This is a genomic window from Kitasatospora sp. NPDC001540 (genome assembly GCF_042894345.1).
GTDB classification, from domain to species: Bacteria; Actinomycetota; Actinomycetes; order Streptomycetales; family Streptomycetaceae; genus Kitasatospora; species Kitasatospora phosalacinea_C.
Window position 1 is genome coordinate 1 of sequence record NZ_JBIAVO010000010.1, and the last position, 57,671, is coordinate 57,671.

Sequence of the window (57,671 nt, forward strand, 5' to 3'; positions counted from 1 at the left end):
CTCACCGTCACCGGCGCCCAGCCCGACTTCACCGTCAACGGCAACTCCAAGGTCCTGTGCGGCAACGTCCAGACCGCCAACGCCACCGTCTACATTGTCGACACCGTCCTGATGCCCACCTCCTGACCCGCCGCCGCACGACCGCAGGCCCCTCCCGGTGACTTCCGGGAGGGGCCGTCGCGCGCGGGTCCCGCTCAGGTCCGGACCAGGACGGGCGCGCCGGTCGCGGCCAGGACCTCCCCGGTGGTGACGCCCGGCGCGGTCTCGACCAGGGCCAGACCCTCGGGGGTGACGTCCAGCACGGCGAGGTCGGTGACGATCCGGTGGACGCAGGCCCGGCCGGTGAGCGGCAGGGTGCAGGTGTCGACGATCTTGGGGGTGCCGTCCTTGGCGGTGTGCTCGGTCAGGGCGATGACGCGGCGGGCGCCGTGGACGAGGTCCATCGCGCCGCCCATGCCCTTGACCACCGCGCCGGGGATCATCCAGTTGGCGAGGTCGCCGCGCGCGGAGACCTGCATCGCGCCGAGCACGGCGGTGTCAATGTGGCCGCCGCGGATCATGCCGAAGGAGAGCGCGGAGTCGAAGAACGACGCGCCCGCGAGGACGGTGACGGTCTCCTTCCCGGCGTTGATCAAGTCCGGGTCGACGTCCTGCTCGGCCGGGTAGGGCCCGGTGCCGAGGATGCCGTTCTCGGACTGCAGGACGACGTCGACGCCGGGCGGCAGGTGGTCGGGGATCAGGGTGGGCAGGCCGATGCCGAGGTTGACGTAGCTGCCGGGGGTGAGTTCGCGGGCGGCGCGGGCGGCCATCTGCGGGCGGGTCCAGGGCATCAGGGACGCACCGTCCTCTTCTCGATCGCCTTGTCGGCGGCCTGGGCGGGGGTGAGCGCGACGACGCGTCGGACGAACACGCCGGGCAGGTGGACCTGGTCCGGGTCAAGCTCACCCGGCTCGACGAGTTCCTCCACCTCGGCGACCGTGATCCGGCCCGCCATCGCGGCCAGCGGGTTGAAGTTGCGGGCGGCGCGGTGGAAGACCAGGTTGCCGTGCCGGTCGCCTCGGGCGGCCCGGACCAGGGCGTAGTCGGTGGTGATGCCGCGCTCGAGGACGAACTCCCTTCCGTCGAAGGCGCGTTGCTCCTTGGGCGGCGAGGCCAGCGCGACCGAGCCGTCCGCCGCGTAGCGCCAGGGCAGGCCGCCGTCGGCGACCTGGGTGCCGACCCCGGCCGGGGTGTAGAAGGCGGGGATGCCGCAGCCGCCCGCCCGCAGCCGCTCGGCGAGGGTGCCCTGCGGCACCAGCTCCACCTCCAGCTCCCCGCCGAGGTACTGCCGGGCGAACTCCTTGTTCTCGCCGACGTACGAGCCGGTGACGCGGGCGATGCGTCCGGCGGACAGCAGCAGGCCCAGGCCCGCGCCGTCGACGCCGCAGTTGTTGGAGACCACCCGCAGCCCGCTCGCGCCCTGCTCGTGCAGGGCGCGGATCAGGGTGGAGGGGATGCCGCTGAGTCCGAAGCCGCCGACGGCCACTGACGCCCCGTCGGGGAGGTCGGCGACCGCCGCGGCCGCGGTGGGAGTGACTTTGTCCATGCGCACCTTCCTTGATAGAAGCGTGAGTTCAGGCTCGGATCGCGTCGGAGACCGACTTGGCTCCGCCGTGCGCGGTGTAGCCGCCGTCGACGGGGATCTCGGCGCCGGTGATGAAGGAGGCCTCGTCGGAGAGCAGGAAGACCACCAGCCCGGTGACCTCCTCGACGGTGCCGGTGCGGCCCAGCGGGGTCTCGCGCAGGTTGGCCTCGCGGAACGCGGGCGGGGCGGTGGCGGTCATCTCGGTCTCGATGAAGCCGGGGTGGATCGTGTTGACCCGGATCCCGAGCGGCCCGAGTTCGAGGCAGGCGGCCTTGGCGAGGCCGCGCAGCGCCCACTTGCTGGCGGTGTAGGCGACCGGGTAGTGCGCGGTGAGGGCGGCCGCGGATCCGACGTTGACGATCGAGGCGCCGGGCGGCATCAGCGGGGCGAGGTGCTGCGTGCCCAGCAGCGGGCCGGTGGCGTTGACGGCGTGGACGCGGGCGAAGTCGGCGGCGGTGACCTCGCCGAGCCGGGCCCGCCAGGTGACGCCCGCGTTGTTGACCAGTCCGTGCACGGCGCCGTGTTCGGCGCGCAGGTCGGCGGCGAGTGCGGCCCAGGCGTCCGGGTCGGTGACGTCGAGGACCCGGCAGCCGGGGGCGGGCCGGGCGTCGGTGGCGACCACGACGGCGCCCTCCGCGGCCAGCGTCCGGGCCTCGGCCGCGCCCTGGCCCTGGGCGGCGCCGGTGATGACGACGACCTTCCCGGCCAGTCGTCCTTCCCCGGTCACGGGCGGGTCCGGGGGCGCGGGCGGGCGGCGGGGACCGGCCGCGGTGCGGCACCGGGGACGACCGTGTTGGCGGTCGATCCGATGCCTTCGACGGTGAGGGTGACGGTGTCGCCGGCCTTCAGCGGCGCGGGCTGCTGGGCGCCGTTGAGGCCCCAGAGTTCGGCGAGGCAGCCGCCGTTGCCCATGGTGCCGGAGCCGAGCACGTCGCCGGGGCGGACGACGGTGCCGCGGGAGGCGTAGGCGACCAGGTCCTCGAAGGTCCAGCCCATGTTGGAGAGCAGGTCGGTGCCCACCACCATGCCGTTGACGCTAGCGGTGAGCGCCAGGTGCAGGAAGCCGTCCTCGTCCCGGTGGGGTTCGAGTTCGTCGGCGGTGACCAGCCAGGGGCCGAGGGTGGTGGCGGTGTCCTTGCCCTTGCAGGGGCCCAGGCCGACCTGCATCTCGGCGGACTGCAGGTCGCGGGCCGACCAGTCGTTGAAGATCGTGTAGCCGATGATGTGGTCGCGGGCCTGCTTCGGCGTCAGGTCGCTGCCCTCGCGGCCGATGACGGCGGCGACCTCCAGTTCGAAGTCGAGGGCCTGCGAGCCGGGCGGCACGGGCACGTCGTCGTGGGCGCCGATCACCGCGTAGGGGTTGCCGAAGTAGAACGTCGGTGCGGCGTACCACTGTTCGGGGACGCCGGCGACGCCGTTGACGCTCTTGCGGACGCCTTCGACGTGCTCCTCGAAGGCGACGAAGTCGCGGACGGTGGGCGGCTGGAGGGGCGGTAGCAGCCGCACCTCGTCGAGGGCCGGGCCGGGCGGACCGGCCAGGGCGGTGCGGCCGGCGGCGTGCAGGGCCTCGGCGCCGGAACGGATCAGGTCGAGCAGCTCGGTGCCGTCCGGCAGCGGGTGCAGGCGGTCGTCGGCGAGCGCGCCGCAGTGGCGGCGGCCCCGGTGCTCGTAGGTGGCGAAGCGCATGGGGGGTACCTCCTCGGATCAGACCGGCGGGGCGACGAAGACGCCGCGGTCGACGTCGTTGAAGGACTCCCTGGCGACGATCTCGCTCATCGGGTTGGCGGTGCCCCACTGGTCGGTGACCTCGGGCTGCGAGAAGTCGTAGACGTGCGGGTGCCAGGTGTCCTCGTCCAGGGACTCCAGCTCGGTGGTGTACTCCACCGTGTTGCCGTGCGGGTCGAGGAAGTAGGAGAAGGTGTTGTTGCCCGCCAGGTGCCGGCCGGGGCCCCAGATCTTGCGGACGCCCGCCCGCAGCACCCGCCCGGTGCCGTACATGTACTCGTCCAGGCCGCGCAGTTCGAACGAGATGTGGTGCAGCGAGGTGTGCGGGCCCTTGGCGAGGGCCATCGAGTGGTGCTGGTTGCTGATCCGCATGAAGTGCATGACCTCGCCCATGTGCGGGGAGGACAGCGTGTCGGAGAGCCGGAAGCCGAGGTGCTGCTCGTACCAGGCACGGGTGCGGTCCAGGTCGGGCGAGTTGAGGACGACGTGGGAGAGCCGGACGGGGATCGACTCCTGGGCCTCGATCCGGCGGTGCTGCCGGGCGGCGACGTCGGCGGAGACCTCGATGGTGCGGCCGTCGCAGTCGAAGAAGCGGAAGCCGTAGCCGCCGCCGGGGGTGTCGACGGCGCCCGGCCTGGTGATCAGCTCCACTCCCCCGGCGAGGAGTTGTTCGGCGAGGGTGTCGACGTCGGCGGGGGTGGCGGCGCCGTAGGAGACCAGGTCGAGGCGCTTCTCCTCGGCTCGGCGCAGGCGCACCACGTACTGCTCGGGGGAGCCCTCGGCGGCCAGGAAGGAGATCCCGTTGTCGGAGGCGGTCTCGGTCAGGCCCCAGACGCCGGAGTAGAAGTCGAGCTGCTTCTCGAAGTCGGGCACGGCGAGGTCGACGTGCCGCAGGTGGGTGAGCAGGCGGTTCATGGGAGTTCTCCTCGGTCAAATGCCCAGTAGGGCAATGGCGTTGGCGCCGCGGACGGCGGCGTGGTCGGCGGGCGGCAGACCGGCCTCGGCGAGTGAGGCGAGCGGGTCCTCGGTGCCCATGTCGAACGGGAAGTCGGAGCCGAGCAGCACCCGGTCGGCGCCCGCCGCTCGGACCAACTCCCTTAGCACGTGAGGGTCGTGGACGAGGGAGTCGAAGTACAGCCGCCGCAGGTAGGAGCTGGGTTCGTGCGCGCAGCCGCGGGCGTCGGGGCGGGCGCGCCAGGCATGGTCGGAGCGGCCGATGTGGGTGGGCAGGTAGCCGCCGCCGTGCGCGGCGATCAGCTTCAGGCCGGGGTGGCGGTCGAGGACGCCGGAGAAGATCAGGTGGGAGAGGGCGACGGCGTTCTCGGTGGGCTGGCCGACGGTGTTGGACAGGTACCAGCGGTCGAGGCGCTCGTCGAGGGTGCATCCGAAGGGGTGCAGGAACAGCACCGCGCCGGTCTCGGCGGCCCGGGCCCAGAAGGCCTCCAGGGACGGGTCGGAGAGCTCCACCCCCGGTGCGTGGCTGGAGAGTTCGACGCCGAGCAGTCCGGCGGCGAGGGCGTGGTCGAGTGCTTCGACGGCCAGGTGCGGATGCTGGAGCGGGATCAGGCCCAGGCCGCGCAGCCGGTCGGGGGCCGCGGCGCAGTGCGCGGCGGTGGCGGTGTTCGCCGCCTCCCAGACCTTGCGCGCCGTCTGCTCGTCGGCCCAGTAGTGGTAGTGCGAGGGCGACGGGGAGACCAGCTGCACGTCGATCCCCTGGGCGTCCATGGCGGCGAGCCGGGCGGCCGGGTCGGTGAGCAGCGGAAGGCGGGCGGCGACCATCGGGCCGTTGACGGACAGCGCCTTGGGACCGTTGCGGCGGGCGTCCAGGGCCTTGGCGTGGGCGAGGCCGACCTGCCCGGCGACGAGGGCTTCGACCTCGGGCAGCAGCAGGTGGGCGTGGACGTCGACGGCGGGGCCGGTGGTCACGGAGTCTCCTTGAGGACGGCGGTGGTGCGGGCCATCAGGCCGGGCACGTCGGCGTCGCGGACGCCGTCCATCAACCACCGGCCCAGCTGGCAGGAGTTCTCCACCACCATCCGCACCCGCGGCAGCCGGCGGGCCTGGTAGTCGAGCAGCACCTGCTCGCTGAACTCCTGTTCCCCGGTGAGGAGTTCAGCCAGCACCAGGACGTCCTCCAGGGACATCGCGGCGCCCTGGGCCAGGGTCGGCGGGCAGGCGTGCGCGGCATCACCCACCAGCACCACCCGGTCCCGGTGCCACGGGCCCTCGACCAGGTGCCGGTCGAACCAGGTGTAGTTGACCTGCCCGGGGTCGGTGATCGAGGCGGCTATCTGCTCCCAGTGGCCGCCGTACCCGGCCGCCAGCCGCCGCATCTCCTCGGCGTAGGTGGCGGGGTCGATGGCGGCACGGTCCCGCTTCGGCTCGACCAGGTACGCGTAGACCGTGTCCGGCCCGGTCGGGCAGTACCCGGCGATGTACGCGGGCCCGCCGTAGGCCAGATCGGTGCGCTCCACCCCCGCCGGACGCGGAGCGGGAGCCCGCCAGATCGCCATGCCGGTCGGTTCGGGGCGCTCGGTGATCCCGATCATCGCGCGGGTCGCGGAGGAGATGCCGTCCGCACCGACCACCAGGTCGTAGCGGCCCGTCGTACCGTCGGAGAACTCGACGTCCACCCCGTCGTCGTCGCTTCGCAGCGCGGTGACGGTGGTGCCGAGGCGGACGTTCGCACCGGACGCCTTCACCGCGTCGATCAGGACGCGCTGCAACCACGGACGCTGCATGCCCACCGTCGCGGGCAGGTCCTCACCGCCGGTGCGCGCGTCGCGGGCGACGTGCAGCACGGTGCCGTCAGGGGCGGTGAGGCCGACCTCGTCGAACGCGAAGCCCGACTCCCGGACCCGCTCCCACACGCCGATCTCGCGCAGAGCGCGAAGTGCGTTGCCCTGCAAGGTGATTCCGGAACCGGAGACGTTCCAGTCGGGCTTGGCCTCGATCAGGTCGACGGCGATCTTGGCCCGGCGCAGCAGCACCGTCAGGCCGTTGCCCGCGGTACCACCGCCGATCACCAGAACGGATCGAACACTGGTGGATGTCATGGGGGTTGCTCCCTGGCGGGTGGGCCGCGCCTCGTCGCGCGGCGGACAGGAGGAGACAGGCGCGGGCCGAACGGGCCTCGCGCCGGGGCTACTTGACGGCGATCGGGTTGACCGGGGAGCCGACCGCGCCGGTGATCGGCAGCGGGGCGGCGGTCAGCCAGAACTCGTAGGTGCCGTCGGCGGCGCAGTGCGCGGCGAGGGCGTCCGGGTCCCACATCTCGCCGATCAGCAGGCCGATGTGGGGGATGGCGACCTGGTGCAGCGGCTGGAAGGCGTGGTCGAACTCGTTGGGGCGGACTTCGAAGCCCCAGGTGTCGGTGGCGATCGCGGCGATCTCGCTGCCGTGCAGCCATCCGGCGGTGGTGAAGGACAGGCCGGGGGCCGGTCCGCCCGCGTACTCGCCCCAGCCCTCGCGCCGCACCCGGCTGAGCTGCCCGGTGCGGACCACGACGATGTCGCCGCGGCCGACGGCCGAACTCGGGCCCTGGGCCTCGATGGTGGCGGCGAGGTGTTCCTCGGTGACCGCGAAGCCGTCGGGCAGTTCGCCGTCGGCGCCGATCGCCCGTCCGACGTCCAGCAGGACGCCGCGGCCGGCGATCTGGTGGGCCATGTGCTCGATGCCGGTGACGAGGTCGCCCTCGGAGGTGACGGTGGTGGCGGCGTCGCGGCCGTTCCACGCCTTGCCGTGGTCGAAGATGTGGCCGAGGCCGTCCCACTGGGTGGAGCACTGCAACGGCATCGCGATCACGTCGTCGGCGCCGCCGATGCCGTGCGGGAAGCCCTGCAGCCCGGCGGCGGCGTCGGTGCCGGTGTCGAGCATGGTGTGCACGGGGTTGGTGCGCCGCCGCCAGCCCTTCTGGGGGCCGTTCATGTCGAAGCGCTGGGCGAGCGAGAAGCTGACGCCCTGCCGGATCAGCCCGGCGGCCTGCCGCCGCTTGTCCCCGTCCAGGAAATTGAGCGTCCCGAGCCGGTCGTCGGCGCCCCAGCGGCCCCAGTTGGAGTACGCCTTCGCGGCGGCGGCTATCGCGCCCTCGGGGTCGGTGCGGTCCGGGGCGCTCACGCGGACTCCCGGACGCAGCGGGTGCGTTGGGCGCCGAGGCCGGTGATCGTGCCGTCCATGACGTCGCCGTCGGCGAGGAAGCGGCCCCAGTGCATGCCGTTCCCGGCGGGGCTGCCGGTGAGGACCAGGTCGCCGGGCAGCAGCCGGGTGGTCTGCGAGGCGTAGGAGACCATCCGCGCCACGTCGAAGAGCATGTCGGCGGTGGACTCGTCCTGCATGGTCTCGCCGTTCAGCTTCAGCGTGACCCGCAGGTCGGCGGGGTCCGCGACGAACCCGGCGGGCACCAGGTAGGGGCCGAGCGGGGTGAAGCCGGGGGCGTTCTTGCAGCGCAGCCAGTCGGTGCCGATCTCCGGCATGTCCCGGCGGAAGACCAGCTCGCGGGCGGTCAGGTCGTTGGCGATGGTGTACGCCGCGACGTGCCCGAGCGCCTGCTCGGGGGTGACCCGGTACGCGGGGGCGCCGATGACGGCGGCGAGCTCCAACTCCCAGTCCGGCTTGGTGCACCAGTGCGGGAGGACCACGTCGTCGTACGGGCCGGTGATCGAGGACGGCAGGCCGATGAACACGTACGGCTGGTCCTCGGCGGCCCGGCGGTCCATCATCGCGCCGATCTCGGCGCGGGCCTGCTCGACGGGGCGGGCGTCGTCGGCGGGGCGGTGCGCGATCGCCAGGTCGATCACGTGCTGCCGGTAGTTGGCGCCGGACTGCAGCAGTTGCCGGGGCTCGACCGGGGCGAGGGTGCGCAGTCCCTCGACGGGGCGCCAGGCGCCGTCCGTCCGGGCCGCCAGGTCGTGCAGGACGGGCAGCGCCTGCTCCCAGCGCTCCAGCAGGTCGCGGGTGGTGGCGGGGCTGCCGAGCGCGGGGCGGCCGCGGAGGTCCAGGACCCGGCCGTCGACCACCAGGCCGGGGAACGGCGCGCCGTCGCCGTCGGCGAAGGTGCCGAGGGCGAAGGGGCCGGAGGGTTGCGCGTGTGTTGCCACGAGGTTTCCTCTCGATGCGTTGCGACTAATGTGGCCCCGCTGCGGCAATCATGGAAATCGATTCTGTTGATACCGACCATCCACCGGACAGATATGCGGGTGCCCCGATGAACCTCGCGACCCTCGACCTCAACCTGGTCCCGGCGCTGCGCGCCCTGCTGGAGGAGCGCAACGTCACCCGGGCGGGGCAGCGGGTCGGGCTCAGCCAGCCCGCCATGAGCGCCGCCCTCGCCCGGCTGCGCAAGCACTTCGACGACGACCTGCTCTCCCGCGCGGGCAACAGCTACACCCTCACCCCGCTCGGCACCGCGCTGCTCGCCATGACCGGACCGGCCTGCGACCTGCTGGAGCGGGTCTTCACCTGCCAGGCCTCCTTCGACCCGGCCACCGCGGAGCGCGAGTTCACCCTGCTCTCCTCCGACTACGGCTCCGCCGTCTTCGGCGCCCCGCTCGCCCGGGCCGTGCACGCCGAGGCTCCCGGCGTCCGGCTGCGCTTCCGACAGGTCGGCCCGACCCTGGTCGACTCGATCGGCGACTTCCTCGGCACCGCCGACGGCCTGCTGCTGCCGCACGGCGTCATCAGCGGCTTCCCCTCCCTCGACCTGTACACCGACCGCTGGGTCTGCCTGCTCGCCGACGACCACCCGGAGGTCGGCGACGCCCTCACCCTGGCCGACCTGGCCCGCCTCCCCTGGGCCGTCTACCAGCGCACCCACGACGCCCCGGCGGCCCGCCAGCTCGCGCTGCTCGGCGTCGAACCGCGCGTCGAGGTCTCCGTGGAGACCTTCCAGCTGCTGCCCGCGATGGTCGCGGGCACCCGCCGGGTCGCCCTGATCCAGGAACGCCTCGCCGACCGGATCGGCCCGCACGGCGGCGTCCGCACGCTGCCCTGCCCCTTCGACCCCGTCCCGCTGGTGGAAGCCCTCTGGTGGCACCCCGTCCACACCCAGGACGCCGCCCACCAGTGGCTGCGCGAGACCGCGGCGCGCGTCGGCGCCGAACTGCCGGTGCCGACGCGGCGTCATCCGTCCGACGGATGACGGGTATCCGCACAATCGATCGGCCGGACCATTCCCCTGGACGCGACCGCCCCCTCAAGATGGCAGCCACCCCGGCCCGTCGACCCGACGCCCCGCGCCGGCACCCCCACCGCCGTCCCCGTCCCGGGCGGGCCGCCCCGCGCGCCCCCACCCCGGCCGACCGCGGCCCGCCTCCCCCTCGAACGGAGCCGTCATGCCCGCGTCCCCTCCCGCCGCCGCCCCTCCCCCGGACGCCCTTCCCGCCGACGCCCTTCCCGCCGACGCCCTTCCCGCCGACGCCCCGGCAGCGGCGCCGGTGCTCGCCCGCCCCCGGCTGACCGTCGTCCTGCTGATGGCGGGCAGCTGCCTGCCGATCCTCGGCGCCGTGCTGATCGCCCCCGTCCTGCCGAAGCTCCAGGAGCACTTCGCCGCCACCCCCGGGGCGAGCGCCCTCGCCCCGATGGCGCTGACCGTCCCCGCGCTCTCCCTGGCCCTGATCGCCCCGTTCGCGGGCGCGATCATCGACCGCCTCGGCCGCCACCGCCTGCTGGTGGCCGCCACCGTGCTGTACGCGCTCGTCGGCACCGCCCCGCTCTGGCTCGACTCGCTGCCCGCGATCATCGCCAGCCGGGCCCTGGTCGGCGTCGCCGAATCCGCGGTCATGACCTGCTGCACCACCCTGATCGGCGACTACTGGAGCGGTCGGCAGCGCGAGAAGTACCTCGCCCTGCAGGCCATGTGCTCCGCCCTCTCCGCCACCGCCTTCTTCGCCCTCGGCGGCGCCGCCGGCTCGGCGGGCTGGCGCGCCCCGTTCTGGGCCTACGCCGTCGGCCTGCTCCTCGCCCCGCTCCTGGCCGCCGTACTCCGGCCGACCCACCACCGCCACCGCGCCGCCGCCCCCACCGCGAGCCCCGGCGCCCCGCTGCTGCGCCGCCTGTCGGCGCCCTGCGCGCTGACCTTCTTCGGCGCGATCGTCTTCTACACCGTCCCCGTCGAGACCTCCTTCCTCCTGGACGACCTCGGCACCACCGCCCCCGCCACCATCGGCCTGTGCACCGCGGCCGCCAGCGCCGCCACCGTCCTCGGCGCGGCCGCCTTCACCCGCCTCACCGAGCGCGCCGAACGCCTGCTCCCGGCGACCCTCCTCCTCTGCGCCGCCGGGTTCGGCCTCGTCGCCCTCGCCGACAGCGTCCCCGTCCTGGTCGTCGGCGCCGTCGTCAACTGCCTCGGCACCGGCCTGCTCCTGCCCACCCTGATCACCCGCACCATGGCCCTGCTCACCCCCGCCGACCGCGGCCGCGGCACCGGCCTGTGGAACGCCGCCTTCTTCCTCGGCGAGTTCGTCTGCCCGCTCGTCCTGCTCGGCCTCGCCGGGGCGACCGACGGCCTGGCGAACGCCGTCGGCCTGCTCGGCGCGACCACCCTCGCCGTCGCCGCGGGCCTGGCCGTCACCCGCGCCCGCCGCGGACCCGCGGCCCCCCACCCGGCCCGGAACGCCCCGGCCTGACCCGCCCCGTGGCCGCCGGCGGCCGCCGACGGCCGCCCTCGGAACGCCGTTGGCGACCCTCGCGGGCGGCACCTTCGTCCCGGACCGACGGGCACCGCCGCAGCACGCTTCACCACCCCCGGGCGAGGGCGCGGCTTCACCCGTTCGCAGGACACCGCGGAGGCGTGGGATCGCCGACGGCCGGACAGAAGCGGTTCGTGAACGGAACGACAGGACGCACGCCGGTCACGGCCGACGGCCGACTGGGCCCGGCGACCGAGCACCCCGGCCTCAGCGACCCGCACTACCTGCGCCGCCGCCGGGCGGTCGCCGCCGCGGCCCGCGGCCACCGGGTGGGCGACCCCGCGCCGCCGGTCGACTACCTCGCGAGCGAGCAGCGCACCTGGCGCACCGTGCACCGCGCGCTGTGGGCGGCCCAGGGCGAGCACGCCTGCCGCGCGGTCCTGGCCGCCCGGGAGCACGCCCCGATCCCCGCCGACCGCATCCCGCAGCACGGCGAGGTCGGGGCGGCGCTGCGGGCGAGGACGGGCTTCGAGTTCACCCTCGCGGGGGGCGTGGTCGCCAACAAGCGCTTCCTCGGCTCGATGGCGGACGGCTACTTCCACGCCGTGCAGTTCGTCCGCCACCCCGCCGTGCCGCTCTACACCCCCGAGCCCGACGTCCTCCACGACGTCCTCGGCCACGGCATCCACCTCTCCCACCCGGCCTTCGCCGACCTCTACCGCCTGATCGGCAAGGCCGCCGCCCGCGTCGACGACCCGGACGTGCTGCAGATGATCAGCGACGTCTACTGGTACACCCTGGAGTACGGCGTCCTCGACGAGGGCGGCGTCCCCAAGGCCTACGGCGCCGCCCTGCTCTCCTCCTACGGCGAACTGCGCCACCTGCGGCGACCGCGCCTGCGCGTGCTGGACGTCCCCGCGATGCTCGCCACCCCCTACCGGATCGACGGCTACCAGCCCCTCCTGTTCACCGCCCGCTGCCTCCACGAGGTCGGCGACGTGCTGGCGGGCTTCCTGGACGACCTGGACGACGGCAGCGCCGCCCGCTTCGGCCGCGCCCCGGCCGCCTGAACGCCGGGCTCCGCAGGGTTCCGCGGAGCCCGGCAGCGCCGAGCACACCCTCGACGAGGTCCGCCACCGACTTCGTCGTCGACCCGCGCAACGCCCCGGCGCCGGCCCACAGCCGGCTCGCCGCACCGCACGCCGTCAAGAACACCGGCACCCTCCGCCCCCGGCCGAGCAGTGCCCCGCAGATCAGCCTCGCGGAGACCCATGACGTCGTGGTCCACCTCCAGCAGGTCGAGGCGGCCGCATGCTCAACCAGGCTGGGACGGACGGTCGGTGGGATCCCGGGGCGCGGCGTCGGCGGGGCGGAGCGCTCAGGGCCGGCGACCGGCGACCGCCTCCAGGAGGCGGGTCACCGCCGGGTCGGCGTCGGGCCGGCGGAGGGCCTGGACGGTGGTGTCCAGGAGCCCGGCGTCGCCGCGCAGCGCGAGGAGGCGGACACCGCCGGCGGAGAAGTGCCGGACGCCCTCGGGCAGCAGGCTCACGCACAGGCCGGCGGCGACGTAGCTGAACAGGCCGCTCAGCTCGTCGGCCAGGACCAGACCCCGGGGTGTGAAGCCCGCACGGTGGCAGGCGAGGTGCACCTGCTCGGCCAGGACCGGCAGAGCCGTCGGGTCGGGCATCGCGAAGTCCTCGTCGCGCAGCTGCCCGAGGTCGATCTCGTCGGCCGCGGCGAGGCGGTGGGTCTCGGGAACGGCCGCCCGGATGCGCTCGGTCGCCACCACCGTGCTGACGAGACCGGCGGGCAGCCGGGCCGGATCGCGCACGAAGGCCAGGTCGAGCGCCCCGGTGTGCACCAGGTCGGCGACGGCGGCCGCCGACCCGTGGTGCAACTCCACCCGGAGCCCCGGCAGCTCCTCGGCGACGGTGCGCAGCATCGCGGGCAGGTGGAGGTGGCTGAGCAGGCTGACGTAGCCGATCCGCAGGTCGCCCTCGCTCCCGCCCGCCACCCGGCGCACCCGGGCGACGGCAGCCGTCTGCAGGTCGAGCAGCCGCCGCGCGTCGGCGGCGAAGACCTCGCCGGCGGCGGTCGGCCTCGCGCCACCGGGGCCGCGGTCCAGCAGGCGCACGCCCAGCATCCGCTCCAGGCGCTGGATGGACTGGCTGAGCGGCGGCTGGCTCATCCCGAGCTGCTCGGCGGCCCGTCCGAAATGCCCTTCCCGGACCACGGCGAGAAACTGCTCCAGGAGGCGCCGCGAGAGGGCGATATCTTTGTCCATATCAACCATGCCTGGATCATATATTGGACAGACCTGGCCTCACGGGTGTGGACTGCTTCGTATACAGCTCGGGGACGGAAGCGGTTCCCGTCGGCGGCTCCCGTCAGTGGTGCCCGTCAGCGGTTCGGACCCGCGGGCTGTCCGGTTCTCCTGATTGCTCTGGGGTGATTTTCATGGCGGTCGTGACGATCGTCGGTGCCGGTGTCATCGGCATGTCGTGGGCGCGCCTGTTCGCCGGGGCCGACTGGGAGGTCCGGGTCAGCGACCCGCGCCCGGACCTCGCGGAGGTGGTGGCGCGCGAGCTGCCCGGCCTGGCGGTGACGGCGACCGGGGACCTGGCCGCGGCCGCGGACGGGGCGGACTTCGTGCAGGAGGCCGGGCCGGAGCGGATCGACGTCAAGAAGCAGGTGTTCGCCGCACTGGCCGCCCACACGCGCGAGGACGTGGTGCTGGCCTCGTCCTCCTCGTCCCTGCTGCCCTCGGTGATCGCGGAGGGCAACGCGGCGGCCGACCGGCTGGTGATCGGCCACCCGTTCAACCCGCCGGAGCTGATGCCGCTGGTCGAGGTGGTGCCCGGACCGCAGACCTCCGCCCGCGCCCTCGACCGGGCGATGGACGTGTACCGCGGGCTCGGCAAGCTCCCGATCCTGCTGAAGAAGGAGATCCCCGGCTTCGTCGGCAACCGCCTGCAGAAGGTCTTCAACGACCAGGCGACGTACCTGGTGCAGCAGGGCGTCATCGACGTGGCGGACCTCGACGACCTGGTCCGCGCCTCGCTCGGGCTGCGCTGGGCGACCGTCGGCCCGTTCCAGAGCGGTGTCCTGGGCGGCGGGCCGGCCGGCATGCGCCACCTGGTGGAACACGTCGGCTCGCAGCTGTCCTTCGAGATCGGCCGACCCGACCCGGAGCGGACCGGCGAGGTCCTGGACGCGGTCGAACAGGCCTACGGCACCGGCGAGCAGGCCTACCGGCGGCTGGTCGCCCTGCGCGACCGGCGCACCAGCGGCGCCCTGGCACCGCTGGACTGGACGGGAGGCCGGGCCGGGTCCGGACAGGGCGTCGGGTCCGGACGGACCGAGGGCCGGACGGCCGGGGCCGGACCGGTGGGCGCGGCGGCCGAGCCGCCGTCCCTGCTGGCGCTCCAGCCGTTCCCCGGGCGGGTGTTGAAGGTGAGCATCCCGGACGGCCGGGTGGAGACCCTGGTCGAGGACGCCGGCGCCGCGCCGGACGGCATCGTCGTGGACTCCGGCACCGTGTACTGGACCACCATGGGCGCCCCCGAGGTGGACCCCGGCACCCCGGGCGAGGGCGGCTACGACTTCTCCCGCCGCAACGGCGGCGTCCACGCCTGGAGCCCGGGGCAGGGCGTCCGGCGCGACGTCGTGGCGGACGGCGCGATGACGACCGGCAAGCAGCTGACCTCCGACGGCGCCGGCACGCTGTACTGGAGCGACCGGGAGGGCCACCGGGTCAGCCGGGTCCGCACGGACGGCAGCGGCCTCACCGACCTCGTGGTCACGCCCGCCTCCGAGGGAATCCCGGGCGAGTGCGTCGGCGTCGCCGTCGACCCGGTCGGCGGGTACCTGTACTGGACGCAGAAGGGCCCGGCCAAGGGCGGCCAGGGCCGCATCCTGCGGGCCGGCCTGGAGCTGCCCGACGGCCGGAGCGCCGAGCACCGCACCGACATCGAGGTCCTGTGGAGCGGCCTGCCCGAGCCCATCGACCTGCACGTGGACGGCGGTTGGCTGTACTGGACCGACCGCGGCGCCGCCCCGCACGGCAACACCCTCAACCGGGCGCCCGTGCCCGCACCCGGCGCCGCCGGAGGCACGCCCGAGATCCTGGCCGACGGCTTCGCCGAGGCGATCGGCCTGGCCGTCGACGGCGGGGCGGGCCTGGCCTACGTCGCCGACCTGGGCGGACACATCCGCGAGGTCCCGCTGCCGGACGGCCCGGCCGCCGACCGCGCACCGCGCGAGGTCGTCGCGCTGGGCGCGCCGCTCACCGGCCTGTGCCTGCTGCCGCGCGCCTGACCCGGGCCCGGCCGTCGAGCCCGGTCCAGGAGCCGGCCCGGCCGGGCTCGTCCAGCACGTTCCGCACGCACCGAGAACCAGTTGGCAACCGTACGAGCCACCACCCGCGCGTGGTGCTCCAGAGGAGATGAGCAGCAGATGGCTTTCACCCTTCCCACGGACGTGGAACAGCGGCCGGTCGCCGTCATCGGAGCCGGCACCCTGGGGCGGCGCATCGCGCTGATGTTCGCCACCCGCGGCGGCGAGGTCCGCATCCACGACAGGTCGCAGCCCGCGGGCGAGGCGGCGAAGGCGTACGTCGAGGAGCACCTCGCCGAGGTGGCCGGACGCGTCGAGGGCGGCACGCCGGGGCGGGTCGAGGTGACCGACGACCTCGCCGAGGCGCTGTCCGGGGCATGGCTGATCGTCGAGGCCGTCCCCGAGCGGCTCGAACTGAAGAAGAGCGTCTTCGCCGAGCTGGACGCCGCCGCCGAGTCCGACGCGATCCTCGCCAGCAACTCCTCGTCCTACCCGACCAGCCAGTTCATCGACCGGGTCGGCCACCCCGAGCGGGTGGTGAACATGCACTTCTACATGCCCCCCGTGCAGAACGCCGTCGACCTGATGTCGGACGGGCGGACCGACCCGGCGGTGCTCGCCTTCCTCAAGGAGGAGCTCCCCAAGTACGGCGTCTTCCCGTTCGAGGCGCACAAGGAGTCGACCGGCTTCATCTTCAACCGCATCTGGGCCGCCATCAAGCGCGAGTCCCTGGAGGTGGTCGCCGAGGGCGTCTCCACCCCGCAGGACGTCGACCGGATGTGGGAGATCAACATGGGCACCCCCGCCGGCCCGTTCCGGATGATGGACCGGGTCGGCCTGGACGTCGTCCTCGACATCGAGGAGCACTACGCCACCGAGCGCCCCGGTCTGCCCGAGGGCCCCCGGAAGCTGCTGAAGCAGTACGTCGAGGCCGGCCACCTCGGGGTCAAGACCGGGCGGGGCTTCTACGACGACTACAGCGACGGCAACGCCGAGGGCTGACGCGGAACGACAACTGGAACGCCCGCGGCCAGGTCGAGCAGGAGGTCGGCGGCCACCGAGGCGCCGTCCGTCCGGATCGTGCCCGCGACCGCTTCGGCCCGCTCCCGTACCTGCGGGCTCAGTGCGGTCTCCAGGGCCGCCGTCAGCGATTCGACCGTCGGCGCGGGGTCCGTGTGCGCCGTTCCGATGCCCAACTCGGCGATCCTGGAAGCCCAGTAGGGCTGGTCGGCGATCAGCGGCACGACCACTTGCGGGGCTCCGGCCCGGGTCGCCGTGGTGGTCGTGCCCGCGCCCCCGTGGTGGACGACGGCGGCCGCCCGGCGGAACAGGGACTGCTGGTTGACCTCGCCCACCACGAAGCAGTCGTCGCCGTCGTCCACCGCGTCCAGGCCGGCCCAGCCGCTGCCGATCACGATCCGCCGCCCGTGCGCGCGGCTCGCCCCGACGGCCGCCCGCGCGGCGTCCTTCGGCGCGTACGCCGCCATGCTCCCGAAGCCGACGTACACCGGCGGCTCGCCTGCGTCCAGGAACGCCTGCAGGCCCTCGGGCAGCGGCCGGGTGTCCGGCAGGATCCACGCGCCGGTCTGGAGCGGGTCGAGCTCGGTCATCCCGGCCGACGGGCACAGCACCGGGTCCGCAGCCAGCCACGGACGCTCGGTGAAGACGTGGTCGCGGACGTTGTCCACCGGCGGCAGCCCGATCGCCGCGCGCCCCCGGTTGACGGCCTCGCCGTACAACTCGTTCACGCGCTCGGCGTCCTGCTTCCACAGCACCTCGTAGTCGGTCTCGCCCTCCGGGGACGGCGTCCCCGGGCGGCGCCCCGGCCGGAAACGCCGCGAGGGAAGCCCGAAGACGTGGAAGCAGGCCAACACGTACGGGACACCCAGCTTCTCCGCGACGTCCCGCGCACCGGCCGGCATCAAACCCGTCGCCAGGATGGCGTCGCACCCCCGCGCCGCCACCGCGCCCAGCGTCTCGAAACGGGCCTCGACCAGCGCCGGAGCGAGCTTGAACGCGTCCTGCCCGGTGGGCGGCTTCGGATTGGCGACGATCGACTTCACCGTCGGACCGAGCGGAACCACCTGCGCACCGGCCCGCTCCAGCAGCGCCGTGAAGTCCTCGTCCGGCGGCGCGCACACCACCGCCTCCGCACCGCGGGCCCGCACCTCCGCCGCCAGGGCGGCCAGGGGCTCGATGTCCCCCCGAGATCCCCAAGACGTCAGTACCACGCGCATGTTCGGCTCCCATTTTCGCAGGTCAGGGGATTGAGGCGTCGATTCTGCACCCTCATGGGGGCCTTGCCGCAAGCCCCCGATGACGCTATATCTTGAAAATGGAGGGGAGTGGATTCGGGCTTCGAGCCTCCCGAATTTCTCCGAGGCGGTCGTTGGTGGGGTCCTCCCGGCAGCTACCGACCGGGCCGCCCCGGATGTGCACGACCGGCCGGAGACGGCGCGGTGGGGGTGCGGCCGGCGTGAGGGCGGACCGGCACCGAGGACATGGGCGCCGCCTGCCTCGTCCGGTGGCCATGACGTCCCGCTGCCTGTGCCGCGCGGCGACGGCGGTGGCGCCGTCCGGGTCCTGGAGCATCCGCAACAGCGTGCTGCCCGGCAACACCGCCGCCCGGCGGGGCGCCGACCCGGCCCGCCCCCGCCGGTACGGCGTCCCGTGAAAGGCATGATGGTGGAGCCCGCTGGGGGTGGCGGCGACGGAGTTCGTGGAACGAAGGGTGAGGACATGGCGGAGAGTCGGGTCGTCTACGGCTGCATGGGCCTGGGCGGTGGCTGGGACCGCGAGGCGTGGACCGCGGCCGACGTGGACCACGCCCGGCAGGCGGTCGAGGCGGCCCTGGAGGCGGGCATCACCGTCTTCGACCACGCGGACATCTACCGGCACGGCAAGGCCGAGGCCGTCTTCGGCGAGCTGCTCGCCCGGGACCCCGGGCTGCGCGGGCGGGTCACGCTGCAGACGAAGTGCGGCATCCGGCTGCCCGAGGACGGCCGGATCGGCTGGTACGACCTGCGCGGCAGCAGCATCGTGCAGCGGGTGGAGGAGAGCCTCACCCGGCTGCGCACCGACCACCTCGACACCCTGCTGCTGCACCGGCCGGACCCGCTCGCGGATCCGGAGGACGTGGCCGAGGCCCTCACCTCGCTGCACCGGCAGGGGCTGGTGCGGCAGTTCGGCGTCTCGAACATGAGCGCACCGCAGATCGCCCGGTTGCAGCGCCCGTTGGAACTGCCGCTGATGGCGAACCAGTTGGAGATGAGCCTGCACCGGCGGGACTGGCTGGAGTCCGAGGTGCTGGTCAACACCGTCGCGGGGGCCGAACTCGGTTTCCCCGTCGGCACGGTGGAGTACTGCACCGAGCGCGGCATCCAGTTGCAGGCCTGGGGGCCGCTGGCGAAGGGGCGCTTCACCGGCGACCCGCGGACGGAGGCCGACCGGGCCGCCGCCGCCCTGGTCGCGGAGCTGGCGGAGCAGTACGGAACCACCCCGGAGACCGTCCTGCTGTGGTGGCTGCGGCGTCACCCCGCCGGCATCGTCCCGGTGATCGGCACCAGCCGACCGGAGAGGATCCGCGCCTGCCGCGACGCCGTCTCCCGGGACCCGGCCCTGACGCACGAGGAGTGGTACCGGCTCTGGGTCGCCGCGCGGGGACAGCTGCTGCCCTGACCCGGGTCGGTTCGTGCCGCGGCGGACGGCTGCCCCTCGTCGTCGACGTCTCGGCCGGCACCGTCCACGACCAGCACGGACTGATCCCCTTGGTCCAGGGCCTCCCCGAGGAAACACGACCCGGAACGAGGCCTGCACCACCGCCCCCCGCCAGGGCGTCGAGTCGGGCCGGACCCCGGACCGCCACCGGTGGGTGATCCAGCGGACCACGGGCCGGCTCACCGGCTACCGCCGGATCACCTGCCACGAACGACTGGCGAGGATCACCACGCGAGCTTGCCTCCGCCCGTCGAACTGCCTTTCAACTGCCTGGTCTGTGAACGGTCCGGCTGGGAGATTGGTAGCGCGGAGAGCGACAACTCGCGGCACCGGCCGATGACGTGTTCCTCCGCCCGGCCCCAGGTGATCCCTCGGGGTCCGCGGGGCAGCACAGGTCCCGGGACCGTCCCGGACGCGGAGCGGAGCACCGGGCGTGGGCCGACACTCAACAGCACCGGCTCGAGCCGGTCCGTTCGGGAAGGAAGCGTCAGCGCCATGGAGTCTTCCGCGCCGCCCATCGTGGGCCGTGAACTGGAGCAGTCGGTCCTCTCTTCGTTCGTCTCCTCGCCCGAGGGCGCGGTCCTCGTCCTCAGGGGCGAGACGGGTGTGGGCAAGAGCGCCCTGCTCGAACACGCTTCCGGGCAGGCGGGGAGTGCGGGGTACCGGGTCGTCAGGGCGGTCGGCGTCGAAGCGGAGTCGCAGCTGCCCTTCGCCGGGCTGCACCAACTGCTGTACCCGCTGCTCCCGTACGCCGAGCGCCTGGAGGCGGCGCACCGGGTCGCCTTCGACGTGGTCTTCGGGCAGAGCGGGGAAGAGGCTCCGTCCGTCATGACCCTGGGGACCGCGGTCCTCGACCTGATCGTCGTTGCGGCCTCGTCGACGCGCCTGTTGCTGGTACTCGACGACGGCCAGTGGTTCGATCCGGCCAGTGCCGAGATCTGCGGGTTCGTCGGCCGCCGCCTTGCCAGTACCACGGTGAAGCTCCTCGTCGCGTTGCGTCCCGAGAGGACGTCCGGCTTCGACTCGGCGGCCCTTCCCGAACTGCCGGTGCGGCCTCTGCCGGGACACGCTGCGGAGCAGTTGATCGACGCGCACCATCCCCACTTGGGCCCGGTGGTGCGGCAGCGGGTCATCGATGAGGCCCAGGGCAATCCGCTTGCCCTCATGGAGTTGCCCGCCTACCTCGCCGGAAGGGGCGACAGTTGGGCTGCCGGGGCCTCCGACTGTGACGTCGTTCCCCTCCCCGACCGCTTCCGGCAGGTGTACGGGGCGCGTCTGGCGCCGCTGACGCCGATGCTGCGGGGGGAACTGCTGCGGGGGGCGCTGGACGGTGGGGAGACCGGAGCCCCGGGCCGCGTCCGCGCCGCGCGCTACCGCATGCGGGACGTCGGCGAGGCCGTGGCGGCAGGCTTGCTGGATCTGGATCCGCTGACGGGTGAGCCCGTCTTCCGGCATCCGCTCGTACGGTCGGCGGTCGTGTGGGCGGCGGGTCCCGACGAGCGGCGCTCGGCCCATGCGGCCCTGGCGCGGGTGCACCGGGACGATGTCGAGCGGCGTGCCGTTCACTTGGCCGCCGCTGCCGCGGGACCGGACGAAGAGGCCGCCGTCGCGCTGGAGCGGGCCGCCGCCTCGGCGACCCGGCGCGGCGGCGCGGCGGCGGCGGTGACCTGGCTGAGCCGTGCGGCAGAACTGAGCGGGGCCTTCGAGGACCGCTCCCGCAGGCTCGGGGACGCGGCGTTCGTCGCCGGACACGCCGGCCTGCTCGGTCAGGCCCAGCGTCTCGTCGACGTCGACCGGGCACCGAGCGGGGCCGGGTCGCCGACCGCTGTCCTGGTGGCCGCCTACACCGCGCTGTACGAGGACGGCGACGTGCACTCCTCCCACCGCCAGGTGGCAGCGGCCGTCGAGGGGCTCCGTGACAGCGGTGCCGCGCGGCCGGACGGGGAACTGGTCCGGCTGGTGAACCTCCTGCTGGCCATCAGCCAGTACGCCGGCGGCGACGCGTGGGAACGCACCCACCCGTTACTGGACTCCCTGGGCCACCTGCTGCCCGTGAAGTCGCGGATCTACCAGGACGCCTGGAGCGACGTGGTGCGCCGGGGAACCGGGGTCCGCGAGCGCATCGCACGGGAGAGCTCCGCGTACCCGGACCTGGATCCGTGGGACGTCACCCGGCTCGGTGTCGCCGCCTACCACGTCGACGCGCTCAGCCAGTACCGCTCCCGGCTTCCGCGCGCGGCGGAGCGGGAGCTGCGCTCAGGGGCCGCCGCGAACGGCATGACCATGCTGCACCTGGTCATGCTCGACCAGACGGCTTCGGGGCGGTGGGAGGCGGCCGAGCGGACCGGCCGGCGCGTGCTGGACCTGGCGACGGCTCACGGGCACCGTCTTTTCGCCCACCAGAGCCGCGCCTACCTGGCCCTCCTTGCGGCACTGCGCGGCGACCTGGGCCGTGCCCGCGAACTGCAGGCGGTCGTCGACCAGTGGGCCCGCCCCCGTGGGATCGGCTTCCTCACCCAGATCACCGATGCGGTGGGAACCACCGCCGCCCTGAGCGAGGGGAACTACGAGGCCGCCTACCGCTGCGCGGTCGGCATCACCCGGCCCGGCACGTTCGAACCCGGCGCGCATCAGGCCTCCCGCACGCTGCTCGACCTCGTCGAGGCCGCCCTGCACACCGGCCGGGCCCGGCAGGCCCGCGAACACGCCCTGGCTGCGCGGACGGCGGGCCTGCCGGACATCTCGCCCCGCCTGGCCCTGACCACCTTCGGCGCGCTGGCCATGACGGCCGAGGACGACGACGAGGCCGCCAGGATGTTCCAACGCGCCGAAGCCCGTCCCGGCGCCGACTTCCCCTTCGAGCTGGCGCGCATCCGTCTCGCCCACGGTGCCCGGCTGCGCCGCGGTCGCAGGCCCAAGGCGGCACGGCCGCTCCTGGGGCAGGCCGTCGAAGCCTTCGAACGGCTCGGCGCCGCGGCATGGGTAGAACGGGCGCTCGCCGAGCTGCGCGCCTGCGGGGTGCCCGCGCAGAAGTCCGGCACGGACCCGGGGGCGCTGACCTGGCAGGAACACCGGATCGCCGACCTCGCCGCGAGCGGTCTGACCAACAAGGAGATCGGGGAGCGGGTGAAGCTTTCCCCACGCACCGTCAGCTCCCATCTGTACCGGGCGTTCCCCAAGCTGGGCGTCTCCTCCCGCGCGGCGCTGCGTGACGCGCTCAGCGGGGCCCCGGCGGACGCCGAGGCCTAGCCGGCCCGTGCCGCCGCGCCGGCGGCGCCGGGACGCCGCACCCCGCCGGGCACGGGCGGAGCCGGGCCGGAGGGGCGTCCGCGGCCGCCCCTCCGCGGCCCCGTTCAGAAGCGGTCGACGTCCACCACGGCCTGGGCGAACGCCGTGGGCGCCTCCTGCGGCAGGTTGTGTCCGATGCCGGGCAGCGACCGGTGCTCGTACGCGCCGGTGAACATGGCGCGGTAGGCGGAGCCGTCGCCGGGAGCGGTGAACGGGTCCAGCAGGGGGTCGAGGGTGATGGTCGGCACCCCGATCGTCGGCTTCAGGGCCAGCCGGTCCTCGTAGCGGTCGTAGCGGCGTTCCCCTTCGGCCAGGCTGAGCCGCCAGCGGTAGTTGTGGATCACGACCGCGGCGTAGTCGGGGTTGTCGAAGGCCGCCTCGGTGCGTGCGAAGGTGGCCTCGTCGAAGTTCCAGGTCGGGGAGACCGTCTGCCAGACGAATCGGGTCAGGTCGCGCCGGAGGTCCTCCCGCTCCATGGCTTTCCTGCCGCGTTCGGTGGCGAAGTAGTACTGGTACCACCAGGTGTGCTCGCTCGCCGGGGCGATCGGTTCCAGCTGTGCCTGGCGGTTGGTGATGAGGTAACCGCTCACCGACACCAGGGCCTTGACCCGCTCGGGCCACAGGGCGGCCAGGATGTCCCCGGTCCGCGAGCCCCAGTCGAAGCCGGCCACGACCGCCCGGTCGATCCTGAGGGCGTCCATCAGTGCGATGACGTCCAGCGCGATGGCCGACTGCTGGCCGTTGCGGAAGGTCCGGGGCGACAGGAAGCGCGTGGTCCCGTGGCCGCGCAGGTAGGGGACGATCACGCGGTAGCCGAGGTCCGCGAGGAGCGGGGCCACGTCGACGTAGCTGTGGATGTCGTAGGGCCAGCCGTGCAGGCAGAGGACCACCGGCCCGTGAGCGGGTCCCAGGTCGGCGTAGCCGACGTCGAGCAGGCCGGCCTGGACCTGCTTCAGGGGCGGGAAGGCGGTGTGGGTACCGGGGGTGAGGGCGGGCACGACCGGGGCGTTGCCGGTCCGGCCCGAGGTGGGCGCGGCGGCGGAAGTGCCCTGCAGGCCGGCCAGTGAGACGGCGGCCGCTCCGGCGCCCAGCCCCAGGGCCTTGGTGAAACCACGCCTGTCGATCATGTGATGCCTTTCGGGAGAAGCGGATGCGCCCCCGCTCGGGACGGGGAGCGCCGGAACGTGCTCAGGTGCGCGGAGCGGTGGCGGCCGACGGCTCGGCCCCGCGTGCCCGGGTGCCGACGGCGGGACCGGTGCACCTGCCGACACCTGCACTCTGCCGCGTCCCGTGGCTCGGGAGCATCAGTCACATGACGGTCGGCACGGGACGGCGGGCAGGCTTCCGAGATCTTCCGGACGCTGTTCGGCACAGCTGCCCGGACCGCGGAGGTCCTCGGCTCGGGGAGGGAGCAGTGGTCGATTGCTACCTTTTCGGTCGTGACCAACGACAGGAGCGGGTTCGGTGGGCTGCTGCGCGAGGCCCGCCAGCGGCGGCAGTTCACTCTGGAGGGCCTCGCCCAGGCGTCCGGGGTGAGCGTGCGGGCGATCAGCGACATGGAGCGGGGCAGGAGCCTGCCGCGCCCCGCCACGCTCAGCGAGCTGATGGACGTCCTGGAACTGGAGGAGGACGCCCGCAGCCGCCTCGTGCAGGCCTCGGTGCGGCACACCGTGCAGGTCCCGCGGCAGCTCCCGCCCGACCTGGCGGCCTTCCGCGGCCGCGAGGCCGAACTCGCCGTCGTCCTCGACCACACCGACCGCGCCTTCGCCCGGGGCGGCCACGTGGTGATCTCGGCGATCGGCGGCATGGCCGGGGTCGGCAAGACCGCTCTGGCCGTGCACTGGGCGCACCGGGTGGCCGACCGCTTCCCGGACGGCCAGCTGTACGTGAATCTGCGCGGTTTCGAGGACTCGCGCGATCCCCTGGACCCCGCGGACGCGCTGGGGGGCTTCCTGCGCGCGCTCGGTGTGGCCGGCCAGGAGATCCCGCCGGGTGCCGAGGAGCGCGGGGCGCTGTTCCGCGAACGTGCCTCGGGCCGGAAGATGATCGTCGTCCTCGACAACGCCAGGAGCGCGGAACAGGTGCGGCCCCTCCTGCCGGCGTCCCCGGGGTGTCTGACGATCGTCACCTCGCGCAACCGGCTCGCCGCCCTGGCGGCCACCGAGGGGGCGGCCCTCGTCGGTCTGGACGTGTGGACGGAGGCCGAGGCGCTGGCGGCGCTGGCCGCCAGGCTCGGGGACGGACGGTGCGGGGCCGAGCCGTCGGCCGCGGCCGAACTGGTCGAGTTGTGCGGCCGCCTGCCGCTGGCCGTCGCCGTCATGGCCGCCCGGCTCAGCGCGAGCCCCGGCATGACGCTGGGTTCGGCGGTGCGCGAGCTGCGCCGCACCCACCCGCGCCTGGACGCGTTCTGCGCCGACGATCGGCGAGCCGATGTCCGCGGCGTCTTCGCCCTCTCCTACCGGGCGCTCCAGCCGGACACGGCGCGTTTCTTCCGCCACCTGGCCATCCACCCCGGACCGGCGGTCTCCGCCGAGGCCGCGGCCTCCGTGGCGGGCGTGCGGATGCCCGCAGCCCGGCGCCACCTGCGCGACCTCACCGGAGCGGGCCTGCTCTTCCAGGACTTCCGGGGGCGCTACGTCCTGCACGACCTCCTGCGCGCCTACGGGTCCGAACTCCTCGACGAGGAGGACGACGACCGCCTCGCCGCTCAGGTCCGACTGCTCGACTACCTCTGCCACAACGCCCGCGCAGCCAAGCGGCTCCTCCTGCCCCGCTCCACGGACGTACCGATCGGCGATCCGGTTCCGGGAGCCGTGCACGTGGCCGTCGGTAGCCGCGAGGAGGCGCTCGACTGGTGCGAACAGGAAGAACCCACCCTGGCGCTCGTCCGGCGTTCCTGCACCGGACCTGCCCTGCGGCGCGGTCGCCTGGACCTCGCGCTGCAATGGGCGGCCTACAACGAGGTGGAGGGGCGTTGGAGCCAGGAGGTCGAAGCCTCGCGCGCCGCCCTTGCGGACGCCCTCGAACTCGACGACCCCTTCGCCGTCAACAGGAGCGGTCACCACCTCGTGCGTGCCCTCATCGAGACCGGACGCCTGGAGGAGGTCGGAGAACCCTTCGCTCATGTCCTCCGGTACCTGGACCGGCTACCTGCCGAGTGCCGTGCGCGTGCCGAACGGGATGTCAGCTGGGTGTACCTCTACCTCGAACGCCCGGACCTGGGCCTGCGGCACGCGTTGAACGCCCTGGCGACCGCCCGTGACCTCGGCCAGCACGGTGAGGTTGCACGCGCCCTCGCCGACGCGGGCTGGCGCCTCGTGCAGCTCGGCCGGCACCGGGAAGCCGTCGCCCGGTGCGAGGAGGCGCTCCTCCTCCTGCGCGAGGTCGGGGACCGGCACTACGAAGCCGCGACCCACAGCACCATCGCCTACGCCCAGCAGTCCCTGGGCCACCTGGAGGCGGCCGTCGCCGGCCACCGCCGGGCGGTGCGCGTCTTCGAAGAACTGCACGACCGCTACAACCAGGCGGAAGCCCTGGACAACCTCGCCGTCGTCCAGCTGGAACTCGGTGCCGGTGAGGATGCCCGGGCGAGCTGGGAGCGGGCTGCGGAACTGTTCACCCAGCTCCGCGTCGCACGCGCCGCGGACTTCCGCGCCAAGGCGGACGCCGTCCCGGAGGGCCGCTGACCGCACGGGACCGGCGTTCGACGAGGCCCGCCGGCGCTGAGGGGAGAGCCGCGGGCGACGAGGGCGCGGGCCGGGCGGGTGCGGAGACCGTGCTCCCGCACCCGCCCGGCCGCGTCATGGTGGCGCGTTCACCTCACCGGGCGTCAGAACTGCCGGGACTGCTTCCACCAGACTCCGCCGTTCGCGGTGGTGGCGAGGAGGTAGACCGTCGCGGCGTACGCCACCAGGGTGGGGCCGTACCGGCCGATGAATCCGTTGATCTCGGCACTCCAGTACCCGTACCAGCCCCCGTTGGCGTAGATCGAGGCCAGTTGGATCCGCTGGCTCCCCTGCTGGCGGACGGCTACCTGACCCCTTCCGTTGTTCGTCATCGCGACGGCCGGCTGGGCGTCCGTCAGCACGCCCGGCAGAATGTTCCAGCCCCACCAGCTTCCGGAGCCGTAGTTCTGGCGGATGATGTTCACCTGGTTGTCGGTGCCCCGCCACGCCAGCACGATGATCTGGGCTTCGGGCTCGTAGGAAAGGGCGGGCGAGGAGTCGCTCGTCGCGTTGGGGACCGCCACCGGCAGGTCCCAGAAGTCGTTTCCGGCGTTGTAGAAGGCGCCGTAGATGTTGTCGCTGTCCTGCCCGCGGTAGGCCAGGAACATTCCACGGCTGGGCAGGGAGGTCACCGAGACCGACCTGTTGTTGGGCGTGCGCACGTCGTGGGGCACCTGGTACCAGAGGCTGGGTGCCACCAGGTTGCCGCTGACGGTGACGTTCGAGTAGAAGACGTATCCGTTCGTCCCGGTGTGGAACACCCGGAACACCGAGGAACCGCCGCTCGTGCGGTCGAACGCCACCACCGGAGAGACGTAGGTCGAGGCGTTGGGCAGTTGGACGGGCCTGCCGTGGTTCACGGCGATGTAGATGTTGTTGTCGGACCAGCCGTGCCAGACCTGTACCAGGGTGTTGAGGTTGGGGTCGCGGGCCTCGGACATGTCGCCGTCCGAGTAGACCTGCACGTTGTTCTCGACCTCCTGGGTCCAGCCGTTGCTTTCGCCGGGCTCCGCTGCGAAAGCCGCGTTGTTCGAGAAGAAGAGGACGGACACGGCCGCGATGAACGCGACCGTGAGCAGCCGCCACCGCTGCGCGAGGGGATGCACGGTCGTGCCTTTCGTCAAGGGGTGGTCAGAGTTGGTTGTGCGGTGGGGACGGTGGTCCGGAATGCCCCGGGCACCGAGGGGGGAAGGGCACTCGCGTCGGCGGGTGCGGATCGACCGCCGCGGGGCGGCAGCCGCGCCGGAATTCACGCGGCGCTGCCCGCGAGGTGATGGGTGAAGTAGTCGGTGAGCTTGTCGACGGCGGGGTCGACGTACTCGCGCTTGTCGTAGAGGTCGACGTGGCTGGCGCCCTCGATCCAGTGGATCTCCTTGGGGCCGGTGGCTCGCTGGTGGGCCTCGACCGCCATCCAGGCGGTGACGGCGCGCTCGCCGATGATCTGGAGGACGGGACGGGGACCGATCAGGGGGACCGCGAAGAAGGCGTCGTGGAAGGCCATCCGGTCGATGCTCTCCCAGGCGAGGGACTTCGCCGATCGCTCGTGCTCGCCGCGCGGGGTGCAGTAGTACTCGAAGCCCTCGATGCCGTGCTGCCCTCCCAGCGCACCGGCCTGTTCGGCGGTCTCGGGGAACATCGTCATGGTCCCCGGGTCCTCACCGCGGGCCGCGGCCGAGCGGGCCCGGGCAGCGGCCGCCAGCAAGGACCGGAAGACCGCCGGGTCCTGGGTCCCGTCGGCGCCGAGGCGGAACTGCCGGGCGGGTTCGGCGGTGCTCACGGTGGCGACGGCCCTGACCCGGTGGTCGCCGCCCGCAGCGGCCAGGCTGTAGCCGCCGGACGCGCAGATGCCCAGCAGGCCGATGCGCCCGGGATCGACCTCCGCGCGGGTGGTGAGGTAGGAAACGGCGGCCTTGAAGTCCTCCACCCGCTGGGAAGGGTCCTCCAGCCCGCGCGGCAGACCGCCCGACTCCCCCTGGTGGGCGGCGTCGAAGGCGAGGGCGACGAATCCGCGGTCGGCCATCAACCGTGCGTACGTCCCCGAGGTCTGCTCCTTGACCCCGGTGCCCGGATGACCGACCACCAGCGCCGGGTTCCCGCCTCGGGCCGCGGCACCGGGGACGTACAGATGTCCTGCGATCGTGATGCCGGCGCTGTCGAAGGTGACTTCGATCCTTGCCATCAGTGGGATCTCCTCGTGTTCTCCGTCGGCCGTTCCACGAGGGGGCATGGCGTTCGAGGGACGGCGAAGGCCCGGCCGATCGTCTGATCGGTGCCTTCGGCCCAACTGTCCTCCACGACCGCGGTGCCGGGCTTCAGTCATCCGACTGCAGGCCTGCCGCGGACCGCGTCGGCGAGCCCGGATGACGGCGGGCCGCTCCCCTGCCCGGGACGAACCACATCACGTCCCTCCTCGACGGTGTACGGAGGCACCCGTACGAAGAGGTCGGCGCGGCGACAGGACCTCGACGACGACAGTGGCCGGCCGAGGCGCACGGCCCGAGGCCGCGCCCCCAACGGGGCCCCAGGGGCGAGGTCCCCCTGGAGAGTGATACCGACCACGCGCCGCCCGTCCTGTGCGGAGCCGCCGCTCAGCAGCCGGCAGCGCGTCCCATGGGCAGGAAGCCCCTCATGAGCGTGCACATGTCCCGACGGAGCGTCACTCCCCCAGGGCCGCCGCCGCGCACTGCGGCGGGATCGCTCCGCCCCGCGGCCCGGCGAGGCAGAGGGCTCGGCCGGTTCAGTCGGTGCCGACGGGAAAGAGCCGGCACAGCACGCGCTGGAGGGTGCGCCGGTCCCGGTCGCCGAGGTCGTCCAGCCCGCCGAGGGTGGTCAGCAGCTCGGCGCGGATCTCCCGGACGGTCCGCTCGCCCTCCTCGGTCAGGGTCACCCTCTTGATCCGCCGGTCGGCCGGGTCGGCCTCGCGGCGGACCAGGCCGTGCCCCTCCAGCCGGTCGACGATCCCGGTGACGTTGGACGCGTCACAGGCGAGCAGCTCGGCGAGGGTCCGCATGGACACGGGGCGCCGGAGCAGGCTGAGCATCTTGCCCTGCATCAGGGTGAGGCCGCGCGCCGCCGCCACGGTGGCGAAGTTCCGGTAGTACGCGGCCGCGGCCCGGGCCAGCTGGTCCATCAGCTCGACGGACGTGGGCGCGGCGGGCGGGGTGGTGCCGGTCATGGGACGAGTGTAGGCGGGATTGGTTGACATCCTCAACCATCGAGGCCTACCGTCGAGGCATTACTTGAGGTCATCAACTATCGAGGCCCTCAACCCCTTCGGGAGCACCACCATGACCGCTGCCCTCTTCGTCGTCACCGGCGCCACGCACTGGACCCTCGCCGACGGCACCGCCCATCCGACCGGCTACTGGGCCGAGGAACTCGCCGAGCCGCACCGCGTCTTCCGCGAGGCCGGCTACGAGATCACCATCGCCACGCCCGGCGGCGTCCCGGCCACCGTCGACCCGGGCAGCCTGACCGCCGCGGCCAACGGCGGCCAGGAGCGGGCCGACTCGACAGCCGCGTACCTCGACTCCGTCCGCGCCTCGCTCGCCCACCCCGCCAGGCTGGAGGACGTCGACCCGGACGCCTACGACCTGGTCTTCTACCCCGGCGGCCACGGCCCCATGGAGGATCTCGCGGTCGACGAGGCGTCCGGCCGGATCCTCACCCGCGTCCTCGACTCGGGCCGACCGCTCGGCGTGGTCTGCCACGCACCGGCCGCGCTGCTCGCCGCGCGCCGCGACGACGGCAGCTGGCCCTTCGCCGGCTACCGGATGACGGCGTTCACCAACGCCGAGGAGACCGCAGCCGGCCTGGCCGCCCGCGCCGAGTGGCTGCTCCAGGACCGTCTGGTCGAGCTGGGCGCCGACTTCGTCGAGGCCGCCCCCTTCGCCCCGCACACCGTCGTCGACCGCAACCTGTACACCGGGCAGAACCCGGCCTCCTCCGCGGCGCTCGCCCACCGGCTGGTCGAAGCCCTCGCCACCGACGCCGGCACCGTCGTGAAGCGGCTGCGCGACACGTTCCGGTCCGGCCGCACCAAGCCGCTCGCCTGGCGCCTGGCCCAGCTGCGCGCCCTGCGGTCGCTGCTCACCGAGCAGTCCGAGGCGTTCCTGACCGCCCTCCACGCGGACCTGGGCAAGAGCGCCACCGAGGCGTACCGCACCGAGGTGGCCTTCACCGTCAACGAGCTCGACCACACGGTGGAGCACCTGGAGGAGTGGCTGCGCCCGAAGCCGGCCGCCGTGCCCGCCGCCTTCCTCCCGGCCGAGGCCCGGGTGGTCCGCGAGCCGCTCGGCGTGGTCCTGGTCATCGCGCCGTGGAACTATCCGCTGCAGCTGGCCCTCGCCCCGCTGGTGGGCGCCCTGGCGGCGGGCAACACCGCGGTGGTCAAGCCCAGCGAGCTCGCCCCGGCGACCTCGGCGGCCCTCGCCCGGCTGCTGCCGCGCTACCTCGACCCCCGGGCCGTCGCCGTCGTCGAGGGCGCCGTCCCGGAGACCACGGCGTTGCTGGAGCAGCGCTTCGACCACATCTTCTACACCGGCAACGGCACGGTCGGACGGGTCGTCATGGCGGCGGCGGCCAGGCACCTCACCCCCGTCACCCTGGAACTCGGCGGCAAGAGCCCCGTCGTGGTCGAGCCCGGTGTCGACCTGGCCGTCACCGCGCAGCGGATCGTCCGGGGAAAGTTCCTCAACGCGGGCCAGACCTGCGTCGCGCCCGACTACGTCCTGGCCGTCGGCGACACCGCGACCGCGCTCGAGACCGAGCTCGCCGCCGCCGTCCGCGCGGCCTACGGCGACGACCCGGCCGGGAACCCCGAGTACGGACGGATCGTCAACGAGCGCCACTTCGACCGGCTCACCGCGCTGCTCGCCGAGGGACGGGTCGTCACCGGCGGGGACCACGACCGCGCCGCCCGCCATCTCGCCCCCACCGTGCTCGCCGACGTCACGCCCGAGGCTCCGGTGATGCGGGAGGAGATCTTCGGACCGATCCTGCCGATCGTCACCGTGCCCGACCTCGACGCGGCGATCGCCTTCGTCAACGAGCGCGACAAGCCGCTCGCGCTGTACGCGTTCACCGGGTCCGACCGCACCAAGCAGCGGCTGGCCGAGGAGACCTCCTCCGGTGCGCTCGTCTTCGGCCTGCCCGTGTCGCACCTGGCAGTACCCGAGCTGCCGTTCGGCGGCGTCGGCGAGAGCGGCACGGGCCGGTACCACGGCGAGTACTCCATCGACACCTTCAGCCACACCAAGGCCGTCCTCGACAAGCCGCTCGGCTGAGCGACCCGACCGGCCTCCCGGGATCCCGTCGGGGCCGTCGACCCGCCGGGAGGAACCGCACGACGAGCGCCCCCGGCCGCCCCGGCCGCCGACCGTCCCCGGTCGCGCACCCGACCACGACCGGGGACCTGGACCGGAGACCGGGCCGAAACGCTCGAACCACTGGTGACGCCCGGCCGGTCCCCCGTGCCCGTGGCAGCGGTCCTGGGCCGTCCGGGTGGCGGATCGCGGGGGAGGCAACCGCGCGGGGCGGGGCGGGAACGCATCGGACCGAACGTCGGCCGTGACAACGAGAGGGGACCGGTTCATGAGCGCCCGTGCAGAGCAGCGCGGCTCCCCGGCCGGAGGTCTGGCACGTCGCTGGAGCCGGGCCGCCGACACCCACCTGACGCCGACCAAGCGGTCCCTCCTGGTGACCTGGACCGCCTTCGGCACCACCTTCGGCGCCGTCCGACTGATCACCCACGGCATCCGGGGCGGCTGGCTGCCCTGGGGCAACGTGTCGGCGGGCGGGCACCACCTGCACCACTACAACATCGGCATCGCCACCCTGGCCGGCGTCGGTCTGGTCGCCGTCCGCGGCGACGAGCAGGCCGTCCGGCATCCGCTGGTCGCCGCGGGCTACGGGGCGGGCACGGCACTGATCGCGGACGAGTTCGCCCTGCTGCTGGACCTGCAGGACGTGTACTGGACCGAGGAGGGCCGGATCAGCGTGGACGTGGCCCTGGGCATCATGGCCGCCCTCGGCGTCTACCTCACCGCCGCGCCCTTCTGGCACGAGATCGTCCGGATCACCCACGACCACGTGAGGCGCCGCGCTGCCGCCCTCACGGTGCGCTCGACGCCGTACGACTGACGTCCGCCGGGCATCCCGGCGGACCGTCAGCCCGCCGCGTTCCGGCCCGGACCGGCCTCGTCCGCACGCAACCGCGCCACCTCCGCTTCCAGCTCCGCGACACGGGCCTCCAGCACCCGCACGTCGCGGGCCGCGTCCTGGTGTCCCTCCTTGTGGCGCCTGGCGAGGTGCGTGAGGGTGTCCACCCGGTCCGCGAAGGCGTCGCGTTCGGCGACGATCGGCTGGACCACCTGGCCGACGACGACCGCCGCGATCCAGTCGACCCATTCGTTGATGCGCCCGGTGCCCGGCGCGCCGATCAGTTCGGCGTCCTGCAGGCCGTTGAGCATCGCCGGTCGGATGGCGTCGGCGATGCGCTGCTGCGGGCCGGGCTGCTCGGTCACGGTTGCTCCTCGATGACGGGGCGGACGGGTCGGACGGCTTCGCCGGCCGCTCCGGTGCGGATGCTGCCGGAGAAGCGATCCTCCCAGCTGCCGGCCGGTCGAGCGCGCCGGGTGCAGTTCCCCCCCTCGGGGTTGGACGCCGGGAGACCGTGCGGTGGGAGCCCGGAGGAAGCAGCCGCCAGGTGGGACCCGGGAACAGCTGCGCGGCGCCGGCTCCAACCGCTGCCTGGACGTGCCCGGAGCGAGCACCGCCAACGGCGTCCGGACGGAGATCTGGGACTGCAACGGCGGCACCAACCGGAAGTGGAACCGCCAGTGGCAGGAGCGGTTCCGCCGGGGGTTCGCCCGAACCCCCGGCGGAGCCGGTCAGCGCTCCTGGCGGGCCGTCAGCGCAGGGCGAACTTCTGCGCCGCGCTGCCGTTGCAGTCCCACAGCTGCAGGCGGGTGCCGTTGGCGGTGTTGCCGCTCGGCGCGTCCACGCAGCGTCCGGACTGCGGGTTCAGCAGCGAGCCGTCGCCCTGCTGCACCCACTTCTGGGCGCCGCCGCCGTTGCAGTCCCACAGTTGCAGGGGCGTGCCGTTGGCGGTGCCGTTGCCGGTGGCGTCCAGGCAGCGCCCCAGGGTGCGCAGCGAGGTGTCGGCGTTGTGCGTCCAGTGCTGGTCGAGCGCGTACGACTGGCAGTTCCACAGCTGGACGGCGGCGCCGTTGGCGCCGCTGTCGTCGGCCGCGACGTCCACGCACTGCCCGCCGGGGGCGGCGACGGGGCCGCCGCCGTTCACGGTGAACTTCTGCGCCGCGCTGCCGTTGCAGTCCCACAGTTGGAGCCGGGTGCCGTTGGCGCTGTTGCCGCTCGGCGCGTCCACGCAGCGTCCGGACTGCGGGTTCAGCAGCGAGCCGTCGCCCTGCTGGATCCACTTCTGGGCGCCGCCGCCGTTGCAGTCCCACAGTTGGAGGAGCGTGCCGTTGGCGGTGCCGTTGCCGGTGGCGTCCAGGCAGCGGCCGATGGTGCCGAGCGAGCCGTCGGCGTTGTGCGTCCAGTGCTGGTCCTCGGCGTACGTCTGGCAGTTCCACAGCTGGACGGCGGCGCCGTTGGCGCCGCTGTCGTCGGCGGCGACGTCCACGCACTGCCCGCCGGGGCCGGTGACCGTGCCCTGCGGGCCGCTGGGCAGGTCGGTGCGGCCGCTGTAGCCGACGGAGGTGACGTTGGCCTGGACGGCGTTCTCGGTGGCGTCGCTCGGGTAGCCGGCGACCATGGCGCCCTCGAAGAAGGTGCCGCGGTTCCGGTTGGAGTTGTCGCCGCCGATGCCCAGGATGATGCCGCCCTCCTGCTTCATCGGGCGGTAGCCGGAGCGGCTGGGCAGGGCGCCGTTCCACCAGGTGGTGAGCGCGCCGGACTGCGCGTTGCCGCCCTTGAGCGCGTACGTGGTCTGGCCGTCGTTCTTCAGCACGGCGGTGACGTAGGGGCTGTTGTTGCCGAGGTTGGCGGTGTTGGAGCCGTTGTCGCCCTGGAACATGCCGTTCTCCAGGTCGGCCTCGATCCACGGGCCGCTGCCGGTGCACGGCGGGAAGTAGCAGGTGGTGGCGATGGAGACGGCGTCCATGTGGCCGTTGCCGGTGTCGTCGGGGGTGGACTCGGCGTTGCCGTAGTCGAAGCAGCAGTCCGCGCCGACGTGGGTGCCGCTGGCGACCATGTAGACGCCCTCGGGCTGCCCGTTGACGGCGACGCCGGAGGCCACGCCGGTGTAGCGGTAGCCGACGCCGGGCGAGATCCACACGCCGTAGACCTTGTGGCCGTCGGCGGTGACGGCGATCTCGGAGGCGTCCGCGCCGCGGTCGACGCCGCCCGCGGTGCCCGCGGGTCCGGGCAGGAGGTCGTTGTGCCGGGAGGTCTGGTCGTAGATCCGGGTGATCCGGCAGCTGCTGCCGTTGCAGAACTGGTCCTGCGCCTGGGCGTTCGCGTAGCCGCCGGCCGCGAACGGGCCGATGTCGGCGCTCGCGCCGTCGGAGGCCCGGGTGACGCGGTACAGCGGGCCGCCGTAGGCGGCGAACAGGGCGCGGGTGGTGCTGTGCGCGGCGACGCAGGGGGTGCCGCCGGAGGCGTACAGGTCGCAGGGCTGCGCGGTGGCGGCGTGGCCGATGCCGGGCAGGCCGATCAGGGCGGCGACGAGCAGCGCCAGGACGGCGACGGCCGCCCGCGCGTGGTGCCACGACCGCCTTGCGGTCGGCTGGACTTGGCTGGACAAGGTGCGCTCCTTCTGGGTGGGGGTGCGAGGGGGCGGTACCGGTCGCGGGGGCTGCCGGGGCGGGGCCCGGCTCCGGGGCGCGAGGTGCTGTCCGTTCATCGGCGACCTTGTATTCTCACGTTGTAGTAGCGGCGTCGTGGCGAGGCCGGCCGCGCTCCCTCGCGCCGGTCGGCGGGAGGAGGGTGCGGCGTGTCCGTGCCGGGTGGTGGCGCTGCGGCGCCGCGGTTGAAGGACGTGGCGGAGCTGGCCGGGGTCTCGGTCAAGACCGTCTCGAACGTGGTGAACGGCACGGTCCCGGTCGCCGACGCGACCCGCGAACGGGTGCGGCGCGCCATCGACGAGCTGGGCTACCAGCCGAACGTGACGGCCCGTCGGCTGCGCACCGGCCGCAGCGGGGTGATCGCGCTGGCCTTCCCCGAGCTGCCGTCCCCGTACTTCGCGGAGCTGGCGGTGGAGGTGATCGCGGCGGCCCGCCGGGTGGGCATCACCGTGCTGATGGACGACACCGGCGGCGACCCGGCGGCGGAGCTGCGGATCGCCTCCGGCCTGGGCGACCCGATGATCGACGGGGTGATCCTCAGCCCGCTGGGCCTGGACCGGACGGCCCTGCTGTCACGCTCCCGGGAGATCCCGCTGGTGCTGCTGGGCGAGGCCGACCTGGGCCCGGTCGCGGACCGGGTGCACATCGACAACGTGGCGGGCGCCCGCGAGGTGACCCGCCACCTGCTGGACGAGGGCTACCGGCGGATCGCCGCGATCGGCTGGCAGGACCCGGCGCCGCGGGCCACCGCCGAGCAGCGCCTGGCCGGGTACCGGGAGGCGCTGGCGGACGCCGGGCTGCCGCTCGACCCGGAGCTGCTGCCGCCGGTGCGGGCGTACTTCCGCCCGGACGGCGCGTCCGCGATGCGGCGGCTGCTGCGGCTGCCCGAGCGGCCGGACGCGGTGTTCTGCTTCAACGACCTGATGGCGCTGGGCGCGCTGCGGGCGGCGCACGAGGCGGGGCTGCGGGTGCCGCGGGACCTGGCGATCGTCGGGTTCGACGACGTCGAGGAGGCGGCGTACGCGATCCCGTCGCTGACCACGGTCGCGCCCGACAAGCGGCTGATCGCCGAGCTGGCGGTGCGCTGCCTGGAGGAGCGGATCGAGCAGCGCTACACCGGCCCGGGGCGGCGGATCACGCCGGGCTTCCGGGTGGTGGTGCGCGAGAGCAGCACCGTGGCGCGCTGAGCGGCGGTCGGCCGCCACCGGCCCCCGGCCGGTCACCGCGGGTCCGCCAGGTGCGGGAAGCGGAACTCGGTGGTGCTGCGCCGGGGCGCGCCGGGGCGCAGCACGGTGTCGGGGTAGTCGGGGCGGTTGGGCGAGTCGGGGAAGTGCTGGGTCTCCAGGCAGAGCCCGCCGTGCCTCGGGTGCGGGTTCCCGGTCAGGGCGTTGCCGGTGTAGACCTGCAGGCCGGGCTCGGTGGTCCAGACCTCCATCCGGCGGCGGCTGGCGGGGTCGTGCAGCCGGGCGGCGCGGCGCAGCGCGCCGGGGGCGGGGGGCGCGGTGAGCACGAAGCAGTGGTCGTAGCCGCCAGCCCGGCGCAGTTGGGGGTGCGGGTGGGCGAGGCGTTCGCCGAGCGGGCGGGGCGCGCCGAGGTCGAAGGGGGTGCCGGCGGTGGGGGCGGGGGCGCCGAGCGGGATGGCGGCGGGGTCGACGGGGAGGTAGGCGTCGGCGTCGACGGCCAGGCGGTGGTCGAGGAGGCCGGCCCCGTCCGGTCCGGCGAGGTTGAAGTAGGCGTGCTGGGTGAGGTTGACGGGGGTGGGCCGGTCGGTGCGGGCGGTCCAGTCCAGGCGCAGGGTGCCGTGGCGGTCGAGGGTGTAGCGGGCGGTGACGTGCAGGGCGCCGGGGAATCCCATGTCGCCGTCGGGGCTGTGCAGGTCCAGGCGCAGGGCGGCGCTGTCGCGGCGGGGCAGGGCGGTGGCGTGCCAGCGGCGGCGGTGGAAGCCGTCCGGTCCGCCGTGCAGGGCGTGGCCGCGGTCGGTGGCGGGGACGCGGTGGGTGCGGCCGTCGAGGTCGAAGCGGCCGTGGGCGATCCGGTTCGCGTAGCGGCCGATCAGGGCGCCGAGGTAGGCGGTGTCGGCGCGGTAGCCGTCCAGGGTGTCGTGGCCGAGGACGACGCTGGCGCGGCTGCCGTCGGGGGCGGGGACGTCGAGGCGGTGCAGGACGCCGCCGCGGTCCAGGACCTCGGCGCGCACGCCGGTGCCGGAGTCGAGCGTCCAGCGGGAGACGGGGGTGCCGTCGGGCAGGGTGCCGAACGGGCTGCGGGTCACGGACGGGAGCGGCAACGGGGTTCCTTCGCGGAGGGGGCGCTCTGGCCCGGCGTCAGGGGCGGTGCGCCGCGCGTCCGGCGGTGGATTCGCGGACGACCAGGGTGTGGCTGGGCAGGATGCGGCGGGGCGCCGGCGGGGTGCGGCCGGGGGCGGACTCGATCCGGGCGATCAGGCAGTCGACGGCGAGGCGGGCGATGGCGGCCTTGTCGGGGGCGATGGTGGTGAGGGTGACGGCGCCGTAGCGGCCGTCCTCGATGTCGTCGAAGCCGACCACGGCGACCTGTTCGGGCACCTTGACGCCGCGTTCGGCCAGCACCCGCAGCGCGCCGAGGGCGACCAGGTCGTTGTAGGCGAAGACGGCGTCGGGCGGGTCGGGCAGGTCGAGCAGCCGGGTCATGGCGACGGCGCCGTCCAGGCGGTCGTAGCCGTCGGTGGCGACCACCAGGTCCTGGTCGGGGCTGCGTCCGGCGGCGAGGAGCTCCTCGCGCCAGCCGCGCAGCCGCAGGTGGGCGGGTTGCCGGCGGCTGTCGCGGCGGGCGCCGACGAAGGCGATCCGGCGGCGGCCGAGGCCGAGCAGGTGGCGCACGGCCAGCCGGGCGGCGGCGACGTTGTCGATGGCGATGTGGTCGAACGGGGCGTCGTACTCGCGCTCGCCCAGCAGGACCAGCGGCGGCCGGTCGGGGCGGTGCAGCAGGTCCTCCTTCTCCAGGTGGATGGGGCTGAGGATGAGCCCGTCGATGAGGTGGGAGCGGAAGCCCTGGGAGACCAGGGTCTCGTTGGCGCGCAGCCCGGCGGTGTGGTCGAGCAGCACGGTGTGGGCGTGGTGGGCGGCGGCGTCGATGACGGCGGTGGCGAGGTCGGCGAAGTAGGGGTTGCCGAGTTCGGGGACGGCGAGCGCGATGATGCCGCTGCGTCCGGTGCGCAGTTGCCGGGCGGTGGCGTTGGGGCGGTAGCCGAGCTCGTCGATGGCGCGCTGGACGCGGTCGCGGGTGCCGGCCCGGACGTGCGGGTAGTCGTTGACCACGTTGGAGACGGTCTTGACGGACACTCCGGCCCGCAGTGCGACGTCCTTGAGGCTCACGCCCATGGCCCTCGGCCCCTCTCGTTCGGTTCGGGCGGGACCGGCGCGCGCCGCGCCGCCCGCGGGGTGCGGGCGGCGTTCACTCGTCCCGGCGTTCCCGGTTGAGCAGTGCCTGGGCGAGCACCACGGCGGCGAGGAAGGCGCCGTTGACGGTGTCGGTGACGGCGGAGCCGTACTGGGAGGCGGAGCGGTCGATCAGGTTGTGGACCACCGACAGCAGCAGGACGCCGATGACGGTGCCGCCGACCGAGCCGCTGCCGCCGGTGAGCAGGGTGCCGCCGATCACCACCGAGGCGATGGCGGTGAGTTCGTAGCCGACGCCGACGGTGGTGACGCCGGAGCCGAGCCGGGCGCCGCCGAGCGCGCCGGCGGCGCTGGCGAGCGTCGCGGAGAGCACGTAGACCAGCGCCTTGGTGCGGGCGACCGGCAGGCCCATCAGGGTGGCGGCGTGCTCGTTGCCGCCGATCGCGGTGGTGGTGGCGCCGAACCGGGTGCGGGTGAGCAGCAGGGCGCCGAGGCCGAACAGGGCGGCGGAGATCAGCACCGGTGTCCAGGTGCCCTCGCCGAGCGCGCGGAACGCCGAGCCGCGCGGCACCAGGTGGGTGTTCGCGCCTTCGTCGGTGATGAGTTGGAGCAGGCCGCGGGCGCCGAGCAGGCCGGCCAGGGTGACGATGAACGGGGCCGTCCGGGCCCGGGCGATGAGCAGTCCGTGCACGCAGCCCCAGGCGGCGCCGACGGCGAGCGGCAGCAGCAGGGCGGCCCAGGTGCCGTAGCGCTCGGCGGCCCAGGCGGCGAGGACGCCGCCGAGCGCGTACATCGAGCCGACCGACAGGTCGATGCCGCCGGTGAGGATGACGAAGGTCAGGCCGAGGGCGAGCAGCCAGACGAAGGCGTTGTTGCCGAGGATCGCGCCCAGGTTGGCGGTGCTCGCGAAGCCGGAGGAGAACACCGAGGCGCAGAGCACCAGCAGGGCCAGCACGGTGAGCGGGCCGTGGCGCTGGATGCGGGTGGCGAGTCGTTCGGCGGCGCTCTCCGCGGTGGGGACGGTGGAGCTCATCGGGTACCACGCTCCTGGGAGGCGTAGACGGCGACGCAGATGACGGCCGCCTCGATGATCTTGGTGAGCGATCCGGGCACGTCGTGCTGGGTGAGCACGGCGGCGGTCAGCTGCATGAACAGGGCGCCCGCGACGGTGCCCAGCACCCGGACGCTGCCGCCGGCCAGCGGGGTGCCGCCGACCACGACGGCGGTGATCGCGTCCAGTTCGATGTTCCGGCCCTGGTTGGCCGGGTCCGCCTCGGCGCCGTGCCCGACGATCATCGCGCCGGCCACGGCGGCCAGTACGCCGGACAGCAGGTACACCGTCAGCAGCACCCGGCGCACCGGGAGCCCGGCCAGCCGGGACGCCCGCCGGTTGTCGCCGATCGCGACCAACTGCCGTCCGAACGTGGTGCGGTGCACCAGCACCGCGGTCAGCCCGACGCACCCGGCCGCCAGCCAGGCGGTCAGCGGGACGCCGAGGAAGGCGTCCGAGCCGAGGGCGAGCAGGCCGGGGTCGGTGACCGGTTTGGCGGAGGCGCCGTTGACCAGGGAGGCGAGGCCGCGCACGCCGATCATCAGGGCGAGCGTCGCCACGATCGGCTGGACCCCGGCGAAGGCCACCATCGCGCCGCCCGCCAGTCCGCTCAGCGCGCCGAGCGCGACGGCCACCAGCAGCGCCACCGGCAGCCCCCACCCGATGTACAGCGGGATCACGGCGGCCGCGAGCGCGATCACCGCGCCCACCGACAGGTCGATGCCCTCGGTGCCGATCACCAGCGCCATCCCCAGCGCGACCATCAGCGTCGGCGCGACCTGGAACAGCTGGATCCGCACGTTCCCCGCCGACAGGAACCCGGTGTCCAGCACCACCGCCGCCAGGAACAGCGCCCCCAGCGCCGCGTACACCCCGTAGCGCCGCAGCAACCGCAGCACGGGGCTCCGGCCCCGCAGGACCCCCGCGGGGGCGAGCACACTCATCACCGCGCTCCGTCCGTCTCGTCGCCGTCGGCAGGAGCACCCGGGCCGGTCCCCCCGGCGTCCGGCGCTTCCCCGGACGGGGGGCGGGGCTCGTGGGAGAGGGCGGCGAGCAGGTCGTCCGGGTTGACCCGGTCGCCGGTGAGTTCGTCGACGGGGGTGCCGTCCTTGAGGACCAGGACGCGGTCGGCGCCGGCGATCAGCTCCTCCGCGTCGGAGGAGATCAGCAGGACGCCGAGCCCGTCGGCGGCGAGTTCGTCGATCAGGGTCTGCACCTCGGCGCGGGCGCCGACGTCGATGCCGCGGGTGGGTTCGTCGAGCAGCAGGACCCTGGGGGCGAGGCAGAGCCAGCGGGCCAGCAGGACCTTCTGCTGGTTGCCGCCGGAGAGGTCGGCGACCTTCTGGTCGGGGCTCGCGGCCTTGATCCGCAGCCGGGCCATGAACTTCTCCACCACCTCGTCCTGCCGGGCGCGGGAGACCAGGCCGGCCCGGGAGAGCCGGGGCAGCGCGGCCAGCACGATGTTCTCCCGGACGGACAGGCCGGGCACGATGCCCTCGGCCTTGCGGTCCTCGGGCAGCAGCACCACACCGGCCCGGATCGCGGCGGCGGGGCTGCGCCGGGTCAGCTCCCTCCCGTCGACCTCGACCCGTCCGGCGTCCGCGCCGAGCGCGCCGACCACCGCCTTGGCGCTCTCGCTGCGTCCGGAGCCGAGCAGTCCGCCCAGGCCGAGCACCTCGCCGCGGTGGATGTCGAGGTCGACCCCGTGGACGCGGTGGCGCACGGTGAGGCCGCGGGCCCGCAGCGCGGGCGGGGCGTCGGCGTCGGGGGTGTGCCGGGTGCCGCGGGCGCGGGCGGCGACGAGGGTGCGGCCGAGCATCAGGGCGACCAGGTCGCGGCGGGCCAGGGGGGCGAGTTCGCCGGTGTGCACGACCCGGCCGTCGCGCAGGACGGTGACGTCGTCGCACAGGGCGTAGAGCTCGTCCGTCCGGTGGCTGACGTACACCACGGCGGTGCCCCGGGCGGTGAGGTCGCGGACGACGGCGAACAGGGTGTCCACCTCGCGGGGTTCCAGCGAGGAGGTGGGTTCGTCCATGACGACGACCCGGGCGTCGACCTGGACGGCGCGGGCGAGGGCGACCATCTGCTGGGCGCCGAGGCCGAGTTCGCGCAGCGGCCGGGCGACGTCGGTGTCGACGCCGTAGCGGACCAGCAGCTCGGCGGCCTCCCGGTGCATCCGGCGCAGGTCGAGCAGGCCGCGGCGGCGCGGTTCGCGGCCCAGGTACAGGTTGCGGGCCACCGACATCATCGGCACCAGGTTGACCTCCTGGTGGATCGTCGAGACGCCGGCCTGCTGCGCCTCCAGCGGCGTGCGGAACTCCCTTTCCGCACCGGCCAGTTCGATCCTCCCGGCGTCGGGGCGGTGGACGCCGGTGAGCACCTTGATCAAGGTGGACTTGCCGGCGCCGTTCTCGCCGACCAGGGCGTGCACCCGCCCCGGACGGAGCGTCAGGCCGACGTCCCGGAGGGCGTGGACGCCCGCGAAACTCTTGTCGATCCCGGTCGCCACCAGCACGGGCGCGCCGATGTCCACGAGTGTGCCGACGGGCTGCTTCGCGGGTGTGCCGACGGGTTCGTCGGGCCGGTCCGCCTGGGCCATGGGGTTCCTCCTCCTGCGGTCGTTCTCGGACGGGGGCGGGCCGGGGACCGCGGGCGGGCGGGCCCCGGGGGCGGGGTGTCGGCGGGTCAGTACACCAGGCCCTGGTCGAGGGCCTGCCTGGCGTTGTCCGCGGTGAAGTGGCCGTCCTTGATGATCACCTTGGGCTGGACCCCGGCCGTGCCGTAGAAGTCCTTCAGCGACTGGAAGGCGAGCGGTCCGAAGCGCGGGTTGGTCTCGATGTCGGCGACCAGCTGCCCGTCGATCACGCCCTGCACGGCCTGCTTGATGCCGTCGATGGACACGATCTTGACGTCCTTGCCGGGGGCCTTGCCGGCCGAGCGGATCGCCTGCATCGCACCGAGTGCCATGCCGTCGTTCTCGGCGTAGACGGCGGTGATGTCGGGGTGGGCCTGGAGCAGTTGCTCCATCACCTTCTGGCCCTCGGTCTGGTCGAAGTTGGCCGTCTGCGAGGCCACCACCTGGATGTTCGGGTACTTCGCGGCGACCTGGTCGGTGAAGCCCCTGGTGCGGTCGGCCGAGACGTTGTTGCCCGGGGTGCCCTGCAGGATCGCCACGTGCGCCTGCCCGCCGGTGGCGCCCGCCAGGTCGTCGGCGGCGATCCTGGCCTGGCCGTAGAAGTCGGAACCGATGAAGGCGACGAAGTCGGAGCAGGCGGTGCCGCCGACGGTGCGGTCGATGGTCAGCACCGGGATCCTCTTCGCCTTGGCGGCGGCCAGCGCCGGGCCGAGGCCGTCGGAGTTCTCCGGGGCCACGATCAGCACCTGGGCGCCCTGCGCGATCATGTCCTGGATCTGCGCGTTCTGGGCGTTGACGTCGGCGTTGGCGTTGCGCTCGATCAGCTTGACGCCGAGCTTCCTGGCCTCCGCCTCGATGCTGGCGGTCTCGGCCGCCCGGAACGGGTTGCTGGTGGACTCCGACTGCGAGAAGCCGACGAGCACCTTGCCGTCGGCGAGGTCGAGCTTCGGCGCGCCGTAGGTGTCCGCGGTGCAGCCCGGCCCGGCGGCCGACGCCGAGGGCGGGACGACCTGCTGGGCGGCCGCGGTGTTGTCGGGGGCCGCGGCGGTGTGCCCGGACGAACCGCTGTCGCCCTGGTTGGTGCAGGCGGACACCGAGGCGCACAGTCCGGCGAGGAGCAGTGCGGCGATGACGGACTTGGCGCGCGGGGTGGGGTTCATACGCCCGATCACATCCTTGGCTGCGAGGAGGGGAGGGAGGCCGGAAGGGTGGGAGGAGCCGTCGGACGCACCGGCTACCGGCCGGTTTCCAACGTTGCAGAGGGACAATGGGCCATCCGGCGAGACGGTGTCAAGAACTTGCGCACGGACTCCCCGACCGGTCCTGATCGAATGAATCGCCGTCAACTCCCTTGCTGTCAGCCTGATCTGCCGGACGGCAACGGGCCAGCGGTTCCGGCGCGAGGTCTGGACAACGCGGGCCCGCCCTGCTGTGATGCCGGTACGGTCGAATTTCCAACGTTGTCAAACCGGCCCCGCCGCCCGTGCGCGGGGCGGACGGCCCGGTCGTTCCGGCTCCTGAGGTTGGGGCCGCGCAGCAGGGGCACACGTCCCGGGCGTGCGAGGGGCCGCGGGCGGCCCGGTCGCCGATGGACGGGCGACAGGACGATGACGATGGGGCGGGAATGGACAACAGGATCGACGCCGACGCACCGGCGGTACCGGAAGTGCTGGACAGCCCCGCCCTGCGGCCCGAGCGGCCGCGGGGCGGGGTGGCGCGCTGGCTGCTGCGGCACCGGGTGCAGCCGGTGGGGCCCGCGGCGGCGGAGGAGCACAGCGAGCCGCAGGCCTGGTGGAAGGTGATGTGCCTGACCGGTGTCGACTACTTCTCCAGCCTGGCGTACGTGCCCGCCATCGCCGCGCTGGCCGCCGGAGCGGTCTCGCCGCTGGCGACGCTCCTGCTCGTGGCGCTGACGCTGGCCGGGATGCTGCCGATGTACCGCCGGGTGGCCCGGGAGAGCCCGAACGGCGCGGGGTCGGTGGCGATGCTGGAGGACCTGCTGCCGTTCTGGTGGGGCAAGTTGTTCGTGCTGGTCCTGCTGGGGTTCGTGGCCACCTCCTGGATCATCACCATCACGCTGTCCTCGGCGGACGCCTCCGTGCACCTGGTCGAGAACCCCTACCTCTCCGGGGCGCTGCACGGCCACGAGGTCGCGCTGACCGTCGGTCTGCTGCTCCTGCTGGGCGGGGTGTTCCTGCTCGGCTTCAGCGAGGCGGTCACCATCGCCGTCCCGCTGGTCTCCCTCTTCCTGCTCCTGAACGCGGTGACCATCGGCGCGGGCGTGGTGGAGGTGTTCACCACGCCGGGTGCCTGGTCGGCGTGGACGGCGGCGCTCGGCGAGGGCGGCGGCGGCTTCACCGGCCTGCTCGGTCCGGCGCTGCTGGCGTTCCCGCTGCTGGTGCTGGGCCTGTCCGGCTTCGAGACGGGGGTGAGCATGATGCCCCTGCTGGCCGCCGAGGGCGCCGACCCGGAGCAGCGGCTGGACGCGCGGGTCCGCAACGCCCGCAGGCTCCTCACCACCGCCGCGGCCGTCATGAGCGTCTACCTGCTGGCGGCGAGCTTCGTCACCACCGTGCTCATCCCGCACCGGGAGTTCGAGGCGGGCGGTCAGGCCAACGGCCGGGCGCTGGCCTGGCTCGCCCACCAGGAGCTGGGCGAGGCGTTCGGCACCGCCTACGACGTCAGCACCATCCTGATCCTCTGGTTCGCGGGCGCGTCGGCCATGGCGGGGCTGGTCAACATCGTCCCCCGCTACCTGCCCGACTACGGCATGGCCCCGGAGTGGGGGCGGGCCGTGCGTCCCGTCGTGCTCGTCTACACCGCCCTGTGCGTCGTCATCACCGTCGCCTTCGGCGCCGACGTCAACGCCCAGGCCGGAGCCTACGCCACCGGTGTCCTCGCCATGATGGTCTCCGGCGCGTTCGCCGTCACCGTCTCGGCGGTGCGTCGGCGCCGGCGCGCGGCCACCGCCGGTTTCGCCGCGCTCACGGCGGTGCTGCTGTACGCCCTGGTGGCCAACGTCGTCGACAAGCCGGACGGCATCGCCATCTCCGGGATGTTCATCGCCGGCATCGTCGTCGTCTCGTTCGTCTCCCGGGTCTCGCGCACCACCGAACTGCGCGCCCGGAGCGTCGCCTTCGACCCCGCCGCCCGCCGGTTCGTCACCGACACCCTCGCGCACGACGGGGCCGTCAACATCATCGCCAACCGCCGACAGGCCGGAACCGCCGACGAGTACCGGTACAAGGAGCAGGAGCAGCGCGGGGACAACCCCGTCCCGGGGGCCGCCGACGTCCTCTTCCTGGAGATCGACGTGGTGGACCCGTCGGACTTCAGCGGCGCCCTGCTGGTGCGCGGCGTCGAAGTGGGCGGCTACCGGATCCTGCGCACCGAGGCGCCCGCGGCCCCCAACGCGATCGCCGCGATCCTGCTGGCCCTGCGCGACTCCACCGGCGTCCGGCCGCACTGCTACTTCGCGTGGGCCGAGGGCAGCCCGTTGAAGCACATGCTCCGCTACTTCCTGCTCGGACGCGGTGACACCGCCCCCGTGACCCGCGAGATCATCCGCAGGCACGAACCCGATCCCGCCCGCCGCCCCGGCATCCACGTCGGGGCCTGACCGGCCGGTGCTCCTGCCCGCGCCCGTACGCCGGGCGCGGGCAGGAGGGCGATCGGCCGGGCTCAGCCGTAGGCGTTGAACTCGGCGATGGACCACCACGAGGTGGACGCGCCGGTCTGGACGACCTTCACGTACCGGGCGCTCTGTGCCGGGAAGTCGACCGTCACCAGCGCGCCCGCGCCGGTGCCGGACGCCACCGCCGAACCCCACGACACCCCGTCCGAGGACAGGAACACCTGGTAGCCCCGGGCGTAGTCGGACGCACTACCACCGGAGTCCATCGTGATCCGCGCCAACGACCGCACCGCACCCGTGTCCACCGTCACCGACTGCCCCGCCGCCATCGGCACACCCGACGACCACCGCGAACCGGCCGACCCGTCCAGCATGTTCGCCGCCACGTCACCCCCGCCGGTGGCGGAGGCCGACGCCGACCACCCCGTGCGCGGCAGCAGGGTCAGGCCGCCGCTCCCGGTGCCGCCGCCGGTGACGGTGGTCTGGCCGGTCAGGCGCAGGTCGCGGGAGGAGGAGCCGACCGAGACGGTGTGGGTTCCGGGTGTGGTGGTCCAACTGCCCTGCCAGGTCTGGAAGCTGCGGGCGTCCAGGGTCAGGGCGACGTGCTTGGTCTGGCCTGGGTCGAGGGCGACCTTCCGGAAGCCGCGCAGGTTCTTCGGCGGCTCGCCGCTGGTGGCGGGCTGGCCGACGTAGACCTGGGCGACCTCGGAGCCGGCCCGGGTGCCGGTGTTGGTGACGTCGAAGCCGACGGCCACGTTGCCCGCGGCGTCGGGGGCGGAGACGGTCAGGCCCGAGTAGCCGAAGGTGGTGTAGGAGAGGCCGTGGCCGAAGGGGTACAGCGGCTGCCTGTTCTTGGCGTCGTACCAGCGGTAGCCGACGTCCACGCCCTCGGAGTACTGCACGCTGCCGTTCTGGCCGGGCCACTGCGCGGTGCTCGCGGCGGGCACGTCGGCGAGCGACCGGGGGAAGGTCACCGGGAGCTTGCCGGAGAAGTTGACGTCGCCGTAGAGCAGCGCGGCGATCGCGGTGCCCGCTTCCTGCCCGGGGTACCAGTTCTCGACGATGCCCTGCACCGAGCCCGCCCAGGGCATGGTGACGGCGGAGCCGCTGTTGACCACCACGACGGTGTGCGGGTTGACGGCGGCGACGTCGGTGACGAGCTGGTTCTGCGCGGCCGACAGGTCGATGTCGCGCAGGTCGGAGCCCTCGGACTGGAAGTCGCCGACGAAGACGAGCGCGAGCTCGGCGTCGCGGGCGGCCGCGACGGCCTGGTCGTGGGCGCTCTGGCCGGGCACGGCCCAGCCGAGCGTGGCGTTGCTGCCGCCGCCGGCCTGGTAGTAGTCGACCTCGACGGCGACCGGTTGACCGGCCGTCAGGGTGATGCTGCCGGTGCGGGTGGTCGGGCCCTGGTCGTACCAGTTGTCGATGACCGGTTGGCCGTTGACGAGCAGGCGGCTGCCGTCGTCGCTGTTCAACGAGAACTGGTAGCTGCCGCTGGTGGGCGGGGTCAGGGTGCCGGTCCACTTCACCGACCAGTTGGTGGCGTTGACCCCGGCGGCGGGCGACCGGCCGCCCCACACCGCGTCGACGGCCGCGTCGACCCGGCTCGCCACGACCGGCCCGGAGAGGTCGGTGCTGTTGTGGTACTCGCCGTACAGGCCGGTGCCGGTGCCGGTGCCGGTGGACGGCTTGAGCGCGCTGGACGGCACCGGCGGCAGCGAGCCGTCGGCGGCCGGGACGCCCTGGGCGTACGTCACCGTCGTCCCGGCCCCGGCGCGGGCCTTGATGCCCTGGTAGGGCGTCACCACGTGGGGGGCGTTGACGGCGGCGCTGCCGCCGCCCTGGGTCATCGCGCCGGTCCCGGCGTCGTCGCCGATCACCGCGATCGACTTGACCGACGGCGCCACGGGCAGCACCGAGGCGGTGTTCTTCAGCAGCACGCTGCCGTCCTGCGCGACCTGCTGCGCGACGGCGGCGTTCGCGGCGGTGGTGACGACCGCGTCCCGGTTGCCGGTCTGTGCGCGGTCGAAGAGGCCGCGGCGGAACATCGACACCAGCACCCGGCGGACGTGGTCGTCGACGGTGGCCTGCGACACCTGCCCGGCGTTGACGGCGTCGGTCAGCGCGGTGCCGTAGTGGTCGCTGCCCGGCATCTCCACGTCCAGGCCGTTGTTGGCCGAGGCGACGGTGGAGTGGGTGGCGCCCCAGTCGGCGGTGACGAAGCCCTTGAAGCCGAGGTCGCCCTTGAGCGCGCCGTTCAGCAGCGGTCCGTTCTCGCACGCGAAGGCGCCGTTGACGGCCGAGTACGAGCACATGGCCGAGTCGACGCCCTGCTGGACGGCGGCCTCGAACGCCGGGAGGTAGATCTCCCGCTCGGCCCGGTCGGAGACCACCGCGTTGTCGGCGAGGGAGTTGCGGTTGGTCTCCTGGTTGTAGACCGCGAAGTGCTTCACCTGCGCCATCGGGCCCTGGCTCTGGATGCCCGCGATGTCGGCGGCGCCGATCTGCCCGGCCAGGTACGGGTCCTCGCCGAACGACTCGAAGGCCCGGCCCCAGCGCGGGTCCCGGACGATGTTGACCGTCGGGGCCAGCACCACGTTCGTGCCCTTGCCCCACTGCTCGGCGCCGAGCACCTGGCCGTAGGCGCGCATCAGGTCCGGGTCCCAACTGGCCGCGCCGGCCACCGGGGCCGCCAGCTGCGTCACGCCGGTCAGGCCGTCACCGGCGCCCACCGGGCCGTCCTGGAAGTGCAGCGCGGGGATGCCGAGGCGGGTGTTGGCCGGGATGCAGCCCGCGTAGCCGCAGGACGGCCCGCCGTGCAGCATGGTCAGCTTCTCGGCCTGGGTCATCGCGGCGAGCAGCTCGCCCGCGCGCTGGTCGGGGGGCTGGGACGCGTTGGTCCACGGCTGGTCGGCGGCGCTCGCCGCCGGACTGCCGAGGGCGGCCAGGGCCCCGGCCACCAGCAGGGCGGCGAGCGGCCCGGCCGGGGCGGTTCGCGGATGGGGACGACGCACGACGGCTCCAGTCGGCGGAGGGGCGCCCCGGCCGGCGACTCGGGGCGTGGGGTGGGGGTGGGAGGTGGGGGTGGGGCTCCGGGGCGGACCGACCGGCCGGCCCCGGAGCCCGTGGGTCACTGCGAGACGCGGACGTAGTCGACGATCATCTTCTGCGGCAGGACGGTGGTGGCGTCGGGGTTGCCGGGCCAGTCACCGCCGACGGCGTTGTTGAGGATGATGTAGAAGGGGTGGTCGTACACCCAGGGGCCGCGGGTCTGCTCCAGCGTCGAGCGGTCGACGGTGAAGAAGCTGTGGCCGTCCACCGCGAACGTCATGTGGGTGGAGTCCCAGTCGACGGCGTAGGTGTGGAAGTCGGAGGCGAAGTCCGACCCGGCGACGGTGTACGGCGAGCCGTAGCCGCCTCCGCCGTTGTAGGCCGGGGCGTGCAGGGTGGAGTACACCGAGTCCGCGACCTTGCCGACGTGCTCCATGATGTCGATCTCCCCGCAGTTCGGCCACGGCGTGCCGGACTTGAAGTTCGAGCCGAGCATCCAGAACGCGGGCCACAGGCCCTGGGTGCCGCTGACCTTGATGCGGGCCTCGACGTGCCCGTAGGTGAAGTCGAGGTGGCCGTGGGTGTTGATCCGGCCGGAGGTGTACTGGCCGTTGGCCTCCTTGCGGGCCTCGATGACGAGGTTGCCGTTGCCGTCCAGGTTGGTGTTGTCGCCGTTGGTGTAGAGCTCCAGCTCGCCGTTCTGGCCGTTGCCCGGGTCCTGGGTCCACTTGGCGGGGTCCGGCTTGGTGTTCGCGGCGCCGTTGAACTCGTCGCTCCACACCAGGCGCGGCGGGTTGGCCGGGTTCGGCGGGAGGGCGGGCGGAGCGGTGGGGTTGCCGCCGGTGCCGTACACGTCGAAGGTCCACAGCGAGTAGCCGTAGCCGTTGCTGCGCGCGGTGCCGTACATCCGCACGTACCGGCCGGTGCCGTCGACGTCGAGGGTCTCCTTGAAGCCCTTGCCGGTGGTGGTGGAGTAGACGCTGGTCCAGGTGTTGCCGTCCGGGGAGACCTGGATCTGGTAGGCGGTGGCGTACGCCGGGTCCCACTGCAGCACCACCTGGGTGACGTGCGCGGTCGCGCCGAGGTCGACCGCGATCCAGCCCGGGTCGACCCAGCCGTTGACGTCGCTGGTCGCCCAGCGCGTCGCCGGGTCCTCGTCGAAGGCCTTGGCCGGGGTGCAGCCCGGGCAGTTGCCGCTGTCCTGGTAGGTCGAGGCGGTGGCGGGCTTGCCGTACGAGAGCAGGGTCTTCCCGCCGCCCGGGGTGCCGCCCCCGCCGCCGGTGAAGACCTGGAACTCCCAGAGCGAGTAGCCGTACTGGGTGGCGCGCTGGGTGCCGTACACCCGGACGTACCGGCCGGTGCCGGACAGGGTGATCAGCTCGGTCGCGCCGCGGCCGTCGGCCGTCGAGTAGACGGTGCTCCAGGTGGCGCCGTCCGCCGAGACCTGGATCTGGTACGCCTTGGCGTACGCCGTCTCCCAGGACAGCTGGACGCCGCAGACGTTCTGCGAGGAGCCCAGGTCGACCTGGAGCCACTGCGGGTCGGCGGCGGCCGAGGACCAGCGGGTGCCGGTGTTGCCGTCGACCGCGGCGGAGGCCGGCGTCCCGGCGTTCTCGACGGAGGAGGCGGTGGCGGTCCTGTTCAGGGCGGCGTTGGCGGTCGAGCAGGTGCCGGCGCCGGTGCCCGCCGTGCCGTAGACCTGGAACTCCCAGAGCGAGTAGCCGTACTGGGTGGCGCGCTGGGTGCCGAGGATCCGGACGTAGCGCCCCGTGCCGTTCACGGCCAGGCTCTCGGAGCCGCCCCGGCCGGTCGTGGTCGTGTAGACGTTCGTCCAGGTGGTGCCGTCCGTGGAGGTCTGGATCTGGTACGCCTTGGCGTACGCGGCCTCCCAGGTGAGGACGACGGAGGTGATGGTGTCCGTGGCACCGAGGTCGACCTGGAGCCACTGCGGGTCGGCGGCCGCGGAGGACCAGCGGGTGCCGGTGTTGCCGTCGACCGCGGCGGAGGCCGGCGTCCCGGCGTTCTCGGTGGAGGAGGCGGTGGCGGTCTTCCCCTGCGACAGCAGGGTGCCCTCGGCGCGGGCGGGGGCGGCCTGGTTCACCGCGAGGGCGAGGGTCGCGATCAGGACGGCGACGAACGCGAAGACCAGCGGGCGGGGTGGTGCGGCGAGGGCGCGGCGTGGGGGGCTACCTGTCACAGCATTTCTCCTGGAGTGGTCCCTGAATGAGAGAGCGCTCTCTCATTCCGTGATGATTGCGCCGCTGTTGCGCCCACGTCAATGAAGTGAACAAGTTCCGAAACAATGGGTCGTCAATCGGTGCACCAGGAACCGCTATCCGGGCACCGGAGTTGGGCTCGGCGCCGTACGGCGGACCGCCGCAGCGGAAGGTCGACGCACTCCAGACCGTGGCACCGAGGCCGAACCGTGCCCGAAGGAGCGGCAGACCCGCAACTGCGGTCGGTGGCTGGGGAGTCAGGGCGATCCGACACCTGACCGCCGGGGGCACGGCCGAGCGATTGTCCGTTCAAGAGTCGAACCGATCCGCCCGGCGTGGCGACACCGCAGGAAGGCGCTCGATGAGCTGCTTTCCTCCAGGTGGGAGAGCGCTCTCCGACGTTCTCCTGCGCATCCGCCGCCGAAGTGCTCACCGGCGTGGCGAAGCCCGTGGCGCTGCGGTCAGGAGGGCGTGGCGGGGAGGTCGGGGCGGTGGCCGGGCCGTTCTCCGGAGCGGCGTTCGACCAGGCGGGTGAGCAGGATGACCTTGCGCGGGGCGGAGCGGTCGCCGGCTATCCGGGAGAACAGGAGGTTGGCCGCGGTGCTCCCGACCGCCACCGGGTCCTGGCTGACGACGGTCAGGGGCGGGTCCAGCAGCTTGGCGAGCGGCAGGTCGTCGAAGCCGACGACGGCCATCGGGAGGGGATGCCCGGCGGCCCGCGGCCGCTCTGGGCCGTCCAGGTCGTCCATCGCGTCCAGGACGCCCAGGGTGATCAGGTCGTTGCTGGTGAACAGGGCGGTCGGCGGGTCCGGCAGGGCGCGCAGGTCGGCGAGGGCGAGCCGGGCCTCCAGGTGGGAGCGCAGGCCGTGCCGGACCAGGGCGGGGTCGGCGGACAGGCCGCGGGCGGAGAACGCGTCCAGGTACCCGGCGTAGCGCTCGCGCTGGGTCCAGATGTCGTAGCGGTCGCCGAGGTAGGCGATCCGGGAGTGGCCGTGGGCGAGCAGGTGGGTGACGGCGTGCCGGGCGCCGTCGCGGTTGTCGACCGTGACGGTGTCCACGTCGAGGCCCTCGGCGGGGCGGTCCACGCAGACCACGTGGGTGCCGGCCTCCATGGCCGGGCGGAGGAAGCCGTGGCTGCCGATGGTGGGGACGACGATCAGGCCGTCGACCTGGCGGGCGGTGAAGGCGGCGATCACCTCGCGCTCCCGGCGCGGCTCGTCGTTGGTGCTCCCGACCAGCACCACGCAGCCGCGCCGGTGCGCCTCGTCCTCGATCGAACGGGCCATCAGGGCGTAGAAGGGGTTGGCGAGGTCGTCCACCACCACGCCTATGGTGGAGGTGCCGAGCCGCTTCTGCCGCAGGTTGCGGGCGTTGACGTTGCGTTGGTAGCCGAGTCTGCGCACGGCCTGTTCGACCTTGGCGACGGTGTCGGGCGAGACGCCGGGGGCGTTGGAGACCACGCGGGAGACCGTCATCAGACTGACCCCGGCGGCCTGGGCCACGTCCTTCATCGTCGGGCGCTTCAACAGGTGTCCTCCTCGGCGCGCTCCCCCGGCACCGGCCGGTCGCCCCGGGCGTCGGGGAGTGAAATCCTATCGACGCCGGTGCCGCCGTCTGGGCCGCGCCCCCGCACCGCCTCCGCGGCCGGTGCGGGGGCCGCGACCCCGGACGCGGTGTCAGCAGGCGGACCGGTAGACGTACTTGCCGACCGCGGGATCGTCGAGGTTCGCCTTGGTGATGGCGACCATGGTGGTGCCGATCCGGGCGGTGACCGGTTTCCCGGCGATGGCGGCGAGCGCCTGGTCGACGCCCTGGGTGCCGATGCCGACCGGGTCCTGGGCGACCAGGATGTCCAGGGTCCCGTTCTTCAGGGCGGTCACCTCGTCGGGTTCGGCGTCGAACGCGGCGACCTTGACGCTGCCCTGCCGACCGGCGGCCTGGAGGCCGGTGGCGACCCCCTGCGCGGTGTTGGTGTTCCCGGCGAAGACGCCGCCGAGGTCGGGGTGGGCGGCCAGGGTGGCCTGGACCTGCGAGGCCGCGGTCGCGGGCAGGTCGTTGTCGTAGAGGACGGGCAGTAGGGCGATCGCCGGGTGGTTGGCCTTCATCTCCTCGGTGAAGCCCTTGATCCGGGCGTCGGTGGTGGAGACGCCGGGCTTGACGCTGATCACGATGGCCGAGCCCTTGTCGCCCATCAGCTCGGCCAGCGCCTTGGCGGCCGTCCGGCCCCCGGCCTCGTTGTCGGAGGAGATCCGGGAGACGCCGACGGAGGCGTCGCTGACGGCGGTGTCCACCAGGACGACCTTGGTGCCGGCGTTCTGCACCTGCGTCAGCGAGGGCGTGAGGGCCTGGGTGTCGACCGGCGAGACCAGCAGCCCGTCGGGTCGGCTCGCGCCGACCGAGTCGATGATGGGGCGCTGCACGGCGACGTCCCACTGCGCGGAGCCGTCGACGGTGAGCTTGACGCCCCGCTTCTTCGCCTCGTCCTGGGCGGCGCAGGCCATGGTGATGTAGAACGGGTCGCTCTTGACGCCGGTGACGAGCTTCAGGGTGACGTCCTTGGTGCCGTCCGCGCCGCTGCTCCCGCTGCCGCTGCCGCAGCCGGCGGTGGCGGTGGCGGCCGCGGTCAGGGCGAGGGCGGCGCAGCAGCGGACGAGGGTGCGCGGTCTACTGGTTCCGGGCATGGCGGGCTTCCTCCTGCGGCTGGGGAACTGAGGGTGTGACGCTGGGGGGTCGGGCGCTGGGGGGGTCAGGCGCTGGGGGCCGGGCGCTGGGGGGGTCGGGCGCTGGGGGCCGGGCGGTCAGCCGCGCTCGCGGCCGCGGCGGCGGAACTGGTCGAGGTACACCGCCGCGACCAGGACGACGCCGATCGCGACGTCCTGCCAGTACTGCTGGACGTCCATGATGATCAGTCCGGTGGTGAGCACGGCGGGGATGAAGACGCCGATCACCGTGCCGAGCACGGTGCCGCGGCCGCCGAAGAGGCTGGCGCCGCCGAGCACGACGGCGGTGATGACCTTCAGGTTGTCGGTGGAGTGCCCGGCGATCGAGGTGGTGCCGAAGTAGGCCAGCCACATGGTGCTGCCGAGCCCGGAGAGCAGGCCGGTCAGGGCGTAGACCTTCACCAGGTGGCGGTCCACGTCGATGCCGACCCGGCGGGCCGCCTCCGGGTTGGAGCCGATGGCGTAGGTGTGGCGGCCGAAGCGGGTGCGGGTGAGGACCAGGCCGAACACCAGGGTGGTGCCGAAGGCGATGACGACCAGCCAGGGGACCTGGCCGAACAGCCGGCCGAAGCCGACGGTGTGCTGGAGCCTGCTGGACACCGCCCCGGTCGGGTCCTGGCCGCCGGTGACGACCTGGGCGATGCCGAGGGCGGCGCCGAAGCCGCCGAGGGTGACGATGAGCGGCGGCACCTTCGCCTTCGCCACCAGCCAGCCCTGCAGGGCGCCCCAGAGCAGCCCGGTGGCCAGCGCGATCAGGGTGGAGACCACCACGGTGCCCCAGCCGGCCTCCGCGCCGCCGTGGTGGAGGGTGTACTCGGCCGAGAGCACGGCGGAGAGCACCAGCACCGAGCCGACCGACAGGTCGATCCCGGCGACGATGATCACGTACGTCATGCCGACGCCCAGCACCAGGTAGATCGCGGCGTTGGTGGCGATCTGGGTCAGGTCGTAGCGGGTCAGGAAGGTGTCGGGCCGGGCGAGCGTGAAGAACGCGACGAGCAGGAGCAGGACCCCGGAGGTCCACGTCTCGTTCGCCGCGGCGATCCGGCGCACCCAGCCGGGCAGCCGCGCGCTCATGCCGCACCGCCCGTTCCGGGGACGGACTCCGGGCCGGGGGCGGACTCCGGGCCGGGGGCGGACTCCGGGCCGGGGGCGGGGTCCAGGGCGCCGGTCATCGCTCCGACCAGTTCCTCGACCGAGGTGGTGGCGGCGTCGAGGACGGCTACCCGCCGTCCCAGGCGCAGGACTTCGACGCGGTCGGCGACCGAGAGCACCTCCGGCATGTTGTGGCTGATCAGGACGACGGAGATGCCGCGGTCGCGGACGCGCCTGATGGTCTCCAGCACCCGGCCGCGCTGGACCACGCCGAGGGCCGCCGTGGGTTCGTCCATGAAGATGACGCGACTGGCGAAGGCGACCGCGCGGGCCACCGCCACCGACTGCCGCTGCCCGCCGGACAGCGCGGCCACCGGGACGGTCACGTCCCGCAGGTCGACGCCGAGTTCGGCGAAGGCGGTGACGGCGGAGCGGCGCATCGCGGCGTTGTCCAGCACCCCCAGGCGGCCGAGCAGGCCGGGGCGGTGCAGTTCGCGGCCGAGGTGGAGGTTGGCGGCCGCGTCGAGGTCCTGGGCGAGGGCGAGGTCCTGGTAGACCGTCTCCACGCCGTGGCGCCGGGCGTCGAGCGGGCCGGTGAGCCGGACAGGGGTGCCGTCCACCAGGATCTCGCCGCCGTCGGGGGCGGTGGAGCCGGAGAGGGTCTTGACGAGGGTGCTCTTGCCGGCGCCGTTGTCGCCGATCAGCGCCACCACCTCGCCCGGGCGGACGGTGAAGTCGGCGCCTTGGAGGGCCTGGACCCGTCCGTAACGCTTGCTCACCTTCCTTGCTTCCAAAAGTGGTTGGGACATCGAGCCGACCTCCGCGCCGCGATTGGTAACGTTCACTGAAGAGTTGGGAGTCTGATGGCGCCGTGACGGGCTGTCAAGGACTCCGTCGCCACTTGTCACGGAGCCTCAAATTCCTTGAAAAACAACGAAGTTGACCTTGACACCCAGCCTTGACGCGCCCATCGCCACGCCGGAACAATTCCATCCGCTCGGTAACGTTCACATCGCTACCGGAAGGTGTCCCACGGTGTCCCTCCCCACCCGCAAGGCCCGGGCCGCCGTCGCGGCCGGCAGTCTCCTGCTCGCCGTCCTCGGCCCGGTCACGACCCTCGGCGCAAGCGCGGCCCACGCCGCGACGGCGACCGACCTCACCCAGTACGTCGACCCGTTCATCGGGACCGACGACAGCAACGCGCCGAACCCCGTCGGGGGCGGCGCCGGCGGCTCCACCTACCCGGGCGCCGTGGTGCCCTTCGGCGGAGTCCAGTTCAGCCCCGACACCCCGACGGCCTCGCCGTCCGGCTACCGCAACTCCGACACCACGGTCGAGGACTTCAGCCTCACCCACTTCGACGGGGCCGGCTGCCCGAACAACGAGGACCTGCCGCTGCTCCCGGTCACCGGTGCCCTGGGCGCCTCGCCCGGCAGCAACTGGACCGGCTACGCCTCGGGCTACACCAAGTCCAACGAGAGCGCCTCCCCCGGCTACTACCGGACCAGGCTCGACAAGTACGCCACCACGGTCGAGCTGTCCGCGACCACCCGCACCGGCATGGGCAGGCTCACCTACCCGTCCACCGGCGCCGCGCAGCTGCTCGTCGCCACCGGCCGCAGCGCCACCGGCAACCGCAGCGGATCGGTGCAGGTCAACGGCTCGGAGCTGACCGGCAGCGTCACCGCCGGCGGGTTCTGCGGCTCCTCCAAGACCTACCAGATCTACTTCGACATCCGCTTCGACCGGGCGCCCAGCGGTTTCGGCACCTGGTCCGGCTCCACGCTCAGCGCCGGTTCGACCGGCACGTCCGGCACCAACACCGGCGCGTACGTCACCTTCGACACCAGCGGCTCGCAGACCGTGCAGTTCAAGGTCGCCCTGAGCTACGTCAGCGTCGCCAACGCGCAGGCGAACCTGGCCGCGGAGAACAACGGCTGGGACTTCTCCGCCGTGCGCTCCGCCGCCGCCGGCGCGTGGAACCAGGTCCTCAACCGGGCCCAGGTGACCGGCGGTTCGGCCACCGACCTGAAGAAGTTCTACACCTCGCTCTACCACGTCTTCCAGAGCCCGAACATCGCCAGCGACGTCAACGGCGACTACCGCGGCTTCGACGGCGCGGTCCACAACTCCGCCCGCCCGGTCTACCAGAACTACTCCGGCTGGGACATCTACCGCTCCTGGGCGGCGCTGATCGCGCTGATCGCCCCGAACGAGGCCGCCGACATCGCCAACTCCATGGTCCTGGACGGCCAGCAGGGCGGCCTGCTGCCCAAGTGGTCGCAGCAGACCAACGAGGACTTCGTGATGACCGGCGACCCCGGCCCGATCATCGTCGCCAGCATGTACGCCTTCGGGACCCGCGGCTTCGACACCGCGGCCGCGCTGGCCCTGATGAAGAAGTCCTCGTCGGGCGGCACCGCGCAGGGCTCGCCGATCCGCGGCAACCAGGGCACCTACACCAACCTGCACTACATCCCCGGCGCGCCGTCCGACTCGCTGGAGTACTCGGCCTCCGACTTCGCCGTGGCCCAGTTCGCCAAGGCGCTCGGCAGCACCGCGGACCACGACACCTTCATGACCCGGGCCCAGTGGTGGCGCAACACCTACGGCGCCGAGTCCGGCTACGTGCAGCCGCGCAACTCCGACGGCAGCTGGAAGTGGCCGCTGGACCCGGCCGCCCAGGCGGACTTCACCGAGGGCAACGCCGCCCAGTACACCTGGATGGTCCCGTACGACTTCGCCGACCTGGTCAACGCCATGGGCGGACGGCAGACCGCCGTGCAGCGGCTCGACCACCACTTCACCCAGGTCAACGCCGGGCAGAGCCTGCCGTACTACTACATCGGCAACGAGCCCGAGCACGGCGTCCCGTGGGCCTACAACTACGCCCGCCACCCCGCCGGGGCCTCGGCGGCCGTCCGCAAGGTGATGACCGAGTCCTTCACCACCGGCGCGGGCGGGCTGCCCGGCAACGACGACCTCGGGGCCACCTCCGCCTGGTACGTCTGGGCGGCGCTCGGCCTGTACCCCGCGACGCCCGGCGCCG

Annotated in this window: 44 protein-coding genes and 2 pseudogenes (1 of these 46 running past the window's edge); 17 read left to right on the forward strand and 29 right to left on the reverse strand. The window is 73.5% G+C overall.

Annotated features, from left to right (window positions below; translation table 11 throughout):
* A partial coding sequence (locus ACFY00_RS14560; RefSeq protein WP_388031438.1) for a fasciclin domain-containing protein occupies positions 1–126 on the forward strand: 126 nt, incomplete at its 5' end.
* Positions 127–194: 68 nt separating this feature from the next.
* On the opposite strand, the gene ACFY00_RS14565 is transcribed toward ACFY00_RS14560, so the two are convergent.
* The 9 genes from ACFY00_RS14565 to ACFY00_RS14605 form a co-directional block, all read right to left on the reverse strand.
* Positions 195–830: a 3-oxoacid CoA-transferase subunit B gene (locus tag ACFY00_RS14565; protein WP_388031111.1), complete on the reverse strand. Its 636-nt coding sequence runs from the start codon at positions 828–830 to the stop codon at positions 195–197.
* A complete protein-coding gene (locus ACFY00_RS14570; protein ID WP_388031112.1) occupies positions 830–1,585 on the reverse strand; it encodes a CoA transferase subunit A in 756 nt (251 codons plus the stop codon). Before ACFY00_RS14570 ends, ACFY00_RS14565 begins: the two co-directional genes overlap by 1 nt.
* Positions 1,586–1,613: 28 nt before the next feature.
* Complete coding sequence (locus ACFY00_RS14575; RefSeq protein ID WP_388031115.1) at positions 1,614–2,351, reverse strand: SDR family NAD(P)-dependent oxidoreductase; 738 nt, start codon at positions 2,349–2,351, stop codon at positions 1,614–1,616.
* The gene (locus ACFY00_RS14580; protein WP_388031117.1) at positions 2,348–3,310 is read right to left on the reverse strand and encodes a fumarylacetoacetate hydrolase family protein; all 963 of its coding nucleotides are present in this window, start codon (positions 3,308–3,310) and stop codon (positions 2,348–2,350) included. The genes ACFY00_RS14575 and ACFY00_RS14580 overlap by 4 nt, the downstream gene beginning before the upstream one ends.
* An 18-nt stretch (positions 3,311–3,328) precedes the next feature.
* Positions 3,329–4,264, reverse strand: coding sequence for a VOC family protein (locus tag ACFY00_RS14585; RefSeq protein WP_388031120.1), 936 nt, complete (start codon positions 4,262–4,264; stop codon positions 3,329–3,331).
* A gap of 15 nt (positions 4,265–4,279) precedes the next feature.
* Entirely contained in the window at positions 4,280–5,275 is a 996-nt protein-coding gene (locus tag ACFY00_RS14590; RefSeq protein WP_388031122.1) for an amidohydrolase family protein, read from the reverse strand.
* Positions 5,272–6,405, reverse strand: coding sequence for an FAD-dependent oxidoreductase (locus ACFY00_RS14595; RefSeq protein WP_388031123.1), 1,134 nt, complete (start codon positions 6,403–6,405; stop codon positions 5,272–5,274). Before ACFY00_RS14595 ends, ACFY00_RS14590 begins: the two co-directional genes overlap by 4 nt.
* Positions 6,406–6,493: 88 nt before the next feature.
* Entirely contained in the window at positions 6,494–7,465 is a 972-nt protein-coding gene (locus tag ACFY00_RS14600; protein ID WP_388031126.1) for a cyclase family protein, read from the reverse strand.
* Positions 7,462–8,445, reverse strand: a complete 984-nt coding sequence (locus tag ACFY00_RS14605) for a fumarylacetoacetate hydrolase family protein (RefSeq protein ID WP_388031127.1) — start codon at positions 8,443–8,445, stop codon at positions 7,462–7,464. The genes ACFY00_RS14600 and ACFY00_RS14605 overlap by 4 nt, the downstream gene beginning before the upstream one ends.
* A 107-nt stretch (positions 8,446–8,552) precedes the next feature.
* Between ACFY00_RS14605 and ACFY00_RS14610 the strand changes: the two genes are divergently transcribed.
* From ACFY00_RS14610 to ACFY00_RS14620, 3 genes are all read left to right on the forward strand, one after another.
* On the forward strand, positions 8,553–9,485 hold the full coding sequence (locus tag ACFY00_RS14610; RefSeq protein ID WP_388031129.1) for a LysR family transcriptional regulator: 933 nt from the start codon (positions 8,553–8,555) through the stop codon (positions 9,483–9,485).
* A 193-nt stretch (positions 9,486–9,678) separates the two neighbouring features.
* Positions 9,679–10,971 (forward strand): MFS transporter, encoded by a 1,293-nt coding sequence (locus ACFY00_RS14615; RefSeq protein ID WP_388031132.1) that lies wholly within the window; start codon positions 9,679–9,681, stop codon positions 10,969–10,971.
* A gap of 197 nt (positions 10,972–11,168) precedes the next feature.
* Positions 11,169–12,044 carry a phenylalanine 4-monooxygenase gene (locus tag ACFY00_RS14620; RefSeq protein WP_388031135.1) on the forward strand — a complete coding sequence of 292 codons (876 nt, stop codon included), beginning with the start codon at positions 11,169–11,171 and terminating at the stop codon, positions 12,042–12,044.
* Positions 12,045–12,352: 308 nt separating this feature from the next.
* On the opposite strand, the gene ACFY00_RS14625 is transcribed toward ACFY00_RS14620, so the two are convergent.
* Positions 12,353–13,267 (reverse strand): LysR family transcriptional regulator, encoded by a 915-nt coding sequence (locus ACFY00_RS14625; RefSeq protein WP_388031138.1) that lies wholly within the window; start codon positions 13,265–13,267, stop codon positions 12,353–12,355.
* 173 nt (positions 13,268–13,440) lie between these two features.
* On the opposite strand from ACFY00_RS14625, the gene ACFY00_RS14630 reads away from it, so the two are divergent.
* On the forward strand, positions 13,441–15,291 hold the full coding sequence (locus ACFY00_RS14630; RefSeq protein WP_388031141.1) for a 3-hydroxyacyl-CoA dehydrogenase NAD-binding domain-containing protein: 1,851 nt from the start codon (positions 13,441–13,443) through the stop codon (positions 15,289–15,291).
* Positions 15,292–15,429: 138 nt separating this feature from the next.
* The gene (locus tag ACFY00_RS14635) at positions 15,430–16,311 is read left to right on the forward strand and encodes a 3-hydroxyacyl-CoA dehydrogenase family protein (protein ID WP_388031144.1); all 882 of its coding nucleotides are present in this window, start codon (positions 15,430–15,432) and stop codon (positions 16,309–16,311) included.
* Here the strand turns inward: ACFY00_RS14635 and ACFY00_RS14640 are convergent.
* Entirely contained in the window at positions 16,284–17,546 is a 1,263-nt protein-coding gene (locus ACFY00_RS14640) for a glycosyltransferase (RefSeq protein ID WP_388031147.1), read from the reverse strand. The two genes, ACFY00_RS14635 and ACFY00_RS14640, sit on opposite strands and share 28 nt — an antisense overlap.
* 287 nt (positions 17,547–17,833) lie before the next feature.
* Between ACFY00_RS14640 and ACFY00_RS14645 the strand changes: the two genes are divergently transcribed.
* The 3 genes from ACFY00_RS14645 to ACFY00_RS14655 all read left to right on the forward strand — a co-directional run bounded on the left by ACFY00_RS14645 (position 17,834) and on the right by ACFY00_RS14655 (position 22,275).
* Complete coding sequence (locus ACFY00_RS14645) at positions 17,834–17,983, forward strand: hypothetical protein (RefSeq protein ID WP_388031149.1); 150 nt, start codon at positions 17,834–17,836, stop codon at positions 17,981–17,983.
* Between the two features lie 65 nt (positions 17,984–18,048).
* On the forward strand, positions 18,049–18,987 hold the full coding sequence (locus ACFY00_RS14650) for an aldo/keto reductase family oxidoreductase (RefSeq protein ID WP_388031152.1): 939 nt from the start codon (positions 18,049–18,051) through the stop codon (positions 18,985–18,987).
* A gap of 534 nt (positions 18,988–19,521) precedes the next feature.
* Positions 19,522–22,275, forward strand: coding sequence for an AAA family ATPase (locus ACFY00_RS14655; protein WP_388031155.1), 2,754 nt, complete (start codon positions 19,522–19,524; stop codon positions 22,273–22,275).
* Positions 22,276–22,379: 104 nt separating this feature from the next.
* Here the strand turns inward: ACFY00_RS14655 and ACFY00_RS14660 are convergent, their stop codons facing one another.
* Positions 22,380–23,441, reverse strand: a complete 1,062-nt coding sequence (locus ACFY00_RS14660; protein ID WP_388031157.1) for an alpha/beta fold hydrolase — start codon at positions 23,439–23,441, stop codon at positions 22,380–22,382.
* 312 nt (positions 23,442–23,753) lie between these two features.
* Between ACFY00_RS14660 and ACFY00_RS14665 the strand changes: the two genes are divergently transcribed.
* The gene (locus tag ACFY00_RS14665) at positions 23,754–26,000 is read left to right on the forward strand and encodes an ATP-binding protein (RefSeq protein WP_388031159.1); all 2,247 of its coding nucleotides are present in this window, start codon (positions 23,754–23,756) and stop codon (positions 25,998–26,000) included.
* Between the two features lie 143 nt (positions 26,001–26,143).
* Here the strand turns inward: ACFY00_RS14665 and ACFY00_RS14670 are convergent, their stop codons facing one another.
* From ACFY00_RS14670 to ACFY00_RS14680, 3 genes are all read right to left on the reverse strand, one after another.
* Entirely contained in the window at positions 26,144–27,145 is a 1,002-nt protein-coding gene (locus ACFY00_RS14670; protein ID WP_388031161.1) for a hypothetical protein, read from the reverse strand.
* Positions 27,146–27,288: 143 nt separating this feature from the next.
* Positions 27,289–28,218, reverse strand: a complete 930-nt coding sequence (locus ACFY00_RS14675) for an alpha/beta hydrolase (RefSeq protein ID WP_388031164.1) — start codon at positions 28,216–28,218, stop codon at positions 27,289–27,291.
* A 558-nt stretch (positions 28,219–28,776) separates the two neighbouring features.
* Positions 28,777–29,214, reverse strand: coding sequence for a MarR family winged helix-turn-helix transcriptional regulator (locus ACFY00_RS14680; RefSeq protein WP_388031167.1), 438 nt, complete (start codon positions 29,212–29,214; stop codon positions 28,777–28,779).
* Between the two features lie 112 nt (positions 29,215–29,326).
* On the opposite strand from ACFY00_RS14680, the pseudogene ACFY00_RS14685 reads away from it, so the two are divergent.
* From ACFY00_RS14685 to ACFY00_RS14695, 3 genes and pseudogenes are all read left to right on the forward strand, one after another.
* Positions 29,327–30,019 (forward strand): annotated as a pseudogene (locus ACFY00_RS14685) (type 1 glutamine amidotransferase domain-containing protein); the annotation flags it as partial.
* A complete protein-coding gene (locus ACFY00_RS14690; protein ID WP_388031441.1) occupies positions 30,005–31,324 on the forward strand; it encodes an aldehyde dehydrogenase family protein in 1,320 nt (439 codons plus the stop codon). The pseudogene ACFY00_RS14685 and the gene ACFY00_RS14690, both read left to right, overlap by 15 nt.
* 307 nt (positions 31,325–31,631) lie before the next feature.
* Complete coding sequence (locus ACFY00_RS14695) at positions 31,632–32,180, forward strand: hypothetical protein (RefSeq protein WP_388031170.1); 549 nt, start codon at positions 31,632–31,634, stop codon at positions 32,178–32,180.
* Positions 32,181–32,206: 26 nt separating this feature from the next.
* Here the strand turns inward: ACFY00_RS14695 and ACFY00_RS14700 are convergent, their stop codons facing one another.
* Entirely contained in the window at positions 32,207–32,563 is a 357-nt protein-coding gene (locus tag ACFY00_RS14700; protein ID WP_388031173.1) for a hypothetical protein, read from the reverse strand.
* Positions 32,564–32,717: 154 nt separating this feature from the next.
* On the opposite strand from ACFY00_RS14700, the pseudogene ACFY00_RS14705 reads away from it, so the two are divergent.
* Positions 32,718–32,861, forward strand: a pseudogene (locus ACFY00_RS14705) (RICIN domain-containing protein); the annotation flags it as partial.
* 88 nt (positions 32,862–32,949) lie between these two features.
* Here the strand turns inward: ACFY00_RS14705 and ACFY00_RS14710 are convergent.
* Positions 32,950–34,806 carry an arabinofuranosidase catalytic domain-containing protein gene (locus ACFY00_RS14710; protein WP_388031175.1) on the reverse strand — a complete coding sequence of 619 codons (1,857 nt, stop codon included), beginning with the start codon at positions 34,804–34,806 and terminating at the stop codon, positions 32,950–32,952.
* A 189-nt stretch (positions 34,807–34,995) separates the two neighbouring features.
* On the opposite strand from ACFY00_RS14710, the gene ACFY00_RS14715 reads away from it, so the two are divergent.
* Positions 34,996–36,033 (forward strand): LacI family DNA-binding transcriptional regulator, encoded by a 1,038-nt coding sequence (locus ACFY00_RS14715; RefSeq protein WP_388031178.1) that lies wholly within the window; start codon positions 34,996–34,998, stop codon positions 36,031–36,033.
* A gap of 32 nt (positions 36,034–36,065) precedes the next feature.
* On the opposite strand, the gene ACFY00_RS14720 is transcribed toward ACFY00_RS14715, so the two are convergent.
* From ACFY00_RS14720 to ACFY00_RS14745, 6 genes are all read right to left on the reverse strand, one after another.
* Positions 36,066–37,130 (reverse strand): aldose epimerase family protein, encoded by a 1,065-nt coding sequence (locus tag ACFY00_RS14720; protein ID WP_388031180.1) that lies wholly within the window; start codon positions 37,128–37,130, stop codon positions 36,066–36,068.
* A 37-nt stretch (positions 37,131–37,167) separates the two neighbouring features.
* Complete coding sequence (locus tag ACFY00_RS14725; protein ID WP_388031183.1) at positions 37,168–38,202, reverse strand: LacI family DNA-binding transcriptional regulator; 1,035 nt, start codon at positions 38,200–38,202, stop codon at positions 37,168–37,170.
* Positions 38,203–38,275: 73 nt separating this feature from the next.
* A complete protein-coding gene (locus tag ACFY00_RS14730; protein ID WP_388031186.1) occupies positions 38,276–39,253 on the reverse strand; it encodes an ABC transporter permease in 978 nt (325 codons plus the stop codon).
* Positions 39,250–40,215 (reverse strand): ABC transporter permease, encoded by a 966-nt coding sequence (locus ACFY00_RS14735; protein ID WP_388031189.1) that lies wholly within the window; start codon positions 40,213–40,215, stop codon positions 39,250–39,252. The genes ACFY00_RS14730 and ACFY00_RS14735 overlap by 4 nt, the downstream gene beginning before the upstream one ends.
* The gene (locus tag ACFY00_RS14740) at positions 40,215–41,870 is read right to left on the reverse strand and encodes a sugar ABC transporter ATP-binding protein (RefSeq protein WP_388031192.1); all 1,656 of its coding nucleotides are present in this window, start codon (positions 41,868–41,870) and stop codon (positions 40,215–40,217) included. The genes ACFY00_RS14735 and ACFY00_RS14740 overlap by 1 nt, the downstream gene beginning before the upstream one ends.
* Before the next feature lie 86 nt (positions 41,871–41,956).
* On the reverse strand, positions 41,957–43,066 hold the full coding sequence (locus ACFY00_RS14745) for an ABC transporter substrate-binding protein (RefSeq protein ID WP_388031194.1): 1,110 nt from the start codon (positions 43,064–43,066) through the stop codon (positions 41,957–41,959).
* A 464-nt stretch (positions 43,067–43,530) separates the two neighbouring features.
* Here ACFY00_RS14745 and ACFY00_RS14750 point away from each other — a divergent pair, with 464 nt between their 5' ends.
* Positions 43,531–45,525 (forward strand): amino acid transporter, encoded by a 1,995-nt coding sequence (locus ACFY00_RS14750; protein WP_388031195.1) that lies wholly within the window; start codon positions 43,531–43,533, stop codon positions 45,523–45,525.
* A gap of 62 nt (positions 45,526–45,587) precedes the next feature.
* On the opposite strand, the gene ACFY00_RS14755 is transcribed toward ACFY00_RS14750, so the two are convergent.
* From ACFY00_RS14755 to ACFY00_RS14780, 6 genes are all read right to left on the reverse strand, one after another.
* Positions 45,588–48,554 carry a glycoside hydrolase family 3 C-terminal domain-containing protein gene (locus ACFY00_RS14755; protein WP_388031197.1) on the reverse strand — a complete coding sequence of 989 codons (2,967 nt, stop codon included), beginning with the start codon at positions 48,552–48,554 and terminating at the stop codon, positions 45,588–45,590.
* Positions 48,555–48,670: 116 nt separating this feature from the next.
* Positions 48,671–50,740, reverse strand: coding sequence for a discoidin domain-containing protein (locus ACFY00_RS14760; RefSeq protein WP_388031444.1), 2,070 nt, complete (start codon positions 50,738–50,740; stop codon positions 48,671–48,673).
* A gap of 528 nt (positions 50,741–51,268) precedes the next feature.
* Positions 51,269–52,333: a LacI family DNA-binding transcriptional regulator gene (locus ACFY00_RS14765; protein WP_388031200.1), complete on the reverse strand. Its 1,065-nt coding sequence runs from the start codon at positions 52,331–52,333 to the stop codon at positions 51,269–51,271.
* A gap of 150 nt (positions 52,334–52,483) precedes the next feature.
* Entirely contained in the window at positions 52,484–53,488 is a 1,005-nt protein-coding gene (locus tag ACFY00_RS14770) for an ABC transporter substrate-binding protein (protein ID WP_388031202.1), read from the reverse strand.
* 117 nt (positions 53,489–53,605) lie between these two features.
* Positions 53,606–54,604, reverse strand: coding sequence for an ABC transporter permease (locus ACFY00_RS14775; RefSeq protein ID WP_388031204.1), 999 nt, complete (start codon positions 54,602–54,604; stop codon positions 53,606–53,608).
* Positions 54,601–55,431, reverse strand: a complete 831-nt coding sequence (locus tag ACFY00_RS14780; protein ID WP_388031206.1) for an ATP-binding cassette domain-containing protein — start codon at positions 55,429–55,431, stop codon at positions 54,601–54,603. Before ACFY00_RS14780 ends, ACFY00_RS14775 begins: the two co-directional genes overlap by 4 nt.
* Positions 55,432–55,657: 226 nt before the next feature.
* Between ACFY00_RS14780 and ACFY00_RS14785 the strand changes: the two genes are divergently transcribed.
* Positions 55,658–57,671, forward strand: partial view of a GH92 family glycosyl hydrolase gene (locus ACFY00_RS14785; RefSeq protein ID WP_388031209.1) — the 5' portion only. It continues 1,106 nt past the right edge of the window; 2,014 of the gene's 3,120 nt are visible here — the first part of the coding sequence; its start codon is at positions 55,658–55,660; its stop codon lies off the right edge, out of view.

What these genes read in the sequence shown, in the direction of transcription:
- ACFY00_RS14565 (WP_388031111.1), bottom strand. Translation starts at nt 830, where the DNA reads ATGCCCTGGACCCGCCCGCAGATGGCCGCCCGCGCCGCCCGCGAACTC.
- ACFY00_RS14570 (WP_388031112.1), bottom strand. Translation starts at nt 1,585, where the DNA reads ATGGACAAAGTCACTCCCACCGCGGCCGCGGCGGTCGCCGACCTCCCC.
- ACFY00_RS14580 (WP_388031117.1), bottom strand. Translation starts at nt 3,310, where the DNA reads ATGCGCTTCGCCACCTACGAGCACCGGGGCCGCCGCCACTGCGGCGCG.
- ACFY00_RS14585 (WP_388031120.1), bottom strand. Translation starts at nt 4,264, where the DNA reads ATGAACCGCCTGCTCACCCACCTGCGGCACGTCGACCTCGCCGTGCCC.
- ACFY00_RS14595 (WP_388031123.1), bottom strand. Translation starts at nt 6,405, where the DNA reads ATGACATCCACCAGTGTTCGATCCGTTCTGGTGATCGGCGGTGGTACC.
- ACFY00_RS14610 (WP_388031129.1), top strand. Translation starts at nt 8,553, where the DNA reads ATGAACCTCGCGACCCTCGACCTCAACCTGGTCCCGGCGCTGCGCGCC.
- ACFY00_RS14615 (WP_388031132.1), top strand. Translation starts at nt 9,679, where the DNA reads ATGCCCGCGTCCCCTCCCGCCGCCGCCCCTCCCCCGGACGCCCTTCCC.
- ACFY00_RS14625 (WP_388031138.1), bottom strand. Translation starts at nt 13,267, where the DNA reads ATGGTTGATATGGACAAAGATATCGCCCTCTCGCGGCGCCTCCTGGAG.
- ACFY00_RS14635 (WP_388031144.1), top strand. Translation starts at nt 15,430, where the DNA reads ATGGCTTTCACCCTTCCCACGGACGTGGAACAGCGGCCGGTCGCCGTC.
- ACFY00_RS14640 (WP_388031147.1), bottom strand. Translation starts at nt 17,546, where the DNA reads ATGCGCGTGGTACTGACGTCTTGGGGATCTCGGGGGGACATCGAGCCC.
- ACFY00_RS14650 (WP_388031152.1), top strand. Translation starts at nt 18,049, where the DNA reads ATGGCGGAGAGTCGGGTCGTCTACGGCTGCATGGGCCTGGGCGGTGGC.
- ACFY00_RS14655 (WP_388031155.1), top strand. Translation starts at nt 19,522, where the DNA reads ATGGAGTCTTCCGCGCCGCCCATCGTGGGCCGTGAACTGGAGCAGTCG.
- ACFY00_RS14660 (WP_388031157.1), bottom strand. Translation starts at nt 23,441, where the DNA reads ATGATCGACAGGCGTGGTTTCACCAAGGCCCTGGGGCTGGGCGCCGGA.
- ACFY00_RS14675 (WP_388031164.1), bottom strand. Translation starts at nt 28,218, where the DNA reads ATGGCAAGGATCGAAGTCACCTTCGACAGCGCCGGCATCACGATCGCA.
- ACFY00_RS14680 (WP_388031167.1), bottom strand. Translation starts at nt 29,214, where the DNA reads ATGACCGGCACCACCCCGCCCGCCGCGCCCACGTCCGTCGAGCTGATG.
- ACFY00_RS14695 (WP_388031170.1), top strand. Translation starts at nt 31,632, where the DNA reads ATGAGCGCCCGTGCAGAGCAGCGCGGCTCCCCGGCCGGAGGTCTGGCA.
- ACFY00_RS14725 (WP_388031183.1), bottom strand. Translation starts at nt 38,202, where the DNA reads ATGGGCGTGAGCCTCAAGGACGTCGCACTGCGGGCCGGAGTGTCCGTC.
- ACFY00_RS14730 (WP_388031186.1), bottom strand. Translation starts at nt 39,253, where the DNA reads ATGAGCTCCACCGTCCCCACCGCGGAGAGCGCCGCCGAACGACTCGCC.
- ACFY00_RS14735 (WP_388031189.1), bottom strand. Translation starts at nt 40,215, where the DNA reads ATGAGTGTGCTCGCCCCCGCGGGGGTCCTGCGGGGCCGGAGCCCCGTG.
- ACFY00_RS14740 (WP_388031192.1), bottom strand. Translation starts at nt 41,870, where the DNA reads ATGGCCCAGGCGGACCGGCCCGACGAACCCGTCGGCACACCCGCGAAG.
- ACFY00_RS14745 (WP_388031194.1), bottom strand. Translation starts at nt 43,066, where the DNA reads ATGAACCCCACCCCGCGCGCCAAGTCCGTCATCGCCGCACTGCTCCTC.
- ACFY00_RS14750 (WP_388031195.1), top strand. Translation starts at nt 43,531, where the DNA reads ATGGACAACAGGATCGACGCCGACGCACCGGCGGTACCGGAAGTGCTG.
- ACFY00_RS14770 (WP_388031202.1), bottom strand. Translation starts at nt 53,488, where the DNA reads ATGCCCGGAACCAGTAGACCGCGCACCCTCGTCCGCTGCTGCGCCGCC.
- ACFY00_RS14775 (WP_388031204.1), bottom strand. Translation starts at nt 54,604, where the DNA reads ATGAGCGCGCGGCTGCCCGGCTGGGTGCGCCGGATCGCCGCGGCGAAC.
- ACFY00_RS14780 (WP_388031206.1), bottom strand. Translation starts at nt 55,431, where the DNA reads ATGTCCCAACCACTTTTGGAAGCAAGGAAGGTGAGCAAGCGTTACGGA.